General features: G+C 60.4%; 62 protein-coding genes and 1 tRNA gene (2 of these 63 only partly in view). 37 read left to right on the top strand and 26 right to left on the bottom strand.

Translation table 11 applies throughout. The features are described from left to right. On the bottom strand, positions 1–1539 hold the 5' portion of the coding sequence (locus WC811_RS04000) for an elongation factor G (RefSeq protein ID WP_372641213.1). The gene continues 546 nt to the left of window position 1, outside the view; 1539 of the gene's 2085 nt are visible here — the first part of the coding sequence; it begins with the start codon at positions 1537–1539; the stop codon falls past the left edge of the window. 362 nt (positions 1540–1901) lie between these two features. On the opposite strand from WC811_RS04000, the gene WC811_RS03995 reads away from it, so the two are divergent. After that, complete coding sequence (locus WC811_RS03995) at positions 1902–2150, top strand: hypothetical protein (protein ID WP_372641211.1); 249 nt, start codon at positions 1902–1904, stop codon at positions 2148–2150. 77 nt (positions 2151–2227) lie between these two features. Here WC811_RS03995 and WC811_RS03990 read toward each other — a convergent pair whose 3' ends face one another. Then, positions 2228–3430, bottom strand: coding sequence for a pyridoxal phosphate-dependent aminotransferase (locus tag WC811_RS03990; protein ID WP_372641209.1), 1203 nt, complete (start codon positions 3428–3430; stop codon positions 2228–2230). Between the two features lie 297 nt (positions 3431–3727). On the opposite strand from WC811_RS03990, the gene WC811_RS03985 reads away from it, so the two are divergent. Together WC811_RS03985 and WC811_RS03980 are read left to right on the top strand one after the other, a co-directional pair. Continuing rightward, a complete protein-coding gene (locus tag WC811_RS03985; RefSeq protein WP_372641207.1) occupies positions 3728–4153 on the top strand; it encodes a hypothetical protein in 426 nt (141 codons plus the stop codon). Between the two features lie 123 nt (positions 4154–4276). Further along, a complete protein-coding gene (locus WC811_RS03980) occupies positions 4277–4768 on the top strand; it encodes a hypothetical protein (RefSeq protein ID WP_372641205.1) in 492 nt (163 codons plus the stop codon). Between the two features lie 36 nt (positions 4769–4804). On the opposite strand, the gene WC811_RS03975 is transcribed toward WC811_RS03980, so the two are convergent. After that, on the bottom strand, positions 4805–5521 hold the full coding sequence (locus WC811_RS03975; RefSeq protein ID WP_372641203.1) for an SDR family NAD(P)-dependent oxidoreductase: 717 nt from the start codon (positions 5519–5521) through the stop codon (positions 4805–4807). A 106-nt stretch (positions 5522–5627) separates the two neighbouring features. After that, entirely contained in the window at positions 5628–5831 is a 204-nt protein-coding gene (locus tag WC811_RS03970) for a PsiF family protein (protein ID WP_372641201.1), read from the bottom strand. 495 nt (positions 5832–6326) lie between these two features. Between WC811_RS03970 and uvrB the strand changes: the two genes are divergently transcribed. Continuing rightward, entirely contained in the window at positions 6327–8960 is a 2634-nt protein-coding gene (gene uvrB / locus WC811_RS03965) for an excinuclease ABC subunit UvrB (protein WP_372641199.1), read from the top strand. Positions 8961–9038: 78 nt separating this feature from the next. After that, entirely contained in the window at positions 9039–9617 is a 579-nt protein-coding gene (locus WC811_RS03960) for a type 1 glutamine amidotransferase domain-containing protein (protein WP_372641197.1), read from the top strand. A gap of 90 nt (positions 9618–9707) precedes the next feature. On the opposite strand, the gene WC811_RS03955 is transcribed toward WC811_RS03960, so the two are convergent. Beyond that, entirely contained in the window at positions 9708–10010 is a 303-nt protein-coding gene (locus WC811_RS03955; protein ID WP_372641195.1) for a hypothetical protein, read from the bottom strand. Between the two features lie 208 nt (positions 10011–10218). Here WC811_RS03955 and WC811_RS03950 point away from each other — a divergent pair, with 208 nt between their 5' ends. From WC811_RS03950 to WC811_RS03930, 5 genes are all read left to right on the top strand, one after another. After that, positions 10219–10665 carry an acyl-CoA thioesterase gene (locus WC811_RS03950; RefSeq protein ID WP_372641193.1) on the top strand — a complete coding sequence of 149 codons (447 nt, stop codon included), beginning with the start codon at positions 10219–10221 and terminating at the stop codon, positions 10663–10665. Between the two features lie 19 nt (positions 10666–10684). Then, entirely contained in the window at positions 10685–11380 is a 696-nt protein-coding gene (locus WC811_RS03945; RefSeq protein WP_372641191.1) for a histidine phosphatase family protein, read from the top strand. A gap of 106 nt (positions 11381–11486) precedes the next feature. Further along, on the top strand, positions 11487–12074 hold the full coding sequence (locus tag WC811_RS03940) for a histidine phosphatase family protein (protein ID WP_372641189.1): 588 nt from the start codon (positions 11487–11489) through the stop codon (positions 12072–12074). Positions 12075–12278: 204 nt separating this feature from the next. After that, entirely contained in the window at positions 12279–12779 is a 501-nt protein-coding gene (locus tag WC811_RS03935; RefSeq protein ID WP_372641187.1) for a hypothetical protein, read from the top strand. Between the two features lie 37 nt (positions 12780–12816). After that, positions 12817–13197, top strand: a complete 381-nt coding sequence (locus WC811_RS03930; protein WP_372641185.1) for a hypothetical protein — start codon at positions 12817–12819, stop codon at positions 13195–13197. A 15-nt stretch (positions 13198–13212) separates the two neighbouring features. Here the strand turns inward: WC811_RS03930 and WC811_RS03925 are convergent, their stop codons facing one another. After that, positions 13213–13872: an MBL fold metallo-hydrolase gene (locus WC811_RS03925; protein ID WP_372641183.1), complete on the bottom strand. Its 660-nt coding sequence runs from the start codon at positions 13870–13872 to the stop codon at positions 13213–13215. Positions 13873–14093: 221 nt separating this feature from the next. On the opposite strand from WC811_RS03925, the gene WC811_RS03920 reads away from it, so the two are divergent. Further along, positions 14094–15506 carry an outer membrane protein gene (locus WC811_RS03920; RefSeq protein WP_372641181.1) on the top strand — a complete coding sequence of 471 codons (1413 nt, stop codon included), beginning with the start codon at positions 14094–14096 and terminating at the stop codon, positions 15504–15506. A 101-nt stretch (positions 15507–15607) separates the two neighbouring features. Here WC811_RS03920 and ctrA read toward each other — a convergent pair whose 3' ends face one another. Next, a complete protein-coding gene (gene ctrA / locus WC811_RS03915; RefSeq protein WP_372641179.1) occupies positions 15608–16306 on the bottom strand; it encodes a response regulator transcription factor CtrA in 699 nt (232 codons plus the stop codon). Between the two features lie 671 nt (positions 16307–16977). Here ctrA and WC811_RS03910 point away from each other — a divergent pair. Continuing rightward, positions 16978–17361, top strand: a complete 384-nt coding sequence (locus WC811_RS03910) for a flagellar export protein FliJ (RefSeq protein WP_372641177.1) — start codon at positions 16978–16980, stop codon at positions 17359–17361. 234 nt (positions 17362–17595) lie between these two features. Beyond that, positions 17596–18267 carry a hypothetical protein gene (locus WC811_RS03905; protein WP_372641175.1) on the top strand — a complete coding sequence of 224 codons (672 nt, stop codon included), beginning with the start codon at positions 17596–17598 and terminating at the stop codon, positions 18265–18267. A gap of 75 nt (positions 18268–18342) precedes the next feature. Here WC811_RS03905 and WC811_RS03900 read toward each other — a convergent pair whose 3' ends face one another. Continuing rightward, a complete protein-coding gene (locus WC811_RS03900; RefSeq protein WP_372641173.1) occupies positions 18343–18624 on the bottom strand; it encodes a DUF1153 domain-containing protein in 282 nt (93 codons plus the stop codon). 414 nt (positions 18625–19038) lie between these two features. Between WC811_RS03900 and mnmA the strand changes: the two genes are divergently transcribed. The 4 genes from mnmA to WC811_RS03880 all read left to right on the top strand — a co-directional run bounded on the left by mnmA (position 19039) and on the right by WC811_RS03880 (position 21882). Further along, positions 19039–20256 (top strand): tRNA 2-thiouridine(34) synthase MnmA, encoded by a 1218-nt coding sequence (gene mnmA, locus WC811_RS03895; RefSeq protein WP_372641752.1) that lies wholly within the window; start codon positions 19039–19041, stop codon positions 20254–20256. 43 nt (positions 20257–20299) lie between these two features. Next, on the top strand, positions 20300–21037 hold the full coding sequence (locus WC811_RS03890; protein WP_372641171.1) for a class I SAM-dependent methyltransferase: 738 nt from the start codon (positions 20300–20302) through the stop codon (positions 21035–21037). Positions 21038–21176: 139 nt separating this feature from the next. After that, positions 21177–21253 (top strand) — tRNA-Met (locus tag WC811_RS03885). 251 nt (positions 21254–21504) lie between these two features. Next, the gene (locus WC811_RS03880; RefSeq protein WP_372641169.1) at positions 21505–21882 is read left to right on the top strand and encodes a hypothetical protein; all 378 of its coding nucleotides are present in this window, start codon (positions 21505–21507) and stop codon (positions 21880–21882) included. Positions 21883–21944: 62 nt separating this feature from the next. Here WC811_RS03880 and arfB read toward each other — a convergent pair whose 3' ends face one another. Further along, complete coding sequence (arfB, locus tag WC811_RS03875) at positions 21945–22364, bottom strand: alternative ribosome rescue aminoacyl-tRNA hydrolase ArfB (protein WP_372641167.1); 420 nt, start codon at positions 22362–22364, stop codon at positions 21945–21947. Between the two features lie 7 nt (positions 22365–22371). After that, positions 22372–22743, bottom strand: coding sequence for a glyoxalase superfamily protein (locus WC811_RS03870; RefSeq protein WP_372641165.1), 372 nt, complete (start codon positions 22741–22743; stop codon positions 22372–22374). A gap of 350 nt (positions 22744–23093) precedes the next feature. On the opposite strand from WC811_RS03870, the gene WC811_RS03865 reads away from it, so the two are divergent. Next, the gene (locus WC811_RS03865) at positions 23094–23408 is read left to right on the top strand and encodes a hypothetical protein (RefSeq protein ID WP_372641163.1); all 315 of its coding nucleotides are present in this window, start codon (positions 23094–23096) and stop codon (positions 23406–23408) included. A gap of 140 nt (positions 23409–23548) precedes the next feature. Here WC811_RS03865 and WC811_RS03860 read toward each other — a convergent pair whose 3' ends face one another. Further along, positions 23549–24445, bottom strand: coding sequence for a branched-chain amino acid aminotransferase (locus WC811_RS03860; protein WP_372641161.1), 897 nt, complete (start codon positions 24443–24445; stop codon positions 23549–23551). 201 nt (positions 24446–24646) lie between these two features. On the opposite strand from WC811_RS03860, the gene WC811_RS03855 reads away from it, so the two are divergent. The 3 genes from WC811_RS03855 to WC811_RS03845 are packed head-to-tail and all read left to right on the top strand — an operon-like array spanning position 24647 to position 27401. Then, a complete protein-coding gene (locus WC811_RS03855) occupies positions 24647–25228 on the top strand; it encodes a MarR family winged helix-turn-helix transcriptional regulator (protein ID WP_372641159.1) in 582 nt (193 codons plus the stop codon). A gap of 8 nt (positions 25229–25236) precedes the next feature. After that, positions 25237–25941 (top strand): response regulator, encoded by a 705-nt coding sequence (locus tag WC811_RS03850; RefSeq protein WP_372641157.1) that lies wholly within the window; start codon positions 25237–25239, stop codon positions 25939–25941. 47 nt (positions 25942–25988) lie between these two features. After that, positions 25989–27401 (top strand): ATP-binding protein, encoded by a 1413-nt coding sequence (locus WC811_RS03845; protein ID WP_372641155.1) that lies wholly within the window; start codon positions 25989–25991, stop codon positions 27399–27401. 242 nt (positions 27402–27643) lie between these two features. Here the strand turns inward: WC811_RS03845 and proC are convergent, their stop codons facing one another. The 3 genes from proC to WC811_RS03830 all read right to left on the bottom strand — a co-directional run bounded on the left by proC (position 27644) and on the right by WC811_RS03830 (position 29554). Next, positions 27644–28483, bottom strand: coding sequence for a pyrroline-5-carboxylate reductase (gene proC / locus WC811_RS03840; protein ID WP_372641153.1), 840 nt, complete (start codon positions 28481–28483; stop codon positions 27644–27646). A gap of 45 nt (positions 28484–28528) precedes the next feature. Then, the gene (locus WC811_RS03835; protein ID WP_372641151.1) at positions 28529–29026 is read right to left on the bottom strand and encodes a YbjN domain-containing protein; all 498 of its coding nucleotides are present in this window, start codon (positions 29024–29026) and stop codon (positions 28529–28531) included. A gap of 246 nt (positions 29027–29272) precedes the next feature. Further along, entirely contained in the window at positions 29273–29554 is a 282-nt protein-coding gene (locus WC811_RS03830) for an accessory factor UbiK family protein (protein WP_372641149.1), read from the bottom strand. Positions 29555–29771: 217 nt separating this feature from the next. Between WC811_RS03830 and lgt the strand changes: the two genes are divergently transcribed. The 5 genes from lgt to WC811_RS03805 all read left to right on the top strand — a co-directional run bounded on the left by lgt (position 29772) and on the right by WC811_RS03805 (position 34927). Continuing rightward, a complete protein-coding gene (lgt, locus tag WC811_RS03825; protein ID WP_372641147.1) occupies positions 29772–30611 on the top strand; it encodes a prolipoprotein diacylglyceryl transferase in 840 nt (279 codons plus the stop codon). Beyond that, complete coding sequence (locus WC811_RS03820) at positions 30608–31756, top strand: class I SAM-dependent methyltransferase (protein ID WP_372641145.1); 1149 nt, start codon at positions 30608–30610, stop codon at positions 31754–31756. The genes lgt and WC811_RS03820 overlap by 4 nt, the downstream gene beginning before the upstream one ends. Positions 31757–31772: 16 nt before the next feature. After that, positions 31773–32558 (top strand): peptidoglycan editing factor PgeF, encoded by a 786-nt coding sequence (pgeF, locus tag WC811_RS03815; protein WP_372641143.1) that lies wholly within the window; start codon positions 31773–31775, stop codon positions 32556–32558. A 273-nt stretch (positions 32559–32831) separates the two neighbouring features. Further along, positions 32832–33812 (top strand): hypothetical protein, encoded by a 981-nt coding sequence (locus WC811_RS03810; RefSeq protein WP_372641141.1) that lies wholly within the window; start codon positions 32832–32834, stop codon positions 33810–33812. 179 nt (positions 33813–33991) lie between these two features. Continuing rightward, positions 33992–34927, top strand: coding sequence for a ribose-phosphate pyrophosphokinase (locus WC811_RS03805; protein ID WP_372641750.1), 936 nt, complete (start codon positions 33992–33994; stop codon positions 34925–34927). A gap of 57 nt (positions 34928–34984) precedes the next feature. Here WC811_RS03805 and WC811_RS03800 read toward each other — a convergent pair whose 3' ends face one another. Beyond that, positions 34985–35395: a Fur family transcriptional regulator gene (locus WC811_RS03800; protein ID WP_372641139.1), complete on the bottom strand. Its 411-nt coding sequence runs from the start codon at positions 35393–35395 to the stop codon at positions 34985–34987. A gap of 282 nt (positions 35396–35677) precedes the next feature. Here WC811_RS03800 and WC811_RS03795 point away from each other — a divergent pair, with 282 nt between their 5' ends. From WC811_RS03795 to WC811_RS03775, 5 genes are all read left to right on the top strand, one after another. Then, positions 35678–36430, top strand: a complete 753-nt coding sequence (locus WC811_RS03795) for a 50S ribosomal protein L25/general stress protein Ctc (protein WP_372641137.1) — start codon at positions 35678–35680, stop codon at positions 36428–36430. Positions 36431–36534: 104 nt separating this feature from the next. Further along, the gene (gene pth / locus WC811_RS03790; protein ID WP_372641135.1) at positions 36535–37293 is read left to right on the top strand and encodes an aminoacyl-tRNA hydrolase; all 759 of its coding nucleotides are present in this window, start codon (positions 36535–36537) and stop codon (positions 37291–37293) included. 33 nt (positions 37294–37326) lie between these two features. Next, positions 37327–38052 carry a hypothetical protein gene (locus WC811_RS03785; protein WP_372641133.1) on the top strand — a complete coding sequence of 242 codons (726 nt, stop codon included), beginning with the start codon at positions 37327–37329 and terminating at the stop codon, positions 38050–38052. A 92-nt stretch (positions 38053–38144) separates the two neighbouring features. Continuing rightward, a complete protein-coding gene (ychF, locus tag WC811_RS03780) occupies positions 38145–39242 on the top strand; it encodes a redox-regulated ATPase YchF (RefSeq protein ID WP_372641131.1) in 1098 nt (365 codons plus the stop codon). Between the two features lie 12 nt (positions 39243–39254). Continuing rightward, positions 39255–39497, top strand: coding sequence for a DUF3297 family protein (locus WC811_RS03775; protein ID WP_372641129.1), 243 nt, complete (start codon positions 39255–39257; stop codon positions 39495–39497). A 63-nt stretch (positions 39498–39560) separates the two neighbouring features. Here the strand turns inward: WC811_RS03775 and WC811_RS03770 are convergent, their stop codons facing one another. The 6 genes from WC811_RS03770 to WC811_RS03745 form a co-directional block, all read right to left on the bottom strand. After that, positions 39561–39863: a plasmid stabilization protein gene (locus WC811_RS03770; protein WP_372641127.1), complete on the bottom strand. Its 303-nt coding sequence runs from the start codon at positions 39861–39863 to the stop codon at positions 39561–39563. A 133-nt stretch (positions 39864–39996) separates the two neighbouring features. After that, positions 39997–41505, bottom strand: coding sequence for a catalase (locus WC811_RS03765; protein WP_372641125.1), 1509 nt, complete (start codon positions 41503–41505; stop codon positions 39997–39999). Positions 41506–41639: 134 nt separating this feature from the next. Beyond that, a complete protein-coding gene (locus WC811_RS03760) occupies positions 41640–42311 on the bottom strand; it encodes a class II aldolase/adducin family protein (RefSeq protein ID WP_372641123.1) in 672 nt (223 codons plus the stop codon). A 4-nt stretch (positions 42312–42315) separates the two neighbouring features. Beyond that, positions 42316–43416 carry an S-methyl-5-thioribose-1-phosphate isomerase gene (mtnA, locus tag WC811_RS03755; RefSeq protein WP_372641121.1) on the bottom strand — a complete coding sequence of 367 codons (1101 nt, stop codon included), beginning with the start codon at positions 43414–43416 and terminating at the stop codon, positions 42316–42318. Continuing rightward, a complete protein-coding gene (locus WC811_RS03750) occupies positions 43406–44116 on the bottom strand; it encodes an alpha/beta fold hydrolase (protein WP_372641119.1) in 711 nt (236 codons plus the stop codon). Before WC811_RS03750 ends, mtnA begins: the two co-directional genes overlap by 11 nt. A 233-nt stretch (positions 44117–44349) precedes the next feature. Then, positions 44350–44889, bottom strand: a complete 540-nt coding sequence (locus tag WC811_RS03745) for an adenine phosphoribosyltransferase (protein ID WP_372641117.1) — start codon at positions 44887–44889, stop codon at positions 44350–44352. 129 nt (positions 44890–45018) lie between these two features. Between WC811_RS03745 and WC811_RS03740 the strand changes: the two genes are divergently transcribed. Further along, positions 45019–45477: a hypothetical protein gene (locus WC811_RS03740; protein ID WP_372641115.1), complete on the top strand. Its 459-nt coding sequence runs from the start codon at positions 45019–45021 to the stop codon at positions 45475–45477. 74 nt (positions 45478–45551) lie between these two features. Here the strand turns inward: WC811_RS03740 and WC811_RS03735 are convergent, their stop codons facing one another. The 4 genes from WC811_RS03735 to petA all read right to left on the bottom strand — a co-directional run bounded on the left by WC811_RS03735 (position 45552) and on the right by petA (position 49296). Then, entirely contained in the window at positions 45552–46424 is an 873-nt protein-coding gene (locus tag WC811_RS03735; protein ID WP_372641113.1) for an S-methyl-5'-thioadenosine phosphorylase, read from the bottom strand. 98 nt (positions 46425–46522) lie between these two features. Then, positions 46523–47383, bottom strand: a complete 861-nt coding sequence (locus WC811_RS03730) for a cytochrome c1 (protein WP_372641111.1) — start codon at positions 47381–47383, stop codon at positions 46523–46525. A 10-nt stretch (positions 47384–47393) separates the two neighbouring features. Further along, the gene (locus WC811_RS03725) at positions 47394–48710 is read right to left on the bottom strand and encodes a cytochrome bc complex cytochrome b subunit (protein WP_372641109.1); all 1317 of its coding nucleotides are present in this window, start codon (positions 48708–48710) and stop codon (positions 47394–47396) included. Positions 48711–48723: 13 nt separating this feature from the next. After that, the gene (gene petA / locus WC811_RS03720) at positions 48724–49296 is read right to left on the bottom strand and encodes a ubiquinol-cytochrome c reductase iron-sulfur subunit (protein ID WP_372641107.1); all 573 of its coding nucleotides are present in this window, start codon (positions 49294–49296) and stop codon (positions 48724–48726) included. Between the two features lie 234 nt (positions 49297–49530). On the opposite strand from petA, the gene WC811_RS03715 reads away from it, so the two are divergent. Together WC811_RS03715 and WC811_RS03710 are read left to right on the top strand one after the other, a co-directional pair. Then, positions 49531–50001 carry a tRNA (cytidine(34)-2'-O)-methyltransferase gene (locus WC811_RS03715; RefSeq protein ID WP_372641105.1) on the top strand — a complete coding sequence of 157 codons (471 nt, stop codon included), beginning with the start codon at positions 49531–49533 and terminating at the stop codon, positions 49999–50001. Positions 50002–50080: 79 nt separating this feature from the next. Continuing rightward, positions 50081–50722, top strand: coding sequence for an isoprenylcysteine carboxylmethyltransferase family protein (locus WC811_RS03710; RefSeq protein ID WP_372641103.1), 642 nt, complete (start codon positions 50081–50083; stop codon positions 50720–50722). Between the two features lie 32 nt (positions 50723–50754). Here the strand turns inward: WC811_RS03710 and WC811_RS03705 are convergent, their stop codons facing one another. Then, positions 50755–52632: an ABC transporter ATP-binding protein gene (locus tag WC811_RS03705; protein ID WP_372641101.1), complete on the bottom strand. Its 1878-nt coding sequence runs from the start codon at positions 52630–52632 to the stop codon at positions 50755–50757. Here WC811_RS03705 and WC811_RS03700 point away from each other — a divergent pair. The 3 genes from WC811_RS03700 to WC811_RS03690 form a co-directional block, all read left to right on the top strand. After that, positions 52631–52768: a hypothetical protein gene (locus WC811_RS03700; protein WP_372641099.1), complete on the top strand. Its 138-nt coding sequence runs from the start codon at positions 52631–52633 to the stop codon at positions 52766–52768. The genes WC811_RS03705 and WC811_RS03700 overlap by 2 nt on opposite strands. An 8-nt stretch (positions 52769–52776) precedes the next feature. Next, positions 52777–53685, top strand: a complete 909-nt coding sequence (gene hemF, locus WC811_RS03695; protein ID WP_372641097.1) for an oxygen-dependent coproporphyrinogen oxidase — start codon at positions 52777–52779, stop codon at positions 53683–53685. Between the two features lie 348 nt (positions 53686–54033). Further along, positions 54034–54323, top strand: partial view of a phospholipase effector Tle1 domain-containing protein gene (locus WC811_RS03690; protein ID WP_372641095.1) — the 5' end (the start) only. The gene runs 2686 nt beyond the window's last position; the window shows 290 of its 2976 coding nt (coding positions 1–290); the start codon lies at positions 54034–54036; its stop codon lies beyond the right edge, outside the window.

The following is a 54323-nucleotide window of genomic DNA, read 5'->3' as shown; positions in this document are numbered from 1 at the left end:
CAGCGGCTTGATGTCGAGTTTCACATCGCCGAACTGGCCATGACCGCCCGATTGCTTCTTATGACGCGCGCGCACGTCGATCGCCGAACGTATCGTCTCCTTATATCCGACGCGCCGCTTCTCGCGCGTCACGTCAATCCCGTATTTCCGCATCAGCCGTTCGAGCGCGACGCGCAGGTGCATCTCGCCCTGCCCGTGCAGCAGAATTTGATGCATGTCCGCGTTGTGTTCGAGCGTCAGCGACGGATCTTCGTCCGTGAGCTTCATCACCGCCGACGATAGCTTCACTTCGTCTTTCCGGTCCTTGAGGCCAAGACCGATGGCGAGCGCGGGCTGCGGCGCCTTAGCGGCGGCGACCTGCACCACCGCAGCTTTCCCGACTGCAATCGTCTCGCCGGAGCGGATGGCGTCGAGCCGTCCGAGCGCCACCGTATCGCCGGCCTTTGCCGCTCCGCGCTTCGTCGTTTCTTCACCGCGAATGGTAAAGATGCCCGCCACGCGCTCGTCTTGGTCCCCGGCACCCGTCACCGTGGCGCCGTCGGCAATTTCTCCGGCGAACACGCGTGCAAACGACAGCTTGCCGCCCGCTTTTGTGTGTACGCTCTTGAACACGTAGGCGGCGGACTTCGCTCCATCGAGCTTCAGCCGCTTCGCGGTATCTTCGACTGTGGGGCATTCGTGGCGCAGGGCTTTCAGAAGCCGAAGAATGCCGTGCCCGTGTTCCGCCGATCCGATTAACACCGGACATATCAAACCGTCGCGCAATTCCTTGGTCAGATCATCGAAGACGCGATCGTTGGGCGGCGGCATATCGACGAGAAGCTGCTCCATCAGCTCGTCGTCGTAATCGGCGAGCTTCTCGAGCATCTGAAAGCGCGCTTCCTTTTCGCGCGCAGCGATAGCAGAGGGAAGTTCGATGATCACGCTGGAGGCATGCTCGCGGTACACATACGCGCGCTCGGAGGCGAGATCGACGAAGCCTGTCGCAATGCCGTTCTCCCAGATCGGGATCTGGCGCAGCACCAGCGGCTTTGCGCTCGCGGGCTGCAAACTCGGAATGACGTCGCGCACCGGCACCGACGACGCATCGATCTTGTTGAGGAACAAAAGATACGGCACGCCCGCGTCGTCGAGCTGCTTCAGGATCACCTGCAAAGCCGAGACGCGCTTGGGGTCGGGCTCGCACACGACGATGGCCATGTCGCAAGCGGGAAGCGCCAGCGCGCCCTCGTGCGCAAATTCGACCGAGCCCGGGCAATCGATGAACGTATATTGATCGTCGAGAAACGTCGCTTCCGCGACGTTCAAATGAACGCTCATGACGTGGTCACGGGCTTCGGCTGTGCCATCGCCGACCGTCGATTTGGCCGCTATCGACCCGGCCCGCGAAATGGCGCCCGTTCGCGCCAGCATGGCTTCGAGAAGTGTTGTCTTACCGCTTGCGAAGGGCCCGATAAGCGCAACGCACCGCGCACTTCGGACCCCTGCTCTGCTACTTTGAGTGCCGTCTCCGCCCTTTGGGCCATCTGAACTTGTCATGATTGCCTCCGATTGCGAGGCGCGCGACCTTAACCGGCCGCACCCCGCACCTCGGAAGAGCACGGCACAGGAATGCTCGCTCCAAAGACCGGCTGGCACAACGGCCTTTGCCGCACAGTTTCGTGATTTTGATCTATTGCAACGCGGTAGAATTTCTTTCGGCGGAGTATTTTATACTGCGGTGCCGAACCTACTTTGCGGCGCATGTATGTCGAACGCGGTTCGAAAGCCAAAATTAGCTTGAATAACTTTATTCTTGTCGCATTGTGAACTCTTCCGGTGTTTCGCGCGTTCGTAGGGGTACTGGCGAGGAAAAACGGAATGAGTCCGAGGGAAACGGCTCAGATATGTGAGGCAAGGTTATGAGTATCGAAACACTGATGTCCGCGGCCAACGCCGCCGGATATGTCATGGCCGCCGAAGAACAGCTCCCCGAAACTTTCGGCGCCGAGCCGACGGTTTTCGAATTCAAGGCGCAGCCCGCCACCGCTATTGCCATCTGGCGACCGGTCGTACCATCCGTCGATGGTAAACCGATGGCGAGCCATATTTCCAATGCCTGGGGCTGGTTCGCCGCCCGCTGCATGCCGCACGGCGCCACACCCGCCTGACGCGCCGGATAGCGAACAGGCCAAGTTTCCCGCCGGTTTTTGAAGCGCGCGACCTCGATCGCGCGCTTTTGTTATTTTCAGGTTAGATTTCCGCAGAAGCGCTGGATGCGCGTGCAGGCGTCCTTCAACGACTCTGTCGACGCCGCGTAAGAAACGCGGAACGACGGCGAACCTTCAAACGCGCCGCCATGAACGACGGCCACGCCTTCTTCCTCTAGCAACGCCGTGACGAAATCCTCGTCCGTCTTGATGACGGCCCCACCCTTGCTGGTCTTGCCGATCGTCGCCCGGATGCTGGGATAGACGTAGAACGCGCCCTGCGGTTTCGGGCAATGGATGCCCTTCGCCTGATTGAGCATACTGACGACGAGATCGCGACGGTCGACGAAGATCTTATTGTTGACCGCGATGAAGTCTTGCGGACCGTTCAAAGCCTCGACGCCCGCCCACTGCACGATCGACGACGGGTTCGACGTCGACTGCGACTGCAGCTTGCGCATGGCGTTGATCAACACTTCCGGACCTGCCGCATAACCGAGACGCCAGCCCGTCATGCAGTAAGCCTTCGATAGGCCGTTCATCGTCAACGTTCGATCGTAGAGCTTCGGTTCGACCTGCGCCGGCGTCGCGAACTCCAAGTCATCATAAAGGAGATGCTCGTACATATCGTCGGTCAGCACCCAGACATGCGGATGCCGCAGGAGGACGTCCGTCAGCACCTTGAGATCGGCGGCGGAATAGGCGGTCCCCGTCGGGTTCGACGGCGAATTGAAGATGAACCACTTCGTCTTCGGTGTGATGGCTTTTTCGAGCGCCTCCGCCGTCAGCTTGTAGCCGTCTTCGAGCGTCGTCTCGGCAAACACGGGCTTGCCGCCGCCAAGCAGCACGATGTCGGCGTAAGAAACCCAGCACGGCGCCGGAATGACGACCTCGTCACCGGGATTGAGCGTCGCGAGCAGCGCATTATAGAGCACCTGCTTGCCACCGGTGCCGACCGAGACCTGGCTCGGCTTATAATCCAGCCGATTGTCGCGCTTGAACTTCGCGACGATGGCGGCCTTCAACTCGGGGATGCCGTCGACGTCGGTGTATTTCGTCTTGCCCTCATCGAGAGCCCGCTTCGCAGCATCCTTGATGTTCTGCGGCGTATCAAAATCCGGCTCACCTGCGGACAGGGAGACGATGTCTCGGCCTTGCGCCTTAAGCTGACGCGCTTTCGTCGAGACGGCGATGGTTGCGGAAGGTTGGATACGGTTCAGACTGTCGGCGATAAAGCCCATGATACAAGCGGCCCATGATCGATACGGGGTTTTCTATTTCGCACCGGCGAGATAAGCGGCGCGGACCCTAAGCGCAATGCCAATATGCTGCAAGTCGGGGTTTTGCAGGTCTCATATCGTCCCGCAGCACCGACGTGATGATGCGCGCGCGCCACAAAACGCGGGGCGAATTGTTTTGGAACAATTTTGGACCGACCTCGCCACATTCCGAACCAACGGCTGCCAAGAAGCGAGGGTCAACTTTGTCTTAACGGGATCTCGTTACCAAGTTGATGCTAAGCGGGAGGAATTGAGACGATGCCAGTCAGCGTTACATCCGGGGGACCTGCACCCAGAACCCGCGCGAAGCCCAAATACCGCCGTCTCATGTTGCGACCGATGCTCGATGCGGCGATTGCCGGCGTCGCCTTCACCCTCATCAGTTCAGCGGTCATTTGCAATCATGCCAGAGCCGGCACGACTCCGGCCGCCTTCGCCGGCATCGAACGCGTCGCGACTCAGTCGGCGGTCATGGCCGTCGCCGAACCCGGCCCGCTTCCGATCGTTCAGATTGCGACCGCCAGTTCGTCCGCCGACGCCGTCTATCGCCAAACGAGCACAACGGCCGCCTGGAGCCTACTTGGGGTTGCATTTTCGATGATGACCGCGCTAAACTTGGCTTTGCTTCGCCATTTGAAGCGCGCCTACGCGACTCCGACCCGGCGTTACCCACTGGTGAAATAGGGCTGTTGGCCGATCTGGCGAGCCGCGCTATTGTATTGCCGCAATCTGGTTTGTACGTCTGATGACAACCTCACCATATCCTACCCCGGTTGTTGACCTGATAGGGATGCTGGAGACGGAAGCATGACGAAGCAGGAAGTAACGCGCCCTTTTTGGCTGGGCTTGACGGCCGGTGCAGCAATCGCTGTCGCCGCCGGGGCGTTATTCTTCGCAAGTAGCGAGTCGGTTCTCCGCTCGAGCTTCCAAACGGCGCTGAACAATCGCACAAGTACCTCCGCCAAGGAATTCGCGTCGGCGAACCCTCCGGTTTCCGGCTCGGAGGATTTCTGGCTTTCGTCGATGCGCGACGGCACCGCGCCGGTCAACAAGACGATCTCGGTCGGCGATCAGATCTCGCTCGATCTTGGTGGCGTCCACCGGACGCTCGAAGTCGCGACCGTTTCCGACTTTACGCCCCAGATCACGCAGATCGACACCTCGACGGCGCCAAACCACTTGGTGCTCGTGACTGCGCGTGACCCAAACGACGTCTCGGCTCGCCCTGTCCGGTTCGTGATGGAAATCCAGCAAAATGGACTTCCGATCCTCGCCGGTCACAACGGCCGGACGCTCTGATTTTCTCTGATTGATCAGGCTTGGGCGGCTGCCACATCACCAGGGTAGCGATTCTCTGTCTTCGAAAAAGCCGCCGCTCGGTCCGTCGCGATCGAGCGTCGCCAGCCAGACGGCCGTATCCGCGCCGGTTTCCGGTGAACGCGGAGCGTCTGCACCGCCCATTCCCGTCCGTACCCAGCCCGGAGAGCAGACGTTGATTTTTACGTCCTCTTTCGACGCCGCCGCTTCCGCCGCCGCGATCCGGGTGAGCGCGTTCAGCGCCGCTTTCGAAACGCGATAGGCGGGAAAGCCGGAGCCCATACCGCTCAACTGCCCCGCCCGCGATGACAGATTGACGACACGGCCAAACCTCCTCGCCATCATCCCCGGGAGCAGCGCGCGCATCGTCGCCGCCGGACCAAGCACGTTGGTGTTCCACGTTTGCCGGAAAACGTCGTCGGTCATGTCGAACAGGCTGGCGCCAAAGCCTCCGGGGCCGTCGATCATGATGGCCGCGTTGTTCACGAGGACATCAATCGTTCCGTTAATTCGCTCGATTTCGGCAAGCGCACCGGGAATACCTGCCGCATCGGCCACGTCGAGCATGGCCGGCTCTACTTTGACGCCCGCGGCCTCGAAATCGGTGGAGGCTTGCAAAGCCTTTTCGGCGGACCGCACGCCCGCGACCACACGCAGCCCGCGCAAGGCAAGTTCCCGCGCAATCGCAAACCCGATCCCCCGATTGGCCCCCGTAACCAGCGCCAGCTTCGCCATCTGCAGCACTCCGCGACCACGCCGCCGAGCATGACACACGACGGCGCAAAAAGAAAAACCCCGCCGCAAGCGACGGGGTCTCACACCTAGACGTAAAACGCCGAGATTATTTCTTTTCTGTCTTCTTCATCTCGTGCTTGCAGTGCGCGCGGAACGTCTTGCGCTCCTTGCCGTGCAGGCCCTTCGCGTCGGCCTGCTTCGAGCACTCGAGCGATTCAGCGGTGCGCGGCTTCTCAGCGGCAACGGCTGCGCCGGCGCCAATGATGAACGTGGCAGCGACGGCTGCGGCGATCAAACGGGTCGTGATCATGGTGGTCTCCGTATTCCATTTTCAGGGCTAACTCACCGTGAACTAAGCGAGGCTTAGCTCAACGGCACTCCGTCCCCCCACCGGACCGGCAGGTATCAAACGCGCCGAACCCAGTCTTCGTTTCGCTATCACGGAGCGGAGCACAGCCGTACATACCGTTCCGTAATGAGAACGATTCCTTACGTCGGAAGGATCGTCATTTCGTGCTATTGCCATAGCGTGACACTGTGGCGTCGAAACAGCATTTATGAACGTTCGAGCATTCCCTATATTCCAGCCGTGTCGCCCCCAGCAAAATCATCAGGCCCGAAAGCCCCCCGTCCATCCCGTGGCAAATCGGGAAAACCATCCGCGCCCCCCGTCGAGACGGAAGCGGGCACACCCGGCTTTGGGGAATCGAATGCCTATTTCGCCCCTGCCGACTTCTCCGGAAAAACGTCGGCAAACGGACTCCCAAGCCTGCCCGCGCTCCGCCAGTCCGGACCGCGCCCCCCGATGGGTGGCGAAAGCCTGACCGATAGCCTGACGGCGCTGCTGACGAAGCCCGAGGAACGCTCCGAGCGCGCCAAGTCCCTGATCGCGCGGCAACCATTGATGGCCTCGCACCCGATCGTCTCCGGCGACCTGCCGATGTTCATGCCCCACCGCCCCGACCGGCCGGAAAAGAGCGAAGGCGGCGTGCCGTTCAAGCTTTCTTCGTCATTCGAGCCACGAGGCGACCAGCCGCAAGCAATCGCCGAACTCGTCGAAGGCATCAAGAAGAGCGAGCACAATCAAGTCCTGCTCGGCGTCACCGGCTCCGGCAAGACGTTCACGATGGCGCAAGTGATCCAGGCGACGCAACGCCCGGCCCTCATTCTCGCTCCGAACAAGACGCTTGCGGCGCAGCTCTATGGCGAATTCAAAAGCTTCTTCCCGGATAACGCCGTCGAATACTTCGTTTCGTATTACGACTACTACCAGCCCGAAGCGTATGTGCCGCGCACCGACACCTACATCGAAAAGGAAGCGTCGGTTAACGAACAGATCGACCGCATGCGCCATTCCGCGACGCGAGCGCTCCTTGAGCGCGACGACGTCATTATCGTGGCCTCCGTCTCCTGCATCTACGGTATCGGCTCGGTCGAAACCTACACCGCGATGACGTTCACGGTTCGCGCTGGCGAGCAGCTTTCACGCGATCAATTGCTGGCCGACCTCGTCGCTCTTCATTATCGCCGCAACGATCAGAATTTCGTCCGCGGCACGTTCCGCGCGCGCGGCGATACCGTCGAAGTCTTCCCGGCTCACTTAGAGGACCGCGCCTGGCGCTTCTCGATGTTCGGCGACGAGATCGAAAGCATCGTCGAGTTCGATCCGCTGACCGGCACCAAGACCGACGAACTGGCGCTCGTGAAACTTTACGCCAATTCGCACTACGTCACGCCGAAGCCGACGCTGCAGCAGGCCATCAAGTCGATCAAGATCGAACTGAAACAGCGCCTCAATGAACTCTACGACTCCGGCAAGCTCCTCGAAGCCCAGCGCCTCGAACAACGCACGACGTTCGACATGGAAATGATGGAGGCGTCGGGCGCCTGCGCCGGCATCGAAAACTATTCGCGCTATCTCACGGGCCGCAATCCCGGCGATCCCCCGCCGACGCTGTTCGAATACCTGCCCGATAACGCCCTCGTCTTCGCCGACGAAAGCCACGTTACGGTCCCGCAGATCGGCGGCATGTTTCGCGGCGACTTCCGCCGCAAGGCGACGCTTGCCGAATACGGCTTCCGCTTGCCGTCCTGCATGGACAATCGCCCGCTCCGCTTTGAAGAGTGGAACGCGATGCGTCCGCAGTCGGTGTTCGTCTCCGCGACGCCCGCGAACTGGGAGCTGGAGCAATCCGGCGGCTCCTTCGCCGAGCAGGTCATTCGCCCGACCGGCCTGATCGATCCCGTCGTCGAAATCCGCTCCGCGAAATCGCAGGTCGACGATCTGCTCGACGAAGTCCGCCAGGTTTCGAAGAAAGGCTATCGCACGCTCGTCACCGTGCTGACGAAGCGCATGGCCGAAGACCTGACCGAGTACATGCACGAGAACGGCGTGCGCGTGCGCTACATGCACTCGGACATCGAAACGCTGGAGCGCATCGAGATCATCCGCGATCTCCGCCTCGGCGCGTTCGACGTGCTGATCGGCATCAACCTGTTGCGCGAAGGTCTCGACATTCCCGAGTGCGCGCTCGTCGCCATTCTGGACGCCGACAAGGAAGGATTTCTTCGCTCCGAAACGTCGTTGGTGCAAACCATCGGCCGCGCCGCGCGAAACGTCGACGGTAAGGTCATTCTCTACGCCGACCAGATGACCGGCTCCATGGACCGCGCCATCGCTGAGACCAACCGCCGCCGCGAAAAGCAAGTCGCGTGGAACGAAGCCAACGGCATCACGCCGGAAAGCATCAAGAGCAACATTCAAGATGTTCTGAGATCCGTCTACGAGCAGGATCATGTCACGGTCGACGCCGGTCTTGCCGACGGCGACAACGTGCAGGTGCTCGGCCATAACTTGCAGGCTGTCATTGCCGACATGGAACGGCGCATGAAGGAAGCCGCCGCCGATCTCGAATTCGAAACGGCAGCCCGTCTGCGCGACGAGGTCAAGCGCTTGCGAGAAACGGAACTCGCGATCTCCGACGATCCGCTCGCACGTCAATCCGAGATCGAGGACAAGGCAGGCAGCTTTAAAGGCGCGCGCAAATACGGCGCCAGCGCGAATGTCCCTCCGAACGCGGCAACCGGCTCACGCGTGAAGACCGAATACGAACCCGTTCAACCGACGCACGCACAGTCGACCTCGCGCATCAAAAAACCTTCGCTCGACGACATGGGACCGGGCACCGATCGTCCTATTCCCGCCCGCGCGCCGACGGTCGACAGCCGCGTGAAAGCCGGCGCGTTCGGTGAGAAAATTTCTGGTCCCCACAAGCCGACGCTCGACGAGATGGGTCCGCACGCATCGCTGCCGGTGAAATCGGGCGAGAAGCCGACGCGCATCACGATACCGACGCGAACGCGCGAATTCGACGATCCCGCGCAACAAAAGAAAAGCCGCCGCGGCCGCCCCCGCAAAACCGGACGACCCGGGCAGTAAACTTGATCCATCGCACTGCGGGAACCCCACGCAGCGCAATAGGTTGTTCCTCAGTTGTACAGCAATCGAGGAACCCCCATGCCCAAGATCTCGAAAGCGAAAATACTTATTCTCGCGACCGACGGCTTCGAACAATCCGAACTCGACGTTCCGCGCGAAAAACTGAAAGCAGTCGCGCAGCTCGTGCATGTCGCGGCGCCCAAGGAGCGCAAGCAGAAAGACTCGATCATCGGCTGGCTGAATCACGATTGGGGCAAGCCGGTGAAGGTTGACGTCGAACTCAGCGAAGCCTCGACCGCGCTTTACGATGCCATTGTGCTGCCGGGTGGCCAGATGAATCCTGACACGCTCCGCCTCAATCCCGACGCGATGAAACTCATCAAAACCTTTCTCGCTGAAGGCAAAGTCGTCGCCGCGATTTGCCACGCGCCGTGGCTTCTGATCGAAACGAACGCCGTCCGCGGACGCAAGGCAACGTCCTATGCCTCGATCAAGACCGACATGATCAACGCCGGGGCACAATGGGTCGACGAGCCGGCGGTTGCGGACGAAGGCATCGTGACCAGCCGCAATCCCGGCGATCTCGAAGCTTTTGTCGCCAAGATCATTGAACAGATCGAGCAAGGCAAACGCGATCGCGCCGTGCTGGCGGCATAGGCGCCGATCCATATTCGCGGATCTCAAAGAAAGTCCGACCTTAAAAAAATGGCCGCCTCTCGGGCGGCCATATCGTCCGAGCGTCTGCTCTCAGCTTGCGAGCGCGCGGGGCGGCTTGTGCGCGGAGGCTTCTATGCTCCGTAAGATCATCAGCAGCGTATGGCGAACCGCCTCGTCGACCGTCTCAACGATCTGGCCCGGCTCGGTGAGGTTGGCGGGCACCCAGACCAACTGACTGGCGACTGTCCGCCAGCTTCCGAAATAATTGCGGCCCCGGAGCACTGTCACGCCTGTCCCTGCAAGACCCTCCCTGACGGAAAACCCGCTCAAGGTCACTTCCGGAATGTCCGCGAGTTGCTGCAGCAGTTCGCGATCAGGCGTTGCCCATTTCATCGCACGGTCTCGGTTCGAATCGAAAAGAACAGCTCTTTCGTCGAATCTAGGCAACGAAGGTTGCGCAAGAGTTGACGCCGTGCCGGATTCGAACACGTTCGGCGGGCCGCGCCCGTCAGGCACATGGCTCTTTTCCGGAAGTCCGGATATTTGTCCTGGTAGCGTCGCGTGCCGGGAAGCCGCGAAATCACCAGGAAGGTTCGCGGATATGACGGTTCAACAGCCCGACGCCGAGCGGCACCGCCCGGTCCCTCATATTCCGATGCCAACCGGCGACCCCGTGATCCGGACCATAGCCATGCCCGCTGACACCAATCCGGCCGGAGATATTTTCGGCGGCTGGATCATGTCGCAGATGGATCTTGCAGCAGGCAACGCTGCGGCTCGACTCAGTCAAGGTCGTTGCGCCACGGTCGCGGTCGAAGGCATGACATTTCACTCCCCCGTCAAGGTCGGTGACGAGGTGACGGTTTGGGCTATGCTCATCAAGCGCGGGCGATCATCGATGGCGTTCGAAGTCCAGGCTTGGCGACGCCCACGCGACGGTGAAGTGCAGGCCTGCGTCACGCGTGCTCTTTTCACGTTCGTCGCCCTCGACGACAACGGCCGACCCAGGCCGCTGCCTGACGCACGCAACGGCGAGACCTGGGTCTAGTGCGATCGGAGTGACAAACATGAAGCGTTTTCTCACCTATCGGCATGTCGTGGCGATTGTGTTTCTCATCGCGGCAACGGCTTTCGGCGCAAACATCGGCACAGAAGCCATCGGCGGCTCCTACCTCGGCTTGCTCGCGGTGGGTTTCCCGCAACTCGGCAAGAGTGAAGTCTGCGGGCTCTGCACGCCCACCCGCGAGCAGGCGAGCGACTACGCCCCGGTTGACCACGTCATGGGCGGCCCGAAGCGCATCATCTTGCTGCGCCACGCCGACAAGACCGACGACCCCAGCAACGAAGACTTATCGGATGCCGGAGTGGAGCGGGCCAAACGCCTCGCGACCTACATTCCTGAGACGTTCGGCAAACCCGACATCATCATCGCGACCGCCCATTCGAAGCATTCCAACCGGCCCAAGGAAACGATGGAGCCGCTTGCCGACGCCCTCGGATTGAAAATCCAGCACGACTTCGAGAACAAAGAGTTTGCCGACCTCGTCGACGAGATCTTCAACGATCCCGACTACAAGAACAAAACCATCGTCATTTGCTGGCACCACGGCAACCTGCCGGCGATGGCGGCGTTGCTCGGAGTCCCCGCCGGAAGCTATCCCGATCCGTGGCCGGACGATGCCTTCGGGCTCATTCTCGACCTCCAATACGATCCGTATTCCGGCAGCCCGCCGAAGGTCACGCGCGTCACAGAACCGTTTTGATCGGCGTGCGACATACCTCGTCAAAGCGCTCCTTTAGAGACAGCGGCGTTGACGGTGAAGTCACGCCCGTCTAAACGCGAGCGCTTGTCTTTTTGAGGGACCTCAAGTGCTGAATTCCCAGGAAAGCCGTGCAAAGAGCGGCGGCGGCTGGCTGAGCGCGCTGTGGAATGCGTGGCGCGGTCGCGAAGACGTCACGGCAACACATCATCCCGGCGGCGGCCCCGGACGCATTCTGCTCATGCGCCATGCGGAAAAGACCGGCAAAACCGACGACATCTATCTTTCACCAGAGGGCACAAAACGCGCCGAGCGGCTCGTGACGTATATCCCGCAAGCCTTCGGCCGCCCGGAATTCATTTACGCCGCCGCCCGATCCAAGCGGTCGATCCGCTCGATGGAGACGGTGAAGCCGCTTGCGGCGGCCCTCGGCATCGAGGTGCAGTACCACATCGAGGATAAGGAGTTTAAAGCCCTCGTCACCGAGATCTTCTCGAAGGCCGAGTACCACGGCAAAACGATCGTCATCTGCTGGCATCACGGCAAGTTGCCGGAGATAGCAGCGCTTCTCGGCGGTCAGAAAGGCACCTATCCCGATCCCTGGCCGCAGAACGTCTTCAACTTGATTCTGGATTTCCGCTACGATCCCAAATCGGACGCCACACCGATCGTCGCCCAGATCGTCGAGCCGTTCTGAAGCCAACGCCACGAATGGGAGCAGATGACGACGGAACCCTGCAAGCGGACTACGACATTACACGACGATGATCCGACGGTGTATCTCTATGGACACACCTTTGAGCACGAAGACGAACTACATCCATACAGCTCGCAAAACGCCGAACATCAGACAATAATGCGCCCCGCTCCGGAGGCCTGCAATCTGGGAAGGAAGACATACGTGAAGCGCAATCTAAGACGTGCAGCGTTGCTATCGACGTGGGCCTCCGCAATCGCAATGGTTTTCGCAACGGTGCCTGTCCCCGCTATGGCCGCATCGGACAACCCGTTCGTGTCTCTCGCCGGCACATGGAGCGGCTCAGGCACCGCTCGCTTTGATGAAGGCAAGACCGAAAGCCTGCGCTGCAAGGGCTATTATACGAACAACGGCAATCCAAATACCCTCGGCCTCTCGATCAGATGCGCAAATGCGTCGGCTAAGGTCGAGTTGCGCGCCAGCCTCCTCGACACGAACGGCGCAGTCACCGGGAGTTGGGAAGAGCGAACCTATAACCAGTCCGGCACCGTCCAGGGACGGGTCACCCCCACGCGGATGACTCTCTCCATTACCGGCGGCATCAACGGCACGATGACCGTCGCAATCTCAGGCAGTTCGCATTCGGTCACGGTCGCGTCGAGCGGACCGTCGTTCAAGGGTGTCCATATTTCGCTGTCACGCTAACGGGAATCGGCCAATCTGGAAGAAAATGGAGATCTCGATGCGCGCAAGAATGCTGGCTGTACTTCCCGTCCTTGCGGCGTTGTTCGCATCGGCCGCCACAGCACCTTCCGATGCCGGCATCCTTGTTCGCCAGAAAACGAACTATAAACAGGGCCAGATCGTCATCGCCGACAGCCGTTTCGGCAATGGCTCGATCAAGAGCGTCGTGAGACGCGGCAAATGGGGTTGGCAGGTCAGACTGCCGGCCAGCGGTAACTGGACCGATTGCCGCCGAAGCTGCGAAGAAACGCTGCGCGTGAAGACGATTGATTTTTACGGAGACGGCGACAGCTCGATCGATAGCGGCGGCTACGGCTCGCTCACGCGTGAATGCGGAATCTTTGGTTGCCTCGGCGGCTCTTACGAATTTTCGTTCTGATCGGCCGATGCGGCCCTAGACCAGAAATGGATTCGTCTGCCGTTCGTGCCCGAATTGGCTCGGTGATCCGTGGCCGCAAATAAACGCGATATCGTCCCCGAGCGGCAGCAGCTTTGTCTTGATCGACGAGATCAGCGCCTCATGATCGCCGTAAGCGAAGTCTGTCCGCCCGATAGAGCCGCGGAAAATCACGTCGCCCACGAGCGCAAAGCGCTGCGCCCGATTGAAAAAGACGACGGAACCCGGCGAGTGGCCGGGGCAATGGAAAATCTCGAACGTGTGCCCGGCGACGGTGACGGTATCGCCCTCATCAAGCCAACGATCCGGCGTGACGTTGCGGACGTCGGGAATACCGTACATCTCACCTTGCTTCTCCAGGGCGTCGAGAAGCACGGCATCGTTCTTGTGCGGCCCCTCGATCTTGACGCCGAGCCGGTCGCGTAAATCTGCGGCGCCGCCCGCATGATCGATGTGCCCGTGCGTCAGCAGGATCTTTTCGACCGTTATTCCCGCTTCCTTGATTCCGCGTTCGATGCGATCAAGATCGCCGCCCGGATCAACAACCGCTCCGACCTTCGTTGTCTCGTCCCAGATCAGCGTGCAGTTCTGCTCGAACGGCGTGACGCGCACGATCGCGGCCTGAAGCGGGGACGGCGCTGCCGCGGTATCGCTCATGGGTTTGGCTCCGTATTGTTGAGGCGGGTCTTAGCGCATCTCGCAACCGACCGCGAAGCGTCGCGTTGGCGCGCGAACAGTTTGCCGATCCGGCTGACACTCCAAGCGCACTCCTTGGCAAGGATAATAAAACATCAACAGTAGTAACGCCCGCCGCCCGACAGAATCACCGTATCTGAGCATTAAAGACTTCCTTTCGCCGGTGATCGAGGTGACCAACAATGAATAGGACGCTTTTCGCCGTCGCCCTGACCGCCGGAAACGTCCTATTTTTTTGGGGCGGACCTGCCGGTGCCAACGATTGGGAGGGGTTATCCATTGGCGTCGGCGGCGGTTATGGAATGGCGAACACCAAAAGCAGCCTCAGTCCGCCAGAGCTCGGGGACATATTCAATATTACGACCAACGGTGAACCCAGCGCCGACGGCTTCTTCACGCTCAGCGCCGGATACGATCGGGCTGTGCTCGATAAGCTCATCATCGGCGGCTTCGTCGACTATGATTTCGCCGACATCAATTCGCGGTCGACTGGCTCTTTCTTTATCCCGGAAAGCGGCAGCTTCAATATCGGAAATCAGCTGTCGCTCGGCGGCCGCTTAGGTTATCTGGTCGCGCCAACGACATTGTTCTTTTCAACATTTGGGTACGCGCACGTCGAGGCTTCCGATGCCACTATGGATTTAGGTTTCGACAAGGCGCGCGGAAACTTAGACAGCTTCAACGGGTATTTCGTCGGCGGCGGCGTGGAAACGCTAATTGGCGGGGGTTTCAGCGTCAAAGCTGAATACCGCTATACCTCATTGCAATCGCAAAGCACGGATTTGCGGCCCGACTCCGACCCGAGTGTCGCCGTGGTAACAACGTCGATCAAACCACAAATCCAGACGGCGCGAGTATCGCTCAACTATCGTTTCGGTAATAGCGAACAGGGGCACGCCGACAACTCCACACCGCCAGTGACGAGCAGCTGGAGCGGCGCTTACATTGGCATCGGTGGCGGCTATGGCATCGCAGACAATAAAATCGGTGCCGCCGAAGAGGAAGTCGATTCGGAGGCCGGGCATTTTGGTAGCGACGGCGGCATCATCTCGTTTACCCTCGGCTATGATCGACAGATCGCCCCCAAATTCGTAGTCGGAGCCTTCGCCGACGCCGATTATACGAATTTGCACTACCGCAGCAGTATCAACGTCGACGCTGGCGATAGCTTCAACGAGACCATCCGAAACAATTTCAGAAACATATTGATGGTCGGCGCTCGCATCGGCTACCTCGCGGCTCCAGATACGCTCCTTTTTGTCAGCGCTGGCTACGCTAACGCCGGTCTCGGCGACACGAACATCGCCGCAAGCATCAATAATGATCTCGTGGACTCGGCCACAATCGAAGGCCGGCGCTTTTCTGGCGGATTCGCTGGTGGCGGCGTGGAGACGCGCATCAACAATTCGCTATCTCTCAAGGCCGAATACCGTTACGCGGATTTTGGCAGCGAACAAGCGTCTGCTACGTCGACAACCATACCCGACGCCGAGTTTTTGCGGACGAAGTTCGATCCCGCGATCCAGATGGGGCGCGTCTCGATGAATTATCGCTTCGGCTCCCCGCTTGAAGAAGCCGCGCCGCCGCTAAAGTAGCGCCTTCAACGGTGGGACTAGCTCCAAACGTGTCCAAGAAACACGACAAGGGCCGTCATGGCCCTTGTGCGCGTGAAAACATTCAACGCAACGTCGTCGACTTAAGCGGCCTCGGAACCCTCGTGACCCGGATCGCGGAGAACGTAACCGCGGCCCCATACAGTCTCGATATAGTGCTTGCCGCCAGTCGCCGTCTGAAGCTTCTTCCTGAGCTTGCAGATGAAAACGTCGATGATCTTCAGCTCGGGCTCGTCCATGCCGCCGTAGAGATGATTGAGGAACATCTCTTTCGTCAGCGTGGTGCCCTTGCGTAGCGAGAGCAGCTCCAGCATCTGATATTCCTTGCCGGTCAGATGCACGCGCTGATTATTGACATCAACCGTCTTGGTATCGAGATTGACTCGAAGATCACCCGTCTCGATGACCGACTGAGCATGTCCCTTCGAACGACGCACGATCGCCTGAATGCGGGCGACCAGCTCATCCTTGTGGAATGGCTTCGTCATGTAGTCGTCGGCGCCGAAGCCGAGACCACGAACCTTGTCATCGATGCCCGCCAAACCCGACAGAATGAGAATTGGCGTTCCGACCTTTGCGACGCGAAGCGTCTTCAGGACCTCATAGCCGCTCATGTCTGGAAGATTCAAATCGAGTAGAATGATGTCGTAATCATAAAGCTTACCGAGATCGACGCCCTCTTCTCCAAGGTCCGTCGTATAAACATTAAAACCTTCCGACTGCAGCATAAGCTCAATGCTTTGCGCCGTGGCACTATCGTCTTCAATGAGTAGAACCCGCATGACCGTCCCTCTGGTGCCCTATCCGATCCGTGTCCGCGCTATGTCTGTTCTTCGCTCAAAGTGAACGCACTACAATCGAGCTAAGCGATCGTTAGGAAGTTAGCGACGAGAGGTTAACAAACCCTAATCCGCGTTAGCTATTTCATCATGAAGTCGAAGGACCGGCTTGAGCCAGTACTGCGCCATGATGATACGGCTTTCATGTCTGCAGGTCACGCGTCGTCGCTCACGGAGTAAAGTATCTCCGTTCGCGCCAAACCATGGCCGTCACAACAATGGAAATATTAGAACTGCCCCTCTCGACCCGCCAACAGACCCTAAGCGAAACCTATCTCTGGGGCGCCCACCCCTTTGATTGGCCTATACAATCGCCTTTGAGACCCGCATACGGCTCGAATCAAGAGCTAACAGAATTCGCCGCTTTGCCCTAGACGCGTTATGGCTAAAATCTGCCCCCAAACGAAACGCCTCATCAGAAATAGTTACGCGTTGCTTTACCGCAACTTAAGTGCAGAATGTTATTTATAGTATTGAGGGTCCTAGAGCGCTGCTGCAACGCAGCGTCTTGCCGGATCCAAGTAATTCTTCCTAGTTGCTGCAGCAGCAGAGCCACATCTTCGGTCTGGCACGCTTCTTGGTAATAGGTTCGAATATGTTTGGGGTATCGAACGATGAAGTCACGTGATACGGCCATCCGCCTGAAGCGCCGAGAAGTCGAAGAGAAATCGCGCAAGGTTGACGACCTTGAGCGCATTATTCGCGAATTTGATCAAATGGCCTCGGATCTCGAGCGCCAGATCCAACTCGAAGAAGATCGCACCGGAATTCGTGACCGGGGGCATTTCTCCTATTCGACCTTCGCGAAGGCGGCCGCCCAGCGCCGTGACAATCTCCGCCAGTCGACTGAGGGCTTTCGCGAAAAGCTCACCGCCGCCGTCCGCGAACGCGACGACACCGTCGAGCAGTTCTCCCGCGCCTCGCAGCAATCCACGAATATGGATGACCCGCGCGCCGGCCGCCGCGACCGCCCGCACGGCTTTACGGCCCTCCGCTGAACTTGCCGGACGACGCCGGGCTCGCCTCGTAGAACCCACCGGTCCAGCATCCCGCTTTTGAGGCGGCGCCCGAAAGGCGCCGCCTTTTTCTGTTGGCTGTGCGATTTGATGCGCCCAGCCCCCTTGCCCAAACCGGACTTGGCGGGCACGAGTCCCGGCCAGCACTATGCTCGGAACGAAGATTCGCTTTGGGTTGCCACTTGGGGGAAGACATTGGCCTGCCGTCCATCACGCATGGCCGTCCCGGCACTGCTGGTCGTGGCGGCACTTTCGGGTTGTGCGGGCAACGCGCCGCAATTGCCGTCTCTCGGTATCGAGGCCTCGCCCGCTAGTACGTCAGCGGCTGATCCAGTGGCTGATGTTGCATCATCACCTGGAAGCGTGCCAGGAAGCAGCGATGCCCCGCCGGGCGTTCCGGTTCCCGGCGCGGTCGGATCGGCGACCGACATTTATTCCCACCTCGCCCGCGGTGCGATGGCGTGCTGGTTCGCTGTGAACGGACCACTGAAAAAGGATTATATTTTCCACGCAGCCGCGGATGCGCCATCGCGCGGCGGCAAGGCCGTTGTCACCATCCACCAGCGCGATCCGACCCAACCGAATCCGCGCGGCGCCAAAGCCTATATCGTCGAGATTCTACCGACGGGCGAAGGCACGGCAAACGTCACCGTCGAAAACCGCAAGATGTCTGAAGTGTACGCCGCAGCGATGACCGGTGACATTTCCCGCTGGTCGAAAGGCGAGGAAGGTTGTCGCGGTCCATCGACAGTCGCCGCTTGGCCACCGACACCGGGTGAAGCCGTAGCGGCCACGCCGAAGACTGTGAAAAAGGCGACGAAAAAGGCGACGCCAAAGCTGAAGGCTGCGCAAGCGAAACCCGCTCCGCAACCGCAAAGTCAGCCCTGAACTCACACCCGCCCGACATCGCGAAGCAGCCCACTTCCGCGGGCCGCAAGCTTCCACGTCACGGCGAACGCAAAATCACTCGCGATAATCTTGTAGTCGCGTCGCCCGCAGACCGGGAAGACCATGCTTGTCGATAGAACGCTGCCACGACAAAAACTCGTCGACGGTCAACGTGTATCGCTCGCAAGCCTCCTCGATGCTGAGAAGCCCGCCGCGCACAGCGGCGACCACCTCAGCCTTACGGCGGATGACCCATCTTTTTGTATCCCGCGGGGGAAGATCTGCGACTGTGAGCGGTGACCCATCGGGTCCGATCACATAGCGCCCGCGCGCTCTCATCTGCTGCTGTTCGGTCATGATACTCGATACACAACTCTTGACCACGGATCAGTTATAACCGGTTTGCGATTAAATTAGCACTAAGCCATTGAGTGAAAAAGACTTAAATGGACGTGCCAATTCCACCATGCGGCCATTGAAATAGGGCGCCGTTGAGGCGAACCGTCTCAATTTGACACGATCGATAACCGTAACGTCTTCCAAGCGAAAAATGGGCCAACAACAGCCCTGGAACGACACAGCGCCTTGCCGATGGCCGATTTGAGAACTATTGATGAGGCGCTATTCGAGTTGGCCATAGGCCCTTCCAGGCCTCGTTAGGGCAATTGTTTGAATCTGTTCAATCTTTTTGAAGGATAGCGGCATCGGGATAGTGTCGTGGGGACTTACTGACTGCCCCTCACCGAGAAACCCGAGTCCCGTTTGACCACCATGACCCTGCCTGAAACGATATTTGCCGCCCGCGGCACGTCGCCCAGTCCCGTCGAAGCCGCCACCGCTCGAAAGCGCGTTGTCGTCGCGATGTCGGGTGGCGTCGACAGCTCCGTTGCCGCCGCGATCATGAAGGCGGCCGGCCATGACGTCATCGGCGTTACGCTGCAGCTCTACGATCACGGTACGGCCTCTGGCCGGAAGGGTAGCTGCTGTGCCGGACAAGACATCCACGACGCGCGCCGCGTCGCCGAAACTCTCGGCATTCCCCACTATGTTCTCGACTACGAGACCCGTTTCGCGGCGAAGGTGATCGAAACATTCGCTGAGAGTTACATCGCCGGCGAGACGCCGATTCCTTGCGTTACCTGTAACAACGAGATCAAATTCCGCGATCTTCTCGACACCGCCAAAGACCTCGGCGCCGATGTCCTTGTAACGGGCCACTACGTGCAGCGTCTCGACACCGAAGACGGCCCGATGCTTGCCCGCGCCGTCGATGCCGATCGCGATCAGAGCTATTTCCTTTTCGGCATCTCGAAGGAGCAACTCGCGTCGCTCTGGTTTCCGATCGGCGGCATGCAGAAAGCCGACGTGCGCGAACTCGCTCGCTCGTTCAATCTGCCAGTTGCCGATAAGTCCGACAGCCAGGACATCTGCTTCGTCCCGACGGGCAAGTACACGGATGTTATCGAACGGCTGAAGCCGAATGCGCTTGATTCCGGCAACATCGTACATTTGGATGGCCGCATCCTCGGCCGTCACGACGGTATCGTCCACTACACGGTTGGTCAGCGCCGCGGCATCAAGATTCCCGCCGCCGAACCGCTATATGTCGTTCGCCTGGATGCCGCCCGGAACGAGGTTATCGTCGGCCCGCGCTCCGCCCTGACGACGACGGGGCTTATGCTGCGTAACGTCAATTGGCTCGGGGAAAAACCTCTCGAAGATCTCGCAGCCTCGGGCCTATCGCTTTATGTTCGCATGCGTTCGTCACAGAAGCTGCGACCTGCCCTGCTTAAAATCGAACAAAATGAGATGGTCAGGGTTGAACTTCTTGATGGAGAGGAAGGTATTGCGACCGGGCAGGCCTGCGTGTTTTATGCCGACGAAGGGGCAGAGGGACGCGTGCTCGGTGGTGGCTGGATCGCCAAGACGATCAAGGCGGACGCTGCCGAACCTCGCGTCACGACGACGATGGCTGAGTTGGGACGCTAGGCGCATCGGGCGGAAATCGTTTGCGGACTGATGGAGATCGGCAGTGAGTGACAATGAGCCTTCGGGCTTCCGCACCGCAACGGCGCGGGCGGGAGAACAGAAAAGGCGTTCCGGGGCGAAAGTTCTTCAACTCGACGAAGGCCAAGTTCGCGACGCCTATCGTCGCTGGGCGCCGGTCTACGATTACACCTTCGGCGCCGTCTCGACCGCTGGGCGTCGCCACGCCGTTGAGATCATCAACAACGGCACCGGCCGCGTTCTCGAAGTCGGCGTCGGCACAGGACTTGCGCTTCCGGACTATAAAAAACACCTCGACATCGTCGGCATCGATCTCGCACCCGAGATGCTCGACAAGGCCCGCGAGCGCGTCAAAGCCGAAAACCTGACGAACATCTCCGGCCTGCATGAGATGGACGCGAGCAACCTCAGCTTCCCCGACAACAGCTTTGACACCACCGTCGCGATGTACGTCATCACCGTCGTGCCCGATCCGCGCAAAGTGATGCTTGAACTGGCCCGCGTAACGAAGCCCGGCGGCAAAGTCATGCTCGTCAATCATTTCAGCCAGGACGAAGGCGTTCGCGGCTGGGTCGAACGGCAGATGGCGCCGTTCGCCGATCTCGTCGGCTGGCATTCCGTGTTCGACGTCTCGCGCGTGATGGTCTGTCCCGACCTGAAGCTTATCGATCGCAAAGCTCTGCGCCCGTGGGGCATCTTTACGATGATGCAGTTCCGCAAGGACGAAGACACAGCCTCTAAGCGCCCGGAGGCGGCGGAGTAACGATCCATTCGTCGGCCGCGTTTGTCATAGAGCCGGCAAGGCGCATTCAGGCATGACCGGGACTGCGCGCCGTGTTGACAGGAAGGCGCGGCGCTCCCTATAGACGGTCCCTCGGCGGCGAGCTTTGCCCGCCGGGTGTGGCGGGATAGCTCAGGTGGTTAGAGCGGCGGTCTCATAATCCGCAGGTCGGCGGTTCAAGTCCGCCTCCCGCTACCAAATCATTCAGATGATATTCTGCCTCTCCGGCACGCCGACAAACTGGCTTCAACTATTTGGTTTGTGACAGTTATTCTGCGGCAAAGTGCTTCTCCTCACCGCAATTACAATGTCAGCCTCGGATCAGTTTCGCGGATTACAAAACAGTGTTTTCTGACGGGGCGCGAGGCTCGGATATCTCAGTGGTCTCCTCGTGCGAACCCGTCTCCACGGCCTGGGCCTCTTCGCGCTCACGCTCATAGGAGAATCGCATGTCCATCTCTCCCGTCGGCAATTCGGATGCCTACGCCCGCTATCGCCAGCAGGCACTCGACCTTCTGGCATCGCCAAGCCAAGTCGGAACCCAATCCGCTCCCACGACCTCTCCGTCCTACGTGACGCCCCCCGACGCAACCGATCAGTCTGCATCAAATCCATTTGCGGCGAAGTTCAAAGCCGACCTGACGGCGTTCAACTCCTCGCAGAACGGCAACTCTCACGCGCACGCCCATCACCATCATACGGGCAGCGCCAACAAGGCGCCGGACGCGACGACGGCGTCAACCGATTCCACCACAGCGACGGACCCGATCGGCCAGTCGCTCGACGAATTCGCCAATCTCCTGAAGACGGCCACCACGATCGCCTGATCTCAATGGGCGACGATACACGACAGCATCGACAAACGAACTTGCGAAGCCGCGACGCGTAATCACTCAAAATCCACTTTGCGGCTTCGCATTTTCTTCACCCGCCCGCGCACCGCCTTGGCTTTGATGCGCTCCTCGCGCGAACCGCGCGACGGCTTGGTTTTTATCCTGAGCTTGGGCCGTATCAACGCCAGTTCGATCAATTCGACGAGACGTGCTCGCGCATCCGCCCTGTTCTGCTCTTGGCTTCTGAACCTGTCGGCTTGAATGACGATGACACCCTCCGTCGTCAACCGGCGCCCGGCAAGACGCTTCAGACGATCGCGCGCATGATCGGGAATGGAGGTATTCGCGCCGAGATCAAAGCGCAGTTCGACTGCCGTCGACACCTTATTGACGTTCTGCCCACCCGGACCCGACGCCCTGACGAAGCGTTCCTCAAGCTCCGCTTCATCGATATCAAGCGCATCAGAAACGCGCATCTCGCCATCAGCCCTTTTTCATCGGTGAAAAGAACATCAGGCGATTGAACGATGGATCGATGACTTTGATCTCGCGCGTGCCCCACGGCATCTCTTCGATCCCGGGACGCATGTATTTGTACCCCTTCGCCATGATCTCCGCGTGATAGCCGTCAATGTCCTCGACAGCAATTCTCGCTGCTCCTCCCGGCGACGCGTCTCCGTGATGCTCGGAAAGATGGATGACGCAGTCATCTCGGGAAATCTGCATGTAGAGGGGCATCCCGAGTTCGAAGCGATGCTCCCAGTCGGGGGTGAAACCCAGAAATCCCAAATAGAAATCCTTGGTCTTCGCTTCGTCGAAGAATCTCAAGACCGGGACAGCGGGGAGGAATTGCATCGGGTTGAGCCCTCGCAACGATGCTCTTCGACAGATCAAAAGGATCCCATGAGCACAACACGATTGTTGATAACTTCAAAGGCAACCCTTGATTGAATAATGGGGAGAAGCATAGCTTGCGCGACAAATGAATCCTGCGGAACAGGGAACATGCGCGGCTGGCAACTGTTCCTGAATTACGACGTAGACGGATCTCGCCTCACTTTGCGCCATTTGCCGTTTGCATTCTACCGAAAGCGTTAACACTCCGTTTATTGCGCATAACCTAGCATAACCACTGACTGCAACGGCAAACGACAACAGTCTTCGCACGAATCATATTAACGCTAGGGCTGAGCAAGGAAGCCGCCATGCGAACCGCGACGACAACGGCAGCGATGCCATCTATTGAGAATCCCGCGCGCCACGCGCAGCGGGCTTCGGCGTTCGCGCGTATTGGTGGTATCGCGATAGCGTCACTCGTTCCCGCCGTGTTTTGGAGTGTGCTCATCGGGCTTGCTTCGCTTTGGCTCGACCATCCCTTGACGCCGGGCACGATTGCAATCGTCGGCGGCGCCATCGCTCTTTTCCTCTTTACGATTTGCGCGCCTCTGATGCTTATCCGTCAATCCGGAGCCGAGCCCGATTCAGAAGTCGACGCGCGTGGAATCAACTCGAACACCTGAGATTGAAGATCTCCAGGCCAGACGCTCGGCGGCGTCATCAAGATAAATTCGACCTGCTTACACAGAACAACAAGGGCACCGCTTGGCGCGGCGCCCTCTAAAAGTTGGCGTAATCGTCGTGCTGGCAAACGCGAGACCGCTTACTCCGCGGCGGCGCGCTTCTTCGGCTTCACCAGTTCCATATAATCGTTGAGCAGAGTTTCGGTGACGCCAGCCGGCTTGAACTTGTAGTCTCCGATCTCGGAGACCGGCGTAATTTCAGCTGCAGTCCCGGTGATGAAGCACTCCGTAAACGTGCTGAGTTCTTCCGGCATGATGGCCCGCTCGACAACGTCGATGCCGCGCGCCTTAGCGAGCGCGATGACGGTCCGCCGCGTAATGCCATCGAGAAAGCCGCTAGCATCCGGCGTATGAATGACGCCGTCCTTGACGAAGAAGATGTTAGCGCCAGTACATTCAGCAACGCGTCCGAGCCAATCGAGCATCAGGGCATCCGAATAGCCCGCCCGCTCGGCACGATGTTTCTCAAGCGTGCAAATCATATACAGGCCTGCGGCCTTCGCCTTCGCCGGCGCGCAAGCCGGATCCGGCCGCCGATAGACAGCATTCGCGATGCGGATGCCTTTGAGACGCTGTTCCATCGGGAAGTAGGAACCCCATTCCCACGCGGCGACAGCCAGATGGATCTTCGCGTTCGGCGCCGAGACACCCATCTGCTCGCTGCCGCGCCAGGCGACCGGGCGGACATAACAATCCGAAAGCTTATTCGCAGCCATCACGTCGCGGCAGGCCTGATCGATTTCGGCGACAGTATACGGAATTGTAAAGTCGAGAATCCGGGCGCTTTCGATCAAGCGCTCGGTGTGCTCGGTAAGCTTAAAGATCTCGCCGTCATAAGCGCGCTCGCCCTCGAAAACCGAGCTTGCATAATGGAGTCCGTGCGTCAGCACATGGACCTTCGCGTCGCGCCAGGGAACGAGAGCCCCGTCCATCCAGATGAACCCATCGCGATCGTGAAATGGAATAAGGTCGGCCATGCCAGTCTGATCCTTCCTGGTCTTTATCGTTGGCGAAAGCGCTACGCCGGTGTATGTCGCGCGGTCCGAGATAGACGGGCTAGGCAAGCTGAAAGTCTCAAAAAACCTGAGTTTCAGTGCGCCGCGTGCAAGACGATGGACCTTCGGGACAAGCCAGCAAATTGGCTTGCAACAAAATACAATCAAGGCCAATAAGTCAACATGGCTGACATAACGTCAGAAGGTTCGCCGGATCACCGCACCGCATCGGGGGCTCAGTCCCCTGCGGGGGACGAGGGACGCCGCTCCCCGAGCGCAGACCTGATCGCGTGTATCGAGCTTTTTTATTTCGCCTATCGCGGTTTTACTTGCGACCCCGATACTATACTCGAACAATACGGTTTCGGGCGCGCCCATCACCGCGTTCTGCATTTCGTACACCGCAATCCCGGCCTGAAAGTCGCGGAATTGCTGGAAATATTGAAGATCACGAAACAATCGCTGGCGCGTGTGTTGAAACAGCTCGTGGATGAAGGCTTCATCATCCAGAAGGCCGGAAACGAGGATCGCCGCGAGCGTCGCCTCTATCTGTCGGCGAAAGGCTCGCGCTTGACCGATAAACTGACACAAATCCAGGCCAAACGGATCGAAGGGGCGCTCGCCGAGCTTGCTCAGGGAGCCGATGTGGTCGCAAGGGACTTCCTCTTCGCGATGATTGCCGAGAAGGACAGGCGCCAAGTCGAAACCCTCATCAGAGGTCAACGCGGCGGGCTGCCCGCCGATGAATCCGATTGCAACCCATGAGGACCCTGATGGCGCAGGATCGCAGCGAGCCTCTGGCCGACAATGCTCCCCACATCCTCGTCGTCGACGACGATCAGAAAATCCGCGGGCTTCTCGGCCGCTTCCTTTCGAGCAACGGCTTCCGCGTGACCGAAGCTCCCGACGCCGCCTCCGCGCGCGCCTTCATGCGTGGGCTCGCGTTCGATTTGGTCCTTCTCGACGTCATGATGCCGGGCGAAAGCGGACTGTCGCTCGCCCGCGATCTGAAGCTTACGCGTCCCGTACCGATCTGCATGCTGACGGCGCTCGCCGACGCCGACGACCGGATCTTGGGACTTGAAGCCGGCGTCGACGACTACGTCTCGAAGCCTTTCGACCCCCGCGAATTGCTGCTGCGCGTGCGCAACATCCTTCGCCGCGGTCAGGCTCAAACCGCGCCCCGCGACGAAATTCGCATGGGCGGCTGCGTGTTCAACATCACGCGCGGCGAACTCAAGCGCGACGACGAGGCGATCAAGCTCACCGAACGAGAACGCGATCTTCTACGCTTATTCTCCCAGCGCATCGGCGTTGCCGTTCCCCGCCACGAGTTGTCGAGCGACGACAGCACCGGCAGCGAACGCGCGATCGACGTGCAGATCAATCGCTTACGGCGCAAGATCGAGGCCGATCCGTCGAACCCGGTCTATCTGCAGACGGTCAGAGGCAAAGGCTACATCCTCTACACCGATTGACCGTAGCAACGCTGGCTCCTCGGCGAACGCAAGGCGGATAGCATCTTATGGCCGTTGTGCCTGAAACGACACCGGAGAGCGGCGGCATGAGCGCGCGGTATCGGCGCTTTCGCGAGCATCCGATCGTCGTGCGCACCTTGAACATCGGCGCCGAGATGCTTCCGAAGGGGCTCTACGCCCGCGCCCTTCTCATCATCATCACGCCCATCGTCGTTCTCGAAGGCGTCATCGCCTTTGCGTTCATGGAACGCCATTGGCAAGCAGTCACGCGGCGGCTTTCGGAAGCGACTGCACGCGACATTGCCGCCGTGATCGAAATTTATGAGGAAGTCGGCAAGCGCGAAGGCGCTCAGAAAATCATCGACCTCGCCCGCGATCGCCTGGCTCTGACGATGGAGGTTCTGCCGAATGGCGACCTGCCGCCGCCCGGACCAAAACCGTTTTTTCGCCTGCTCGACCGCGCCCTTTCGAACGAATTGCGCAAGCATGTCCAGCTACCATTCTGGATCAACACCGTCGGCGATCAGAACGTCGAAATCCGTGTGAAGCTCGATGATGCGATCCTCCGCTTCGTCGCGACACGCAGCCAAACCTATGCCTCGAACTCACACATCTTCTTGCTTTGGATGGTCGGCTCGTCCGTTATCCTGCTGACGGTCGCGATCCTGTTTTTGCGCAATCAGATCCGGCCGATTCTACGCCTCGCCGACGCCGCCGATGCCTTCGGCAAAGGGCGCGGCATCCCGGAAGGCTTCACGCCACGCGGCGCCCGCGAAGTCCGCCAAGCCGCTCTCGCCTTCCTGCAGATGCGTGACCGCATCACACAGCACGTCGAGCAGCGCACGACGATGCTCGCAGGCGTCAGCCACGATTTGCGTACGGTTCTGACCCGCTTCAAGCTTGAGCTAGCGCTTCTCGACGACACGCCCGAGACCCGCGCCCTTTCGAGCGACGTCGACGAGATGCAGCACATGCTCGAAGACTATCTGGCGTTCGCCAAGGGCGACGGCGGCGAGGAAGCCAAATCGACCAATCTCAAGGAGCTTCTCGAAGAGATCGTCGACGACGCTTCGATCTACGCTTGCACGATCGACCTCAAGATCCGCAAGAGCAAGGGCGACATCATCCTGCCGTTGAAGCGGCAGGCACTCAAACGCGCGATCATGAACCTCGTCACGAATGCCGCGCGCTTCGGCGATCGCGTCATCATTCGCGTCGCAACGGAAGGACGCTGGGTCCGCATCGAAGTCGACGACGACGGACCTGGCATCCCCGAGGACGAGCGAGAGAATGTCTTCCGGCCGTTCTATCGCCTCGATCACGCGCGCAACCAGGACGAAGGCAACAGCGGCCTCGGCCTCGTCATCGCCCGCGACATCGCCAAGAGCCACGGCGGCGAAATCGCGTTGGGCGAAAGTTCGATGGGCGGCCTTCGCGCCATTATCTCGTTGCCGCAATAGGGATTTCCGCCGGCGATCACGTAGGTTGCCGCGGAAACACGTCCTTGTGATTTGACCAAGATGTTATGAAGTTACACTTTTACGCATCGGGTCCGGCGCTTTTACCCGTCCGACCACGGCGAAGGTGTCCTCCAAGGCTGCGGTCACCGGACTCGAGAATTGCCACGCTTGCGGGCCGCCAACCCGCGTCGAATGATGATCGGTGGTCGCGAACCCCGGCTGAGACCGAATCCCAGCCCTGGTCACTGCCCGAGTTCGCGGCCACGTCTCAGAGCCGCCAGCACCGCGTCGGTCATCAGATCTTTGAGGCCATCGCCGTCGCGCATCAGCACAGTCAACGCCGCAGCGGTCGTCCCGCCGGGAGAAGTCACGTTCTGGCGGAGCGTCGCTGGATCGGAGTTCGAGCGGTGCAGAAGCTCACCTGCGCCCGACACCGTCGCGCTCGCCAACCGCTTCGCCGTCGCTTCGTCGAGCCCCGCCGCAACGCCCGCCTGGGCCAGCGTCTCGGCCAACAGAAAAACATAGGCTGGGCCCGATCCCGACACAGCGGTCACGGCATCGATCAGGCTCTCGTCCGGCACCCATACGACATCGCCGACGGCGCCCAGCAAGCCTTCGCAGATCTCTTTTTGCGCCGCGCTTGTATGATTGTTTGCAACCGCGCCGGTTATGCCGCGCCCAATCGCGGCCGGTGTGTTCGGCATCGCCCTGACGACGGCTGTCCCTGGCGGCAAATACCGTTCGAAGCTGGAGATCGTCTTACCCGCCGCGATCGACATGACGACCGTCTCTGCCGACGCGATCTTCGCCAGCGCGGGAAACACCTCATCCATCATCTGCGGCTTGACCGCGACGACGATCACCGCTGGCGGCGACGGCAGCGGTTCCAAGTCCGACATCGGCCCTGATACCGATTTGATGCCATGTTTTTGCGCGAGTTCGAGCGCCGCTCCGCAAAGATGAGGCTCCTGGATGATCACAGTCGCCGGATCGAGCCCGCGGTCGAGCCAGCCCGCCAGCATCGCCGCACCCATTTTGCCCGCCCCGGCGAGCACAATCGAACCATTCGATTTCAGAGACATAACCCGAACACCTTAGGAGGGGCCGGGAGGCGGATGGAGCCCGGCTTAGGCCTGCCCTTGCGTCTCGAACATCGTCGAAACCAGAGCTTCGCGGCTTTCCTTACCTGCCCAGACCACGAACTGGAAGGCCTGGTAATAGCGCTCGCAGCCTTCGAGCGCCGCTTTCAGCATCGCCTCGCACTGCCGCACCGTCGCGACCGTACCGTTGAGCAGAAGCGCGTGACGGAACATCACAAGGCCTTCCTGTGTCCAAAGATCGAAGTGCCCGAGCCAGAGCTGCTCGTTGATCTGCGCGATCAGGCGGTACATCTCCGTCAGGCGATTGTCGGGCACGCGGAAATCGAAAGCGCACGCAAGATGCAGCGCTTCAAGATCGTCTCGCCAGTTGATCGAGACGTGATAGTCGGCCCAGGTCCCCGCCACGATGAGCGTCAGTTCTTCGTCGCTCGCGCGGTCGCACGGCCAGTCATGTCCGTGCGCAAGCTGCTCGATGAGATCGATCGGATTGAGAACGCGGTCAGAACCCTGTTCCGCAACTGCCATTGATATCGCTCTCCAGTCTGCCGCGCGCCGGGATGGCCACAAAGCAACGGCGCGAAGGAGTTCCCGAATTGCGCCGTTTTCGTGCTGCTGGGCGGACCAAACCAGACCCCCATGCGAGTCGCAAGCCGACCCGGTCTACCGGCAAACCTTGTCCACGATCAAAGTGGCAAAGCCCAGGCGGAACAGGGCCTAACGCCCACCCAGGCGACGATTGCTGGTGAAAAGCCTCCTAAGCTGTGGATGCCTTCAACCCGCGGTCGGACCGCTGGCGAGGAGGAGTTTTGCGATTTGCGCTTCGAGCTGCGCGACGCGAGCCGCAAGCTCTTCATTCTCCTGCCGGGCCTTCTGCGCCATTTCGCGCACCGCCTCGAAGTCTTCACGCGTCACGACATTCATGTCGCGCATGAACTTTTCGGCCTGGCCCCGAAAAATTGCCTCAGTTTCCTTCTTGAAACCATCGGCGGCGCCGGCGGCGTCTGTCATGAGCTTGGCAAAGTCGTCGAAGAATCTGTTCGTCGTCTGGGTCATTTGAGATCTCGGATGGAGGGTCTGTTTCAACTATGGCGATTGGCGCCCATGGCTGCAAGCTTACGGCTTTCTCACCTTGGTCGAGCGGGGTGTCGTCTCGATGTCGGCCCCGACGCAGACTTGACATTGCAATGGGGTTCCCAAACAACGCGACCCAACAATCGGCCTTTCCTAGTAGCTCGATAGGGCCATTTGCGAAACCTCGCCCGGAGAGCCGATGACGCCCCTCGCCCTGCTAACGTACCCCAACATCGATCCCGTTGCGATCGAACTGGGTCCGCTATCGGTCAAATGGTACGGCCTCGCTTATATGGCCGGTCTATTGCTCGGCTGGTGGTATATCCGCCGTCTGGTGTCGACACCACGGCTTTGGGCTGGCGACAAACCTCCCCTCACCCTGGAACGCGTCGACGACCTTCTGCTTTTCGTGACCGGCGCCGTTATCATCGGCGGACGCCTCGGGCAGGTGCTGCTCTACGATCCGGAGTTCTATTTCTCCAATCCCGCCGAGATCTTCAAAGTCTGGAAAGGCGGCATGAGCTTCCACGGCGCGCTCGTCGCGTCAGGCATTCTGATCCTCGCCTTCGCACGGGTCTATAAGGTCTCCGCGCGGTCGGTCATGGATCTTTGCTGCGCCGCCGTGCCGTTCGGCCTCTTCTTCGGCCGCATCGCCAATTTCATCAATTCCGAGCACTGGGGCCGCGTCACGGATGCCTGGGTCGGCATGGTCTTCCCCAACGGCGGGGAAAACCCGCGCCACCCGAGCCAGCTCTACGAGGCGGCGCTCGAAGGCATCGTCATGTTCGCGATCACGAGGTTCGCGACCCATCACCTTCTGACGTTGAAGCGACCCGGCCTCACCACCGGCATCTGGCTGATCTGGTACGCGATCGCGCGGAGTATCTCGGAGTTTTTCCGCGAGCCCGAACCCTATAACATCATGAACATCGGACCGTTCACCGCCGGGCAGATGTATTGCGTGCCGATGTTTGTCTTGGGGATCTACATGATCTGGACCGCCTGCCGTAAGGACGTGCCCGGAAAGGCGACCGTGTGATCGAAAACGGACTGCGTCGCGATACGCCGCTGTCCCGGCGGATCAAGGAAAAGATTCGCCGCGACGGCCCGATGACAATCGATAGCTATATGTCCGCTTGCCTTTGGGACGCGGACCACGGCTATTACCGTCGTCAGAAAATATTCGGCGCGTCCGGCGATTTCATCACCGCCGCTGACATCTCCCAGGTCTTCGGCGAACTCCTGGGCGTTTGGGCCGGTGTCGTATGGCAAGGTGTGCTCGGCGCGCCCAATCCGCTGACGATCGTCGAATACGGGCCGGGACGCGGCACCATGATGCGCGACATCCTTCGCGCCGCCCGCATCGTTCCGGGCTTTTCCAACGTCGCTCGCGTGCATCTGGTTGAGGCGAGCGAAGCCCTGATCCAAATGCAGACCGAGACCCTTTCGGATTTCCGTTCCATGCTGAGCTGGGGTCGCGAACTCGATGAGTTCAATCCGCCCGCGATCATCTTCGCCAATGAATTTCTCGATTCCTGGCCCGTCGCCCAATGGGTCAAGACAATGTCCGGTTGGTGCATCCGCGCCGTAACCCTCGACGCATCCGGCGAACTGCAATTTGCGGCCGTCGAAGGCGATTGTCCGCACGAGGCGTTCGAAGCGCTCCTTCCCAACGCGCCGCCCGGAACCGTCATCGAAACCCAGCGGCTCGACCAACTCGCCGAGGCGCTGCTGAACCTCAGCGAGCGCGGACCGGTTGCCGTCCTGATGATCGACTACGGCCACACCACGCCCGCAGCCGGGGACACCCTGCAAGCGGTGCGCGAACACAAATACGAGTCGCCCCTGACGTCGCCCGGCGAAGCCGACCTCACCGTTCACGTCAATTTCTACGATCTCGCTTCGACGCTGCATCGCGCCGGGCTCGCGCTCGACGGTCCTGTGACGCAGGCGGAATTCTTAGGCGCTCTCGGCATCGTCGAACGTGCTTCCCGGCTGATGTCCGCCAATCCCGCCCGCGCTCCCGAAATCGAAACCGGCGCCGCGCGGCTGCTCGCACCGAACGGCATGGGCGCGCGGTTCAAAGTCCTTGCTGCCCGGTCGCCGGGGCTGCCGTCCCTTCCGGGTTTCAGCGCCGCCCGTGTAACGAACACCGCGCCAGGTCCGGAACGTGGGCCGGCATGACAAGGGCGGCCGGACCATGACATTGAAACCCGTCGAAGCTCGAAATCTCGCGAACCTCAACGGCATCCGCCACGGCTTTTTCACCCGTAACGGCGGTGTCTCGACCGGCCTCTACGCCAGCCTCAACTGCGGCTGGGGCTCAAGCGACGATCAAAGCCTCATTGCCGAAAACCGCCGCCGGATCGGCCATTACCTTGGCGGCGACGAAAAGTTCGGCGGTGGCGTCGTCACGCTTTATCAGGAGCACGGCACGACGGCGCTCGAAGTCACTACACCGCCTTCGCGCGCAGCCCTTCCGCACGCCGACGCGGTAGTCTCCGCGACGCCGGGCCTCGTGATCGGCGTCCTGACGGCTGACTGCGCTCCCGTTCTGTTGGCCGATGCCGAAGCCGGAATAGTCGCGGCCGCTCACGCCGGTTGGCGCGGCGCTATTAACGATGTTGCCGGCAGCGCCGTTCGGGAGATGGAGCGTTTGGGTGCACGCCGCGATCGGATCGTCGCGGCAATCGGACCATGTATCGGCCAAGCAGCCTACGAGGTCGGCCCGGAGTTCGAGGCGACCTTCCTCGAACGCAATCCTGAATTCAGCGCCTACTTCACGCGATCGGACGCAAATGCCCGCCCGCATTTCGATCTTCCGGGCTTTGTTGCGATGCAGCTTCGGGCGGCTGGAGTCGTCAGCGTCGAAGATTTGTCACTCTGCACCAGTGAGAACGAATCGCTTTTCTTCAGTTACAGGCGTAAAACTCATCGCGGGGACGTGGATTATGGCCGTCAAATCTCCGCCATCGTCGTGGCTTAACGGCATAATCCACAGGGAAGTCCGTGGCAGCACCCACGTTTACACCGGTCGATAACAGTTTCGCCGAACTCCCGTCTGGACGGGTGGTTCGGGCCTGATCTACAGCGTTAGGGGTCAGTTCCGGTAGTAATCATGGGAGTGCAGGCCGCGGGGGTAATGTTTCCGGCCGCCGGGAAGTCGCGGTTGGATAAGGGGGGACGTCGAGTGGCGACCTTTTGCTCTGCTCGGGTGCGTGAGCGCCGAATACGTCTATCGACGGTCGGGTCAATGTTTATGGCCGCGCTCGTTGCGGCCGGACTTGGCGGCTGCGAGTCAACCTCGAACCTTTTGGGCGGCGGCTCGCCCGGAGCTCAAACGTCTCTAGCGATTCCGACCTCGCCGTCGTCTCCGGCGACGCAGAGCGCCAAACTTCAGATCGCGCCGGTCATCGGATCGCCCGAGAATATCGCTCGTGATCTGCAGTCGGAGCTTGCGTCCGCCGTCGGTCGCGAGGGCGTCTCCGTCGTCACGGCCAACAATGCCACCGGCGAATATGTCGTGCGCGGCTATATCGTCGCTGCACGCGAGAAGACCAAAGCCAAGATCTCGTACATCTGGGACGTTACCGATCAGAGCGGCAAACGCGTTCACCGCATCACCGGTGAGGAAATCGTCGCAAGCGCGGGCAAGGATCCATGGTCGGCCGTCACGCCGGCTGTCGTCCAGCGGATCTCCGACAAGACCTCGAAACAGATCGCGAGTTGGATCTCCGGTGGCGGCAGCGTTCCCGTCGCCTCCAACATCAACACGCAATCTACCAACGTCGCCTCGAATACGCCGCGGCCGACGTCGTCCTACGCGACAGCCTCGAACGCGCCGATCACGCCGACGACCGGCAGCATAACGCCCTCCGGCCCCGTAACGGCCGTCGTACCGTTGGTGTCGGGTGCTCCCGGCGACGGCAGCTCGACACTGACCTCCGCGATCCAGCGTGAACTGTCGCGGAACGGCCTGAAGCTCGCTTCTACGCCCGACTCTCAGGCCTACAAGGTTGAGGGTAAGGTCGCGCTTGGCGCCAGCAAGGATGGCAAACAGCCGATCCAGATCGACTGGAACGTCATCGACCCGAGCGGTAAGAAGCTCGGCACTGTGTCGCAGAAGAACGAAGTCCCGACGGGCTCGCTCGACGGCGCCTGGGGCAAGACGGCCGACGCCGCCGCCGCTGCTGCCGCCCAAGGCATTATCAAGCTCTTACCGCCAAAGAGTGTTGAATAACCAAACGGCCGGTCCGGGATATCCCCGATTGGTGCCTCTATGATAACTGTTGGGCCCGGACGGTTGAAACGTCCGGGCCCAATTGCTACAAGCCCGCAATTGAAGAGGTTTCTGGAGTGCAAATGCCTTTCGATTCCAAGGGTGACTCCCGGAACCAGGACGGCCGAGGGAAGCTGGGCGTGAAAATCGTTGCAGGTAATAGCAATAGACCCCTCGCCGATGCGATCTGCGCATATCTGAAGCTTCCCCTGGCCAAAGGCCAGGTGAAGCGCTTCGCCGATATGGAGATCTTCGTCGAGATCCAGGAGAACGTCCGCGGCCAGGACGTTTTTATCATTCAGTCGACATCTTTTCCGGCCAACGACAACATGATGGAGTTGCTGATCCTGCTTGACGCGCTCAAGCGCTCGTCGGCACGCCGGATCACTGCCGTCATTCCCTATTTCGGCTACGCCCGGCAAGATCGCAAACCCGGCCCGCGAACGCCCATTTCGGCGAAGCTCGTCGCCAACTTGATCGAACGCGCAGGCGCCGACCGCGTGCTGACGCTCGACCTCCATGCCGGACAGATTCAAGGCTTCTTCGACATCCCGACCGACAACCTCTTCGCCGCGCCGGTCATGACGCGCGACATCGAAGAGAATTTCGGCAATACCGACGATATCGTCGTTGTCTCGCCCGACGTCGGCGGCGTCGTTCGCGCCCGCGCTCTCGCCAAACGCATCTCCGCCCCCATCGCCATTTGCGACAAGCGGCGCGAGCGCCCCGGCGAAAGCGAAGTGATGAACGTCATCGGCGAAGTCGACGGCAAGCGTTGCATCCTGATCGACGACATCATCGATTCCGGCGGCACGCTGGTCAACGCCGCCGAAGCCCTCCTCAAGAACGGCGCGACGGAAGTCTCAGCCTACATCTCGCACGCGGTTCTATCAGGCGGTGCGGTGAGCCGGATTCAGAACTCGCGGCTGAAGTCGCTCGTCATCACGGATTCGATCCTTCCGACCGAAGCCGTAAGGACCGCGCGCAATATCCGCGTCATCTCGATCGCCACCCTCATCGGCGAAGCGATCCTGCGCACGAGCCGCGAAGAAAGCGTATCGAGTCTCTTCTACTAGCGCCACATCCTGCTCCTTTCCGATCGACGCCGTCGAAGGCCGCCGCGCAATTCGAGACTAGTCGTGGGCCGCCGTGCATTCGCCGCAGCGGCCACGGAGTTCCATTGTCATGGACCGGATATTGAAGTCGTTCTTGCCCGCCCAAGTCTGCAGGCTTTTCACGGCCGTCGGACTGTCGAACTCCTTGACGGTCCCGCAGGAGTCGCAAATCGCGAAAACTGCCTTGCCGATATGATGTGGGTGGTCGCAGGCGACAAAAGCGTTGAGGCTCTCGAGGCGATGCGCCAAGCCCTCGTCGATCAAACGCTGCAAGGCGCGGTAGACCGTCGGCGGGGCGCTAACCCCCTTGCCACGGACCTGCTCGATAAGCTCATACGCGCTGACCGGCCGCCCGACGCCCCTAAGCGCCTCGACGATGATCTTGTCCTGATCGGCCGCGCTGCGGCGTTTGGTAGGCTTCTTCAACATCGTTTCAGGCATCTCCACCACCCGCAATTGCAGGGGCACAACGCGGGGTTCCGGTAAATCGTGCGTTAATATGCTGATTTTCGCGGCAACTTTCCAGTACGACCCAAGTATTCCCGACCTTTTCTGGGCATTTACGACCGTTGCGCGCCCCGGCAACCCCAGGTATACACACGCCATCTCAAGAAGATATTCCTGAGACGCCGCCCGGCACCCTTGGAGGCCGGCAAGCGGCTTTTGGCTTTTCTGATAGGCAGAAAAGCCTTTAACACCGGAGACGATGCCATGTCAGAGCTCATTACGCTCAAGGCTACGGCGCGCCCGCGTGCAGGCAAGGGGGCCGCACGCCAAGCTCGCCGCGATGGAAATGTGCCTGCCGTCATTTACGGCAACCAGGAAACCCCTGAAACGATCAACCTCGAGTACAACTCGCTCTGGAAGCAGGTCCTCCGCGGCCACTTCACCTCGACCGCGATCGAACTCGACGTCGAAGGCACGAAGCACATCGTGCTTGCCCGCGACGTTCAGGTTGATCCCGTCCGCGATACGCCGCTCCACGTTGACTTCCAGCGCGTCGGCAAGGATGGCGTGATCCGCGTCTCGATCCCGATGCACTTCGTCAACGAATTGTTGGCTCCGGGTCTGAAGCGCGGCGGCGTCCTCAACATCGTGCGCCACGATGTCGAGGTGTACTGCCCCTACGACAAGATCCCGCGGTTCTTCGACGTCAATCTCGAAGGCATGGAGATCGGCCGTTCGATCCACATCTCGGCTGTCGAAATGCCCGAAGGCGTTTCGCCCGTCATCAAGAACCGCGACTTCACGATCGCAACGATCGCCGGCGCCCTGAAGGGTGACGACGAAGCTGCAACTGCAGGTGCGGATGCTGCCGCTCCGGCTGCAGCTGGTGCCAAAGCCGCTCCGGCCGCCGCAGGCAAGGCTGCTCCGGCTGCCGCCGGTAAGGCTGCACCGGCCGCCGCCGGTAAGGCCGCCGCTCCGGCTGCCAAGGCTGCCGCGAAACCCGCCGCGAAGAAGTAATAAAACTTTGAACCGGCGCGATCTTCCGATTGCGCCGGTCTCGACACTGGACTTCGTCCATTCCGGCCGGCTCTCCGGAGGGGAGTCGGAAGGGGCAAACAAAAATGAAGCTGTTCGTCGGCCTTGGTAATCCAGGCGAGAAGTATCGCGCCAACCGCCACAACATCGGCTTCTTGGCACTCGACCGCATTGCCGAGCGACATGGCTTCGGCCCGTGGCGAAAGAAGTTTCAAGGCTTCATTTCTGAAGGTTCGATCGGCGGCGAACGCGTCACGCTGCTGAAGCCCGAAACCTATATGAACGAAAGCGGCCGCGCCGTCGGCGAAGCCCTGCGCTTCCTTAAGATTCCTCTCTCCGACATCTATGTCTTCCACGACGAATTGGATCTCACTCCCGGCAAGGTGAAAGTGAAAACCGGTGGCGGCAACGCCGGGCACAACGGCTTGCGCTCGATCACGGCTCACGTCGAAAACGACTATCATCGCGTGCGTCTCGGCATCGGCCATCCAGGCTCCAAGGACGCCGTCATTTATTATGTCCTCAACGACTTCGCGAAATCGGAGCGGGAATGGCTTGGAATGCTGCTCGACGCCGTGGCGGACGCCGCTCCCTACCTCGCGAAAGGCGATGACTCCCGCTTCCTGAGCGAAGTCGCCCGTGTCACCCAGGACGAGCACGAAGCGGCCCAGCCCAAAACCGCCAAATCCGTGAAATCCAGCGCACCCGCTGAAGACCCCCCGCGTCGCGCGAAGGCATCGGGGCCACACCCCGCCGGTGAACGCACATCCAAGCGCCAATCCGCCATCGCCGAGAACTTGAAAAAATGGCTCAGCGCGCGAAAGTCGGGCGACGAAAACGCCTAGCAGTCCTGCCGGCGTGACGCATGGGGTCAATCGATGTCCGAGTATCACGACGAGCGCCGCGACGACGCGGGTTCACGCTCATTCTTCGATTGGACCGTCGGCGGCCTCATTCTGCTGTTCACGCTCGGCGTATTCGGCAGCGTCGCATTGGACGCCTATAACTCAGTCGACAAGGACAAGACCGGCGTCCGCCGTATTCTCGCGCATCGCTGGAACGACCGCACGCTCGTGTTCCCGATCGACGGCGTCGATCGCCAGGGCCGGCGCGCGACCTTCGATGTCGTCGTGCTCACCAAAAATTACGGCTGGGTACGTGGCTCGACAACCGAGCTTGAAAAAGACGATCGCCGTTTGTCCCCGCAGGAGATTCAGGAGGAAGTTCTGGCGCCGCAGCTTCGCCAAGGCCTCGGCAACGCCCGCGGTGTCATCGCCGTCGGATTGGCAAGCCAGGAAGGCGACGTTGCGCGCGAGGAGCAACGCGGCGGCCTGCGCGCCGTTCGCACCGCACAATGGGTCCGCGACGTTCTCGACGATCGCATTCCGATGTGGACCTTGAACCTCGGCCGCTACATGGATCCGTGCGCGGATTGCGAGGACACGGACACAAGCTGGCAACGTCCGTTTATCGTTATTGCGGTCCGCGAGGCCGACGCCGGCGCGCATATTTCGGAAGCTCTGGCCGACGCCATGTCCGGAACCACCAATCTTCCCGCCCCGTCGCGCTATTCGGCGTTCGCGTTCACGAAATTCGCTCGGTGAGCCATAGGGCCGCAGATAACGCGGATAAGACTTCACATTAGGCCCCCACTCGCTTACCCACGGGCCACAACCTAACCGGACATTCCCCAACCATGGGCTTCAAATGCGGCATCGTCGGCTTGCCGAACGTCGGCAAGTCAACCCTCTTCAATGCGCTCACGCAGACGGCGCAGGCTGAGGCGGCCAACTATCCCTTCTGCACGATCGAACCGAACGTCGGCGAGGTCGCGGTTCCCGACCCACGTCTCGAAACGCTCGCGAAGATCGCCGGCAGCAAGGAAATCATTCCGACGCGCCTGACTTTCGTCGACATCGCCGGACTCGTGCGCGGAGCGTCGAAAGGCGAAGGTCTCGGCAATAAGTTCTTGTCCCATATTCGCGAAGTTGACGCCGTCGCCTACGTCCTGCGCTGCTTCGTCGATGAGGACATTACCCACGTCGAGAACCGCATCGATCCCCTCGCCGACGCCGACGTCGTCGAAACGGAACTGATGCTTGCCGATCTCGACAGCCTCGAAAAGCGCATCGCGCAAATCGAGAAGAAGGCTAAGACCGGCGACAAGGACGCCAAAGTTCAATTCGCGGTGATGGAAAAGCCGCTGCTTCTCCTGCGCGAAGGCAAACCCGCTCGCCTCGCGGAAATCGCGCCCGAAGAGATGCCGGCTTTCCGCGCGCTGCAGCTGTTGACGTCGAAGCCCGTCGTTTACGTCTGCAACGTCGAGGAGGCCTCCGCTGCTCACGGCAATGCTTATTCCAAGCAAGTCGAAGACCGCGCCAAAGCCGAAGGCGCCGTCGTCGTGATCATCTCGGCCAAGATCGAAAGCGAGTTTGCGGGTCTCGCGCCCGAAGACCGTGATGCCTTCCTCTCCGAAATGGGCCTTGAAGAAGCGGGTCTCAATCGTCTCATCCGCGCTGGTTACAGCCTGCTCGATCTCGTGACGTACTTCACCGTCGGGCCGAAGGAAGCCCGCGCCTGGACGATCACGCGCGGCACCAAGGGCCCGGCGGCGGCGGGCGTGATCCACACCGACTTCGAAAAGGGTTTCATCCGCGCCGAAACCATCGCCTTCAATGATTATGTCGCCGGAAACGGCGAAACAGGTGCTAAAGAAGCCGGAAAAATGCGGCTCGAAGGCAAAGAGTACGTTGTCCAGGACGGCGACGTCATGCACTTCCGTTTCGCAAACTAAGGACGAGCGAATATGTCCGATCAACTTCCTGACCGTCTCAGCAACGACCCGAAAAGCCCGTTCTTCAACGAAGAAATCTTGAAGCGCGAAATCGGCATCCGTTTCAACGGCGTCGAAAAAACCAATGTCGAGGAATATTGCATCAGCGAAGGCTGGGTGCGTGTTGCCGCCGGCAACGCCAAGGATCGCCTCGGCCGCCCCATGACCCTCAAGCTCAAGGGCAAAGTCGAGCCGTACTTCAGGGCGGCGGAATAGATAAGCGCTTCATGTCATCCTCGGCATGAAGCAGAGGATGACACGGGTCCAACGTTCATCGGCTTAGCTCGCCCTGCGCTTCCTCGTGGCAGCCGCTTTTTTCGCGGAAGCCTTGCGGGCGGCGGCAGGACGCGAAGCGGCCGCCTTCCCACCGATCCGGCCACCGCGTTTCGAAGCGACCTTCGTATCCTTCACACCGCGACCCGATCCGCTTTTGTTGCCGCCGCCGCTTTCCTTGTTGACGGTGGCCCACGCCCGCCGCTCGGCTTCGCCCTTGCCGACGCCGCGCTTCTCGTAGCCGTCCTCGATGTGTTCGGCCTTGCGCTTTTGTTTGTTCGTATAGCTCGATTTATCGCCTCTCGGCATGACGACTCCTCCTTGATACGTTGAGCGTCGTTGGAGCAACGCTTCAGCACTTCAGAAGTTGCACAGTGCGATGCGAACAAAAAAGGCCCCGCGAGCGCGGAGCCTTTTCGTATTTCATGAAGACGATCCGAATTTATTCGGCGGCTTCAGCGCCACGCGGCATCTTCTGTTGCTGCGCCGTCTCGGACGCTTTCTGACGCGTCATGTGCTCTAGGGCCGTTCGCACGCCGGCTTCGTAGTCCGGATGCACCTTCTTGAAGTGCCCGAGCTGCCGCTCGGCGATGAAATCGGGAATGCCCCACATCGCTTCGGCAACGTTCGTGAAGAGACGCGCCTTCTGCTCCCTGTTGAAGAGATTGAAGAGATCCGTCACCTGCCGGTAATCGTCGTTGCCATCGCGATGATTGTACCGATCGGCGTCGCCGGAAAGCTTGAGCGGCGGCTCCGCAACCGACTTGTCTTCGGCCGCGCCGTGGAACGAATTCGGCTCGTAGTAGGCGTCGACGTTGCCTGTTTCCGGTGCGAAAAACCGCATCGGGCCGTCCTTGTGATAGTTATGGACCGGGCAGCGCGCGGCATTCACCGGCAGATGCTCGTAATGCGTGCCGAGGCGATAGCGGTGCGCATCGGCATACGAAAAGATGCGCGCCTGCAGCATTTTGTCGGGCGAAAAATCGATACCCGGAACGACATTCGACGGCGAGAACGCGGCCTGCTCGATCTCGGCGAAATAATTCTCCGGATTACGGTTGAGTTCGAGCACGCCGATGTCGATCGGCGGATAATCCGCGTGCGGCCAAACCTTCGTGAGGTCAAACGGATTGTACCAATGCTTATCCGTATCGCCTTCCGGCATGACCTGCACTTGCACTTTCCACTTCGGGAAGTCGCCGCGTTCGACAGCGGTGAACAAGTCTTCCTGCGTCGACTCGCGCGTTCGTCCGACGATCTCCGTCGCTTCACCGTTGGTCCAGTGCTTATGGCCCTGCTGCGTCTTGAAGTGGAATTTCACCCAGAAGCGCTCGTTCTTCGCATTGATGAAAGAGTACGTATGCGAGCCATATCCGTTCATGTTGCGGACGCCGACCGGCAGACCGCGGTCCGACATCAGGATCGTCACCTGATGCAAACTTTCCGGCGAAAGCGACCAGAAATCCCACATCGCCGTCGGCGAACGCATGTTGGTTTTCGGATGCCGCTTCTGCGTATGGATGAAGTCGGGAAACTTCAGCGGGTCGCGAATGAAGAAGACCGGCGTGTTGTTTCCGACGAGGTCCCAGTTGCCTTCGCCGGTGTAGAATTTGAGTGCGAAGCCGCGAACGTCACGCTCTGCATCGGCAGCGCCCATTTCGCCCGCCACCGTCGAGAACCGCGCGAGCATGTCGGTCTTGGCGCCCGGCTGTAGCGCCTTCGCTTTGGTATACTTCGAGATGTCGCCCGTGATCGTCAGAGTGCCGTAAGCACCCCAGCCCTTCGCATGAACGGTGCGCTCCGGAATGCGTTCGCGGTTCTGATGGGCGAGCTTTTCGATCAATTGATAATCTTGCATGAGCAGCGGACCGCGCGGCCCCGCCGACAGCGAATTCTGGTTGTCGGCGACGGGAGCGCCGGCGGTTGTGGTGAGTTTCGTGGCGTCGGTCATGTGATCGTCCTTCCTGGAGGAAACCATAGAGACCTAAGATCAGAAAAACTTAACAAACAAATCGAATCTTCAGGAAATTCTTATAAGACAAACTTATGAGGCCGAGATTCCCTAATGGGGGCGATCAGTGATTTTTATCGGCGTTTTTGATTTCGCTCGGCGTTCCTGCCGTAGGCTTTAAACCGCTCGGAGATCCGGAGCATCTCCGCGTCGTCGAGAAGGTGGACCTCACCGAGGACCAGTAATTTGTAATACTGCTCCGCCAGAACTTCCACCTCAAAGGCGAGTTCGAGCGCATACGCGAGCGATGCCCCGCAAACGATTTGACCGTGATTGGCCATTAAGCACGCGTCACATTCGCCGAGACCCGTCGCAACATGCCGTGCGAGTTCTTCCGTTCCGAAGGTCGCGTAAGGCACGCATGGAATGTCTTTTCCGCCCACCGCGCCGATCATATAGTGAAATGGGGGAATAGGCCTGCGCGCGCACGCGAGGACCGTCGCGTGCATCGAATGCGTATGCACGACCGCGTGCCGGTCGGGCCGCGCGTGGTAGGTGGCAAGATGAAAGTGCCACTCGCTCGAAGGCTGCAATTGCCCCTCCGGCACGCTGCCGTCTCCCGCGACGAACACGATGTCGTCGGGTTCGGTGTCTTCGTATCGCTTGCCGGTCGGCGTGATCAGCATTCCACTTTCGAAGCGACACGACACATTGCCCGAACGTCCCGGCGACAGTCCCGATTGGCTCATCTTCAGGGCCGTTGCGATGACGTCTTTCCTCAGAGCTTTTTCGCCGGGGTGCTTCATGCGTTCACGCCGCCGCGCTCGTTTTTTCAGGATACAGCGACAGAAGCCCCTCGCCTGACGCCGCGCAAATGCCCCGCTCGGTGATGAAGCCCGTGACGAGACGAGCGGGAGTCACGTCGAATGCCGGATTGCGCGCATGCGTGCCCTCCGCCGAAATGAGAACGGACCCGACGCTGCCATCCGGCAATCGTCCCTGCACGCTCAGAACTTCATCTGCGCTGCGCTCTTCGATCGGAATATCGCAGCCTTTTCCCGTTCTCCAGTCGATCGTCGAATAGGGCAGCGCCACATAGAACGGCACGCCGGTATCGTGGGCAGCTAGTGCCTTGAGATAAGTGCCGATCTTGTTCGCAACGTCGCCGTTGGCCGTGACCCGGTCCGTGCCGACGATGACGAGATCGACGTCGCCGTGCTGCATGAAATGCCCGCCCGCATTGTCCGCGATCAGGCTGTGCGCAACGCCATGCTGCAAAAGCTCGAACGCGGTCAGCGCCGCCCCTTGATTGCGCGGCCGCGTTTCATCGACCCAGACATGCACCGGAATTCCCGCGTCATGCGCATGATAGATCGGTGACGTCGCGGTTCCCCAATCGACGCACGCGAGCCAGCCGGCGTTGCAATGCGTGAGAACGTTGACCGGCCGCCCGCCTTTCCTGCGCGCGATCTCCTGAATCAGAGCGAGACCGTTGACGCCGATTTTCCGGCACGTCTCGATATCGTCGTCGGCAAGAGCTGCCGCCCGCGCGTAGGCTGAGGCGGCGCGGACACTTGGCGCGAGCGGGCCAAGCGTCGCGCGAAGATCCTCCAGCGCCCAGCGCAAGTTGACGGCGGTCGGCCTCTGCTCGCCGAGAAACGCAATTGCATGATCGAGGCTCGCGTCCGAAGCGTCGGCGCGCATTGCGAGCGCCACACCGTAAGCGGCCGCGACGCCAATCAGCGGCGCACCGCGCACCTGCATCGTCTTGATGGCGCGGGCAGCATCCTCGACGGTCTTCAGCGCCGGCCGCACCAGCTTATGTGGCAACAGCGTCTGATCGATGATCCCGACCGACCAGCCATCCGGTTCGAGCCAGATCGTTCGCGACGGCACGCCATCAAGCTTCATAGTGGGCCTCCGCAGTGGACTTGGTGAAATGAATAATCTCCGCCGCGGCCTCCGCCGAGCGTGTCTGCAGTAGCATATGCGCGCCAGGGAGAACGACCATCCGCGCCATTCCCTTCTCCGACACTGCCAGCTGAATCGGCGACTTGCGGACCAGCCAATCGCCTCGGCCATGAAGCACGAGGATCCGGCAGGCCAGCCGCGCGAAATCGTCCCGCACGTCTACGTCCGCGACGGCGCGCACGCGTGCGGCGCGAACCCGGCGCGACAAAGTCTGAACGATCTCCCCGATTTTACTGACGAGTTCCGGGTCACCGTAATCCCCCATGAGGATCGCATCGCGTATCTTCGCCGGCGTCGAGCGTGGATTGACGAGAGCTGCACGGCGAAGGAGCGCGCCCGGCCAGGGGTTCTTGAGAAACGTCGCGGCCAGAATAATCCCTTGCACCTGCTGCCCGAGTTGGGCCGCGACGCGAACCGCAACGGGTCCGGAGAAGGATTCCCCGAGAAGATAAACGGACCGGTTTCCAATCTCGTTGCGGACAATTTCGGCATAGCCCGCGTAGCCAAGGGACGGATCCTGCGGATAGCGGACGATTTTGACGTCGAGTTCTGGCTCGAGCCGCGCCGCCAGCCGGTCGAACAATTCACCCGTCCCGTCGAGACCGGGCAACAGAACAATCTCACGCGTACCGTTTGCCATGCTCAAATGCTGGCAGGGCCGGGTAAAGGAATATGCAGCGAGGCATCGAGGCCGCAAGCGGCACACGTCAGCGCGTACCATTCCGAATAGGGACGCGCTGACCTGTCGATGATCTCCACCCCCGGTGCCCCGCAAGCGGGACACATTTGAACCGCGCGCGGATCGCCTCGCCAGACGGCGATTCGATCGAGCGCATCAGGAAGGTGTTCGTTTTTGAGGTTCACAGCCGGTCTCTAGTGACCACCAAATGCGACGAGCACATGACTTGTAATGCCAAGATCGTCGAGACGCTTCATGCCGCCAAGATCCGGCAGATCGACGATGAAAGTTGCGCCAACCACTTTCCCGCCGGAGCGCTGAACGAGTTTCACAGCCGCCTCCGCCGTTCCTCCCGTCGCGATCAGGTCGTCGACGATCAGCACGCGCGATCCCTTCTCGAAGGCATCCTCATGAATCTCGATAACGTCGACGCCGTATTCGAGCGTGTATTCCTGCCCGATCGTCTTCCACGGCAGTTTGCCCTTCTTCCGGATCGGAATGAAGCCGCATTCGAGGCGATCCGCGATCGCCCCGCCGAGAATGAAGCCACGCGCCTCGATGCCCGCCACCGCGTCGATCTTCTCGTCCTCGAACGGCTTTGCCATGCCTTTGATCGCCTTTTTGAGCCCTTTCGGGTCGGAAAGCAGCGTGGTGATATCCCGGAACATGATGCCGGGCTTGGGGTAGTCGGGGATGGTGCGAATAAGGTCTTTCAGGCCGTCGAAGTCTTTCACGTGCTTCACTCCCGTCAAATTGACGGCGCAAAATAGCAATATCTCCCAACAGTAGGTAGACTTAGAGCAACGCTGTCGTGCTGAATCATTTGGCACCGGCGGCAGGTCTTTGCCTGAGGGACAACGCGAATGACAGCTCAAGGTGCGTCCTCAACCGCCGGACCCGACTTCGACCCGCTCCTGGACGACACGGAAGACCTGCCGAGAACATTCAGACGCGAAAAGGAAGCTCGCGCCCGAGAAGCCCGCGAACGCGCTGCCCAGGAGCGCGCCGCCGCTCCGTCGCTGCCGATGGGTTCGGAGCCCCTTGACGCCGAGGACCGTCCAAGACCGCAACCTCAGATCTACGCGGCCGCCGACTTTAGCCCCGGCGCGGCAAGTGGTCCGGCCGGTCCGCTCATACCAGCGACGGTTCGAAGCATCGATGTGCCGTTCGCCAAGCTCGTCCTGTTTTTCCTCAAAGCCGTGCTCGCGAGCATCCCGGCGCTCATCTTGCTCGGCGCCGTCCTGTGGGTTCTCGGCGCGACGTTGGAATGGGCCTTCCCGTGGCTGATCAAAATGAAGATCCTGATCAGCATCCCGAATTGACGACCTGCCGTCATCCCGGCGAAGACCGGATCCAGACAGGCCGCGGAAGACATTCACATCACGAGCCGCCGATCCTACCCGAGCACCCGCCCCGCGACGGCATCGAGCTTTTTCATCAGTTCCGGATCGCGCGCTTCGGGCGGAGTAATGAGCGCAACTTCAAGCGCCCGATCCGAACCGATCGGGCAAGGAGGATGATCGCGCGGAAAGTCGCGGGCGAGATGCGCGACCAGCCGCTGCGCCCGCTCCGTGTTTTCGTGCATCACCTCGATGATGGACGCCACATCGACGTCAGCATGATCGCTGTGCCAGCAGTCGTAGTCCGTCACCATCGCAACGCTCGCGTAGCAAATCTCGGCTTCACGCGCGAGCTTGGCTTCCGGCATGTTGGTCATGCCGATGACGTCGCAATCCCACGAGCGATAGAGATTGCTTTCGGCGCGCGTCGAGAACTGCGGACCCTCCATCGCCAAGTAGATGCCGCCCCTGTGGACTTTGATCTTTTCCGCCTTCGCCGACTTTTCGAGCGCCTTCATCAGCAACGGGCTGATCGGATCGCCCATCGCGACATGCGCGACGCAGCCATTGCCGAAAAATGATTTCTCGCGCGCGAAGGTCCGGTCGATGAACTGATCGGGAAGAACGAAATCGCCCGGCCGGTATTTCTTCTTGAGCGATCCGCACGCCGAAACCGAAACGAGATCGGTGACGCCCGCGCGCTTCAGCACGTCGATATTCGCCCGATAATTGATGCCGGACGGCGACAGCTTATGGCCGCGCCCGTGTCGTGGCAAAAACCGGATCGGCAGGCCGTCAATATCCGCGAACAGCACGTCGTCGGACGGCGCGCCCCACGGGCTTTCGATGGCCTTCCATTCGGGATTTGAGAGACCCGGCAAATGATAAAACCCGCTACCGCCCACAATACCGAGTACCGACGCCGTCATTCCCACCTGCTCCGTCTCTAGATGCTTTCGCCCAGATAAAAGAAAAAGGCCCCGCAAGCGAGGCCTTCCAGTTTACAAATCGTCACAAGCGCTCCGGGTCAGTGCTTGATGCCGGCCCAGATCCGCCGCTTGCCGAGATAGAGCAAGCCTGTGGTGACGATCAGATATAAAACGACCTGCCATCCGATCCGTTTGCGCGTATCGAGCGACGGATCGGCCGCCCATGACAGAAATGCGACAACGTCGCGAGAGTAGTTTTCCACCGTTGGCGGCGTCCCGTCGGAGTACGGCACGGCTCCGTCCGAAAGCGGCGGCGGCATGCTGATCTGATGGCCGGCGAAGACCTTGTTGTAGGACTTGCCATCGGTCAGCTTGAAATCGGCGGGCGGGTCCGAGAACCCGTTCAGCAATGCATAAATATAGTCGGCGCCGCCTTCCTGATAGGCATGGGCGATGTCACCGATCATCAGGAAGGGATGAATCCACCAGCTCGGATTGCGTTCGACGTTGCGCGCCCGCGCCATTAGCGAAAGGTCCGGCGGCAGCGCGCCGTTCTGTGCCGCCCGCGCTTCCTGATCGTTGTGATAAGGCCCGCGGATCGGATCGGACAGCAACGGCGGCCGCTCGAACATCTTGCCTTCGTCGTTCGGACCGTCCGTGATCTGGTTCGGCCAGCTCTTGGCGAGAGCTTTCACGGCGGCTTCCGGAAATTCCGGGCCGCCTGGCTGGACGAGATTTCGGAACGCCAGACGCTTGAGTCCGTGACAGTTTGAACAAACGTTCTGATAAACTTGGAAGCCGCGCTGCAACTGCGCCGTGTCGAACTGCCCGCCGAAGCCGGAGAACGACCACTTCTGCCGCTCGATCTCCGGGTGACTCGATTCCTCCGCCGAAACGCTCGTGATTGCGAGAACCGCCGAGAGCGCGAACAGAAGTGCAAGAGAGATGCGTTGTTTCATCTGTCGTCCCCTAGCGCACGTCAGGGGCGGCGGCCGCACCCGATGGAAGTCCGCCTCCGCCTTTGCCGAGCACCGATTCACTAATCGAGCGTGGCAACCGGCGCGGCGTCTCGATGATCCCGACGATCGGCATCGCGACGAGGAAAAACAGGAAGTAGCAGACCGTGAAAATCTGGGACGCCACCACGTACACGCCTTCCGCCGGCTTCGAACCGAGATAGCCGAGCGCCACGCACGTGAAGAGGAAGAACCAGAAGAACCACTTGAAAATCGGCCGGTACTTCGCCGACCGGATGCGAGATGTGTCGAGCCACGGCGCGAACGCGATGACGACCACCGCCGAGAACATCGCGACGACGCCGCAAAGCTTGGCGTACTGCCCGAGCGGAATTCCGAGGAACGAACTCGTGAAGGCTCTCAGGATTGCGTAAAACGGCAGGAAATACCATTCCGGCACGATATGCGGCGGCGTGACGAGCGGGTTCGCCTCGACGTAATTATCCGCGTGTCCGAGATAGTCGGGCACGAAAAACACGAACCACGCGTAAAGCAGGAGGAACGCGAAAATCCCGACCGCATCCTTGGACGTCGCATAGGGATGCATCGGGATGCAATCGTCCGCTTCCTTGAGGTCGAGCCCCGTCGGATTGTTTTGCCCAACGACGTGCAGCGCCCAGATGTGCAGCACAACGACACCCGTCAGCACGAACGGCAACAGGTAGTGCAGCGAGAAGAAACGATTGAGCGTCACGCCCGAGACGGCGTAGCCGCCCCAAAGCCACTCTACGATCGCCGTGCCAAGCCCGTTGATGATGGTGTCGAGCGCGGAAAAGAGGTTGGTGATCACCGTCACGCCCCAGAAGCTCATCTGCCCCCAGGGCAGCGTGTACCCCATGAATGCCGTCGCCATCATCAGCAGCATGATCAGCACGCCGAGGATCCAAAGCACCTCGCGCGGCGCCTTATATGAGCCGTAATAGAAGCCGCGGAAGATGTGCACATAGACGGCGAAGAAGAACATCGACGCGCCGACTGAGTGGAAGTTTCGGATCATCCAACCGTAATTCACGTCGCGCCGGATATGCTCGATGGAATCGAACGCCCCCGTCGCGCTTGGCTGGTAATGCATCGCGAGGATCACGCCGGTCACGATCTGACCCACGAGGATCAACGACAGAATGCCGCCGAATGTCCAAAGGTAGTTGAGGTTGCGCGGCGTCGGATAATCGATGAACTGGTTCTTCACGACGCGGCCGATCGGTAGCCGCTCATCGAGCCATTTGCCCCACCGCGTCGTCGCGACGTAATTCGAGGTTCGGCCTCCCATGTGGTCTCTCCCCCTAGCCGATCTTGATCTTGGTATCGGTCATGAACGCGTAGGTCGGCACTTCGAGATTGCGCGGCGCCGGGCCTTTCCGAATGCGTCCGGAGGTGTCGTACTGCGAGCCGTGGCAAGGGCAGAACCAGCCGCCAAACTCACCTCGCTCGTCGCCCATCACCTGCCCCTTCGGAATGCACCCGAGGTGCGTGCAGATGCCGATCAGCACGATCCAGTTTTCATGCCCCTTGATCGTGCGGTTGGCGTCCGTCGCCGGATCGTCGGCTGGCAGGTTCTCATTGCGCGCAAGGCCGTCAGGAAGATTCTTGACGTCGACATCGACCGCCGATGTGACCTCCGCCTTCGTCCGGCTCCGAATGAAGATCGGCTTGCCGCGCCACATCGCGGTGATCGCCTGGCCCTCTTTCACCGGAGCAAGATCAACCTCCACCGACGACAACGCCATCGTGCTGGCATCGGGGTTCATCTGCTGGATGAAAGGCCAAAGAAGCGACGCGGCGCCGACAGCTGCGAAAGCATTTCCAGCAACCACCAGGAAATCCCGGCGGTTCGGCTCTAAGGCTTCTGTGCTCAACGCACGCCTCCCGGATTGTGAACCAGAGCCTAAGGCTATCCCGGTTGAAGAGAGGAGATCCCCGCAATCGGCTGCCTAGTTTTTGGTCTCTCGTTCGTTCGCTTCTTCCCTGATTGCATGTTCTGACAGCGTTTGATGTTGCTATCAATCGGAAAGCGCGACAAAAAGTGAGGGGCAATTTGGCGCATATGTCGCACTGGACACAAATGTCTGCCGTGGCGCAGAGACCCCGCGATGCGCCTCGCCCTCTATCAGCCAGACATTGCCCAGAACACGGGTACGATTCTTCGGCTCTGCGCCTGCTTCGGTGTACCAGTCGACGTCATTGGCCCGGCGGGCTTCGATATGAGCGATCGTTCCTTGAAGCGCGCCGCGCTCGACTATCTGTCCTTCGTCGATCTGACGAGGCACGTAAGCTTCGAAACCTTCATGGCCGGGCGTGTTGCCTCACCGGCATCGCAAGGTCGTCTCATCCTCCTAACGACCAAGGCAGCTGCACCTTATTGCGACTTCGTATTCGAGGCCGACGACACGCTGTTACTGGGTCGCGAAAGCGCGGGCGTTCCAGATAGTGTGCACGACCGTGTCGATGCGCGGATTACAATTCCGATGCTGCCTGGACTGAGGTCGTTGAACGTCGCCGTCGCCGCCGCGATGGTTCTCGGTGAAGCGCTACGGCAAACGCATGGGTTTCCCAGCGCCTGACGCCAATCACGCTTTGTCGCACACGTGACACGCGAATGGCGCAAATCTGTCGAATCGCCTCGCCAATTCGCAAAATCGCATGACGATCGATAGACTACTAACGATTGCCGGCATCGCGTCGGCGTTTCTGTTGATAGCAGGAATGATTGCCGGCCGGATGAAGCCGGCATGGCGGATATGGCCGGCGCCACCAGTCGGCTCGCTGAAAAGCTTCCTCTTCTGGTCTCTCTTTCGAACTTTGAACATCGCCGTCTTGATTCTGGCGGCTGAGCGCTTTTTGACGACGCTCACCGGGCAGATGGTCCCATTCCGGATTGCACTCGCCGCTGTCTCCTTCGCTTCCGGCATCGGTTACGCCTATACGCTGTGGTCGCTCGGACGAAAGGCAACCTATTGCCAGGTGAGCGGCCTTGCGACCGGAGGCGTCTATCGCTGGACGCGCAATCCTCAGTACGCGACAGCCATTCTCGCATTCGCGACGCTCGGGCTGGCGGCGTGGGCCTGGGATGCGACGCTGCTTGCTGCCACTCTTGTCATCGTTTACGCGATGATGGCGATCACCGAAGAACCTTGGCTCGAAGCCCGCTATGGCCGTGCCTATATCGATTACAAAGTCGAAGTTCCGCGCTTCTTCAACGTCCGCCACGCCATCAACGAGTTGCACGCGCTTCTATCAAGCAAGGTGCCCTCGCTCGCAAACGGACAGCGCGGCAAACGCTAGCCGCGCTGCAACTGAGGTGAACAACGCCGGTCTTACTCCGCCGCTTCGCGCGCCAGGAAACCGCCGGACTGGCGCCGCCAGAGTTGCGCGTAAATGCCCCCGCGCTTCAGCAGATCGGCATGCGAGCCTTCCTCTACGATCCGCCCGTCGTCCATCACGACGAGCCGGTCCATCGCCGCAATCGTCGAAAGTCGATGCGCGATCGCGATCACGGTCTTGCCGTGCATCAGCGTCTCGAAGCTCGCCTGGATCGCCGACTCGACTTCTGAATCGAGCGCGCTTGTTGCTTCGTCGAGCACCAGGATCGGCGCGTTCTTCAGCAGAACGCGCGCAATGGCGATGCGCTGCCGCTGACCGCCCGAAAGCTTAACGCCCCGCTCCCCGACGTGCGCGTCGTAGCCCTTGCGGCCTTTCATGTCCTCAAGGCCCAAGATGAAATCGTGCGCTTCGGCCTGCTTCGCAGCCGCAATAACATCCGCCTCCGTCGCGTCGAGACGGCCATACAGGATATTGTCGCGCACAGACCGATGCAGCAGCGACGTGTCCTGCGTCACCATCCCGATTTCCGCTCTGAGGCTGTCCTGCGTCACGCGCGAGATGTCCTGCCCGTCGATGACGATGCGGCCGCCTTCAAGATCGTAGAAGCGCAACAGCAGGTTGACGAGCGTCGACTTGCCCGCACCCGAACGCCCGACGAGACCGACTTTCTCCCCCGGCCGTACGTTGAGAGACAGAGCTTCGATCACGCGCACCGGCGCATCCTCCGAAGCGGCGCGTCCCGCCCCGTAGTGAAAATGGATATGATCGAAGCGGATCTCACCGCGCGGCACGCTAAGTGGCTTTGCCTCGGGCGCATCGACGAGTGCGTTGGGACGCGAGATCGTCTCCATGCCCTCATGCACGACGCCGATATTCTCGAAGACGTCCGCGATGGTCCACATCACCCAACCCGACATCGTCACGATACGGATGACGAGACCGCTGACGACGGCGATATCGCCGACCGACACATGATGCAGCGTCCACAGCCAGATCGCGGTGCCCGTCGTCACGACGAGCAGAAAGCCGTTGAGGATGTAAAGCACGACCTGCATGCCCGTGACGAGACTGAGCGAGGCCTGCCACTTCTGCATTTGCTCGGTCAGCGCCTCACGCGCGTACGCATCCTCGCGCTCGGCGTGCGCGAAGAGCTTCACCGTCATGATGTTCGTATAGCTGTCGACGATCCGTCCGATCAGCATCGAACGCGCTTCCGACGATATCGTCGATCGTTCTTTGATGCGCGGCACGAAATAGCGCAGCGTGACGACATAGGCGACGAGCCAGATCACCAGCGGGATCGTCAGCCGCCAATCGGAAGCTGCGAACAGGAACGCCGATCCGACGAACTGCACACTCGCGTACCAGATGGCATCGATGAGCTGCACGAGACTTTCTCTGAGCGAGGCCCCGGTCTGCATGATCTTGTTGGCGACGCGGCCCGCAAAATCGTTCTGGAAGAAGCCGAGGCTCTGGCGCATCACGTAGCGGTGCGTTTGCCAGCGAACGCGTGATGTCACGCCGGCCGCAAGGATCTGGTTCTTGATGAAGTCATGCGCCGTCGAGACGATGGGCCGGAGCACCAGCGCCACGAACGCCATGAATGTCAGCATCCAGCCGTAGGTCGAAACGAATGTCGCCGGATCGCCGTGCGTCCGCATCTTGTCGACGATGGCGCCGACAAACCCCACGAGCGCGACTTCAATCGTCGAGCCGAGGCATCCCGCAACCAGAAGCAGCAGGAAATACGGCCAGAGCGGTTTGATGAAGAACCAGTAGAAAGCCCACAGCGTATCCGGCGGGCGCACGATCGCACGCTTGTCGAACGGCTTGATGCGGGTCTCACCCCAGCTCATAAGGCGTCGCAGCATGATGATCTATCGCAAAGACAAAAGCGGCGCCCAATCGCAAAATCGGTTAGATCCGACTGGCGACGGCGACCGGATGTTGATCGTTGATACCGGTGGAGCTAAGGGTCTTTTCGGTCAAAAACAAGACACGGTGTAGAATATTCAATGAATGCCCCCGATTTGCCACTAGAGCAGAAAAAAGCCACTGCGCGCGCCTGGTTCGAAAAGCTGCGCGACGACATCTGCGCCGCATTTGAAAGGCTGGAAACGGGCCTTCCTGAAACCGCCCCGCATGGGCAGGATGCTCCCGGTACGTTCGTTCGCACTTCGTGGGAGCGAGCCAAAGACGGCGTTCCCGATTGCGGTGGCGGCGTCATGAGCCTCATGCACGGCCGCGTATTCGAGAAGGTTGGCGTGCACACCTCGACCGTCTACGGCGAATTTGCGCCCGAGTTCCGCAAGCAAATCCCGGGTGCCGAGGAAAATCCGGAATTCTGGGCCTCCGGAATTTCACTCATCGCCCATCCGATCAATCCGAACGTGCCCGCAGTTCATATGAACACGCGCATGATCGTCACGAACAAATGGTGGTTCGGCGGCGGCGCCGATTTAACCCCCGTCCTCGACAAGCGGCGCACGGATGCCGATGCGGATACGCTCGCATTTCACGCCGGCATGTATGGCGCCTGCGCGAACCACCCGATCGTCGATTACACCAAGCTCCGAGACTGGTGCGACAAATATTTCTTCCTGCCGCACCGGAACGAAAAGCGCGGCGTCGGCGGTATCTTCTACGATTATTTGACGCCGCCCGACGCCGAGGGCGGATGGGATGCCGCGTTCGCCTTCACGCAGGACGTTGGGCGCGCGTTTCTCAGTGTCTATCCGATGCTCGTGCGCGGCAATTATACGATGGCCTATACCGACGCCCAGCGCGAGGAGCAGTTGATCCGCCGCGGCCGCTACGTCGAGTACAATCTGCTCTACGACCGCGGCACGACGTTCGGCCTGAAAACCGGCGGCAACGTCGAGTCCATTCTGTCCTCGATGCCGCCCGTGGTGAAGTGGCCCTAAGTTTTTGACTGCGCGCCAAACCGTCATCCTCGGGACGAGCCCGAGGATGACAAAAAGACCAACGCCATCCCGGCGCAGGCCGGGATCCAGGCAACCTCAACCGTCTCGCGCCGGCGGATTGCCGAGGATGGGGCCCGCGCGTCCATGATGGGCCGGGCACAGTTGTGGCCGTTTCGCCATCCCAAGCGGCGCGTATTGCTCTCTGCCGGTCGCGACGGTTTACGCTCGCACGCGCCGCCGTATAACCTCTCGGCAGCCTAAACTCCGGACTTATACCCGCGAAAAGCATTTACGTACCGGGCTTCGCGTCATTGGGTCCGCAATGGAGGCCTTCGGGAGCACGGCAGAATGAAACGGCTCATCTGCTCCCTCGACGGCACCTGGAACGACGACGACGGCGCGTCCCCGCTGACGAACGTCGCCAAGCTCAACCGCGCCATTCTCTTCGAAGATCCTCACGGCGTTCGCCAGCTCACCCGCTATATCGTCGGCATCGCGACCTCGCAAAACCAGGGATTGGCATTTCTGAAAGGCGCGCTCGGCTTTGAGATCGGCGATCGGATCAAGGCCGGTTATCAGTTTCTCAGCAACGTCTACGAGCCCGGCGACGAGATCTACCTCTTTGGCTTTTCTCGCGG

This window comes from Hyphomicrobium sp., assembly GCF_041659645.1.
Lineage (GTDB): Bacteria > Pseudomonadota > Alphaproteobacteria > Rhizobiales > Hyphomicrobiaceae > Hyphomicrobium_B.
Note: the sequence above shows the minus strand (reverse complement) of the source record. Positions and strands in the feature narration are given on the sequence as shown.

Excerpts from the sequence above, each read along its gene's own strand:
- mtnA (WP_372641121.1), bottom strand. The coding sequence starts at position 43,416 with ATGAAGCTTGATGGCGTGCCGTCGCGAACGATCTGGCTCGAACCGGAT.
- WC811_RS03830 (WP_372641149.1), bottom strand. The coding sequence starts at position 29,554 with ATGACCCAGACGACGAACAGATTCTTCGACGACTTTGCCAAGCTCATG.
- WC811_RS03910 (WP_372641177.1), top strand. The coding sequence starts at position 16,978 with ATGAAGTCACGTGATACGGCCATCCGCCTGAAGCGCCGAGAAGTCGAA.
- arfB (WP_372641167.1), bottom strand. The coding sequence starts at position 22,364 with ATGCGCGTTTCTGATGCGCTTGATATCGATGAAGCGGAGCTTGAGGAA.
- WC811_RS03950 (WP_372641193.1), top strand. The coding sequence starts at position 10,219 with ATGACGGTTCAACAGCCCGACGCCGAGCGGCACCGCCCGGTCCCTCAT.
- WC811_RS03930 (WP_372641185.1), top strand. The coding sequence starts at position 12,817 with ATGCGCGCAAGAATGCTGGCTGTACTTCCCGTCCTTGCGGCGTTGTTC.
- WC811_RS03775 (WP_372641129.1), top strand. The coding sequence starts at position 39,255 with ATGTCCGATCAACTTCCTGACCGTCTCAGCAACGACCCGAAAAGCCCG.
- WC811_RS03880 (WP_372641169.1), top strand. The coding sequence starts at position 21,505 with ATGTCCATCTCTCCCGTCGGCAATTCGGATGCCTACGCCCGCTATCGC.
- WC811_RS03770 (WP_372641127.1), bottom strand. The coding sequence starts at position 39,863 with ATGCCGAGAGGCGATAAATCGAGCTATACGAACAAACAAAAGCGCAAG.
- WC811_RS03730 (WP_372641111.1), bottom strand. The coding sequence starts at position 47,383 with ATGAAACAACGCATCTCTCTTGCACTTCTGTTCGCGCTCTCGGCGGTT.
- WC811_RS03870 (WP_372641165.1), bottom strand. The coding sequence starts at position 22,743 with ATGCAATTCCTCCCCGCTGTCCCGGTCTTGAGATTCTTCGACGAAGCG.
- WC811_RS03970 (WP_372641201.1), bottom strand. The coding sequence starts at position 5,831 with ATGATCACGACCCGTTTGATCGCCGCAGCCGTCGCTGCCACGTTCATC.
- WC811_RS03795 (WP_372641137.1), top strand. The coding sequence starts at position 35,678 with ATGTCAGAGCTCATTACGCTCAAGGCTACGGCGCGCCCGCGTGCAGGC.
- WC811_RS03850 (WP_372641157.1), top strand. The coding sequence starts at position 25,237 with ATGGCGCAGGATCGCAGCGAGCCTCTGGCCGACAATGCTCCCCACATC.
- WC811_RS03760 (WP_372641123.1), bottom strand. The coding sequence starts at position 42,311 with ATGAAGCACCCCGGCGAAAAAGCTCTGAGGAAAGACGTCATCGCAACG.
- WC811_RS03705 (WP_372641101.1), bottom strand. The coding sequence starts at position 52,632 with ATGCTGCGACGCCTTATGAGCTGGGGTGAGACCCGCATCAAGCCGTTC.
- pth (WP_372641135.1), top strand. The coding sequence starts at position 36,535 with ATGAAGCTGTTCGTCGGCCTTGGTAATCCAGGCGAGAAGTATCGCGCC.
- WC811_RS03735 (WP_372641113.1), bottom strand. The coding sequence starts at position 46,424 with ATGACGGCGTCGGTACTCGGTATTGTGGGCGGTAGCGGGTTTTATCAT.
- WC811_RS03800 (WP_372641139.1), bottom strand. The coding sequence starts at position 35,395 with ATGTTGAAGAAGCCTACCAAACGCCGCAGCGCGGCCGATCAGGACAAG.
- WC811_RS03785 (WP_372641133.1), top strand. The coding sequence starts at position 37,327 with ATGTCCGAGTATCACGACGAGCGCCGCGACGACGCGGGTTCACGCTCA.
- WC811_RS03945 (WP_372641191.1), top strand. The coding sequence starts at position 10,685 with ATGAAGCGTTTTCTCACCTATCGGCATGTCGTGGCGATTGTGTTTCTC.
- WC811_RS03995 (WP_372641211.1), top strand. The coding sequence starts at position 1,902 with ATGAGTATCGAAACACTGATGTCCGCGGCCAACGCCGCCGGATATGTC.
- WC811_RS03920 (WP_372641181.1), top strand. The coding sequence starts at position 14,094 with ATGAATAGGACGCTTTTCGCCGTCGCCCTGACCGCCGGAAACGTCCTA.
- WC811_RS03725 (WP_372641109.1), bottom strand. The coding sequence starts at position 48,710 with ATGGGAGGCCGAACCTCGAATTACGTCGCGACGACGCGGTGGGGCAAA.
- WC811_RS03980 (WP_372641205.1), top strand. The coding sequence starts at position 4,277 with ATGACGAAGCAGGAAGTAACGCGCCCTTTTTGGCTGGGCTTGACGGCC.
- WC811_RS03860 (WP_372641161.1), bottom strand. The coding sequence starts at position 24,445 with ATGGCCGACCTTATTCCATTTCACGATCGCGATGGGTTCATCTGGATG.
- hemF (WP_372641097.1), top strand. The coding sequence starts at position 52,777 with ATGAATGCCCCCGATTTGCCACTAGAGCAGAAAAAAGCCACTGCGCGC.
- WC811_RS03900 (WP_372641173.1), bottom strand. The coding sequence starts at position 18,624 with ATGACCGAACAGCAGCAGATGAGAGCGCGCGGGCGCTATGTGATCGGA.
- WC811_RS03835 (WP_372641151.1), bottom strand. The coding sequence starts at position 29,026 with ATGGCAGTTGCGGAACAGGGTTCTGACCGCGTTCTCAATCCGATCGAT.
- WC811_RS03905 (WP_372641175.1), top strand. The coding sequence starts at position 17,596 with ATGGCCGTCCCGGCACTGCTGGTCGTGGCGGCACTTTCGGGTTGTGCG.
- WC811_RS03765 (WP_372641125.1), bottom strand. The coding sequence starts at position 41,505 with ATGACCGACGCCACGAAACTCACCACAACCGCCGGCGCTCCCGTCGCC.
- proC (WP_372641153.1), bottom strand. The coding sequence starts at position 28,483 with ATGTCTCTGAAATCGAATGGTTCGATTGTGCTCGCCGGGGCGGGCAAA.
- WC811_RS03700 (WP_372641099.1), top strand. The coding sequence starts at position 52,631 with ATGATGATCTATCGCAAAGACAAAAGCGGCGCCCAATCGCAAAATCGG.
- WC811_RS03955 (WP_372641195.1), bottom strand. The coding sequence starts at position 10,010 with ATGAAATGGGCAACGCCTGATCGCGAACTGCTGCAGCAACTCGCGGAC.
- WC811_RS03750 (WP_372641119.1), bottom strand. The coding sequence starts at position 44,116 with ATGGCAAACGGTACGCGTGAGATTGTTCTGTTGCCCGGTCTCGACGGG.
- WC811_RS03990 (WP_372641209.1), bottom strand. The coding sequence starts at position 3,430 with ATGGGCTTTATCGCCGACAGTCTGAACCGTATCCAACCTTCCGCAACC.
- uvrB (WP_372641199.1), top strand. The coding sequence starts at position 6,327 with ATGGGTGGCGAAAGCCTGACCGATAGCCTGACGGCGCTGCTGACGAAG.
- WC811_RS03740 (WP_372641115.1), top strand. The coding sequence starts at position 45,019 with ATGACAGCTCAAGGTGCGTCCTCAACCGCCGGACCCGACTTCGACCCG.
- WC811_RS03810 (WP_372641141.1), top strand. The coding sequence starts at position 32,832 with ATGGCCGCGCTCGTTGCGGCCGGACTTGGCGGCTGCGAGTCAACCTCG.
- WC811_RS03985 (WP_372641207.1), top strand. The coding sequence starts at position 3,728 with ATGCCAGTCAGCGTTACATCCGGGGGACCTGCACCCAGAACCCGCGCG.
- WC811_RS03715 (WP_372641105.1), top strand. The coding sequence starts at position 49,531 with ATGCGCCTCGCCCTCTATCAGCCAGACATTGCCCAGAACACGGGTACG.
- lgt (WP_372641147.1), top strand. The coding sequence starts at position 29,772 with ATGACGCCCCTCGCCCTGCTAACGTACCCCAACATCGATCCCGTTGCG.
- WC811_RS03975 (WP_372641203.1), bottom strand. The coding sequence starts at position 5,521 with ATGGCGAAGCTGGCGCTGGTTACGGGGGCCAATCGGGGGATCGGGTTT.
- WC811_RS03865 (WP_372641163.1), top strand. The coding sequence starts at position 23,094 with ATGCGAACCGCGACGACAACGGCAGCGATGCCATCTATTGAGAATCCC.
- ctrA (WP_372641179.1), bottom strand. The coding sequence starts at position 16,306 with ATGCGGGTTCTACTCATTGAAGACGATAGTGCCACGGCGCAAAGCATT.
- mnmA (WP_372641752.1), top strand. The coding sequence starts at position 19,039 with ATGACCCTGCCTGAAACGATATTTGCCGCCCGCGGCACGTCGCCCAGT.
- WC811_RS03925 (WP_372641183.1), bottom strand. The coding sequence starts at position 13,872 with ATGAGCGATACCGCGGCAGCGCCGTCCCCGCTTCAGGCCGCGATCGTG.
- WC811_RS03710 (WP_372641103.1), top strand. The coding sequence starts at position 50,081 with ATGACGATCGATAGACTACTAACGATTGCCGGCATCGCGTCGGCGTTT.
- ychF (WP_372641131.1), top strand. The coding sequence starts at position 38,145 with ATGGGCTTCAAATGCGGCATCGTCGGCTTGCCGAACGTCGGCAAGTCA.
- pgeF (WP_372641143.1), top strand. The coding sequence starts at position 31,773 with ATGACATTGAAACCCGTCGAAGCTCGAAATCTCGCGAACCTCAACGGC.
- WC811_RS03960 (WP_372641197.1), top strand. The coding sequence starts at position 9,039 with ATGCCCAAGATCTCGAAAGCGAAAATACTTATTCTCGCGACCGACGGC.
- WC811_RS03855 (WP_372641159.1), top strand. The coding sequence starts at position 24,647 with ATGGCTGACATAACGTCAGAAGGTTCGCCGGATCACCGCACCGCATCG.
- WC811_RS03845 (WP_372641155.1), top strand. The coding sequence starts at position 25,989 with ATGGCCGTTGTGCCTGAAACGACACCGGAGAGCGGCGGCATGAGCGCG.